50 protein-coding genes and 1 pseudogene (1 of these 51 only partly in view) are annotated in these 56673 nt (G+C 63.6%); 16 read left to right on the top strand and 35 right to left on the bottom strand.

What is annotated here, in order from left to right:
* The 3 genes from EV674_RS07710 to EV674_RS07700 form a co-directional block, all read right to left on the bottom strand.
* A protein-coding gene (locus EV674_RS07710) for an isochorismatase family protein (protein WP_119012585.1) crosses the window boundary here: on the bottom strand, positions 1–415 show its 5' portion. 194 nt of this gene lie to the left of the window's left edge; the window shows 415 of its 609 coding nt (coding positions 1–415); it begins with the start codon at positions 413–415; its stop codon lies beyond the left edge, outside the window.
* A 90-nt stretch (positions 416–505) separates the two neighbouring features.
* Positions 506–1432 (bottom strand): ribose-phosphate diphosphokinase, encoded by a 927-nt coding sequence (locus EV674_RS07705; RefSeq protein ID WP_119012584.1) that lies wholly within the window; start codon positions 1430–1432, stop codon positions 506–508.
* Positions 1433–1434: 2 nt separating this feature from the next.
* Positions 1435–3054: a thymidine phosphorylase family protein gene (locus EV674_RS07700; protein WP_119012583.1), complete on the bottom strand. Its 1620-nt coding sequence runs from the start codon at positions 3052–3054 to the stop codon at positions 1435–1437.
* A 108-nt stretch (positions 3055–3162) separates the two neighbouring features.
* On the opposite strand from EV674_RS07700, the gene EV674_RS07695 reads away from it, so the two are divergent.
* The gene (locus EV674_RS07695; protein ID WP_119012633.1) at positions 3163–3780 is read left to right on the top strand and encodes a C40 family peptidase; all 618 of its coding nucleotides are present in this window, start codon (positions 3163–3165) and stop codon (positions 3778–3780) included.
* A 127-nt stretch (positions 3781–3907) separates the two neighbouring features.
* On the opposite strand, the gene clpA is transcribed toward EV674_RS07695, so the two are convergent.
* Genes clpA through dnaE form a run of 3 tightly spaced genes read right to left on the bottom strand, consistent with a single transcriptional unit; the run spans position 3908 to position 10248 of the window.
* Positions 3908–6262, bottom strand: a complete 2355-nt coding sequence (clpA, locus tag EV674_RS07690; RefSeq protein WP_119012582.1) for an ATP-dependent Clp protease ATP-binding subunit ClpA — start codon at positions 6260–6262, stop codon at positions 3908–3910.
* A gap of 57 nt (positions 6263–6319) precedes the next feature.
* Positions 6320–6688 carry an ATP-dependent Clp protease adapter ClpS gene (clpS, locus tag EV674_RS07685; protein WP_119012581.1) on the bottom strand — a complete coding sequence of 123 codons (369 nt, stop codon included), beginning with the start codon at positions 6686–6688 and terminating at the stop codon, positions 6320–6322.
* A gap of 47 nt (positions 6689–6735) precedes the next feature.
* On the bottom strand, positions 6736–10248 hold the full coding sequence (gene dnaE / locus EV674_RS07680; protein ID WP_119012632.1) for a DNA polymerase III subunit alpha: 3513 nt from the start codon (positions 10246–10248) through the stop codon (positions 6736–6738).
* A gap of 177 nt (positions 10249–10425) precedes the next feature.
* Here dnaE and EV674_RS07675 point away from each other — a divergent pair, with 177 nt between their 5' ends.
* Together EV674_RS07675 and EV674_RS07670 are read left to right on the top strand one after the other, a co-directional pair.
* On the top strand, positions 10426–11226 hold the full coding sequence (locus tag EV674_RS07675) for an outer membrane protein assembly factor BamD (RefSeq protein WP_119012580.1): 801 nt from the start codon (positions 10426–10428) through the stop codon (positions 11224–11226).
* 9 nt (positions 11227–11235) lie between these two features.
* The gene (locus EV674_RS07670) at positions 11236–12033 is read left to right on the top strand and encodes a PP2C family protein-serine/threonine phosphatase (RefSeq protein WP_119012579.1); all 798 of its coding nucleotides are present in this window, start codon (positions 11236–11238) and stop codon (positions 12031–12033) included.
* A gap of 18 nt (positions 12034–12051) precedes the next feature.
* On the opposite strand, the gene zapE is transcribed toward EV674_RS07670, so the two are convergent.
* From zapE to EV674_RS07650, 4 genes are all read right to left on the bottom strand, one after another.
* Positions 12052–13155 (bottom strand): cell division protein ZapE, encoded by a 1104-nt coding sequence (gene zapE / locus EV674_RS07665; protein ID WP_119012578.1) that lies wholly within the window; start codon positions 13153–13155, stop codon positions 12052–12054.
* 82 nt (positions 13156–13237) lie between these two features.
* Positions 13238–14665 carry a dihydrolipoyl dehydrogenase gene (lpdA, locus tag EV674_RS07660; RefSeq protein ID WP_119012577.1) on the bottom strand — a complete coding sequence of 476 codons (1428 nt, stop codon included), beginning with the start codon at positions 14663–14665 and terminating at the stop codon, positions 13238–13240.
* Positions 14666–14752: 87 nt separating this feature from the next.
* Entirely contained in the window at positions 14753–16006 is a 1254-nt protein-coding gene (odhB, locus tag EV674_RS07655; protein WP_119012576.1) for a 2-oxoglutarate dehydrogenase complex dihydrolipoyllysine-residue succinyltransferase, read from the bottom strand.
* Between the two features lie 49 nt (positions 16007–16055).
* Positions 16056–18923, bottom strand: a complete 2868-nt coding sequence (locus tag EV674_RS07650) for a 2-oxoglutarate dehydrogenase E1 component (RefSeq protein ID WP_119012575.1) — start codon at positions 18921–18923, stop codon at positions 16056–16058.
* 244 nt (positions 18924–19167) lie between these two features.
* Between EV674_RS07650 and EV674_RS07645 the strand changes: the two genes are divergently transcribed.
* A complete protein-coding gene (locus EV674_RS07645) occupies positions 19168–20217 on the top strand; it encodes an AI-2E family transporter (RefSeq protein WP_119012574.1) in 1050 nt (349 codons plus the stop codon).
* 85 nt (positions 20218–20302) lie between these two features.
* The gene (locus EV674_RS07640; RefSeq protein ID WP_119012573.1) at positions 20303–21310 is read left to right on the top strand and encodes a D-2-hydroxyacid dehydrogenase family protein; all 1008 of its coding nucleotides are present in this window, start codon (positions 20303–20305) and stop codon (positions 21308–21310) included.
* On the opposite strand, the gene EV674_RS07635 is transcribed toward EV674_RS07640, so the two are convergent.
* The 3 genes from EV674_RS07635 to EV674_RS07625 are packed head-to-tail and all read right to left on the bottom strand — an operon-like array spanning position 21279 to position 23667.
* Positions 21279–21680 carry a hypothetical protein gene (locus EV674_RS07635; RefSeq protein WP_119012572.1) on the bottom strand — a complete coding sequence of 134 codons (402 nt, stop codon included), beginning with the start codon at positions 21678–21680 and terminating at the stop codon, positions 21279–21281. The genes EV674_RS07640 and EV674_RS07635 overlap by 32 nt on opposite strands.
* Position 21681: 1 nt before the next feature.
* Positions 21682–22116, bottom strand: a complete 435-nt coding sequence (locus tag EV674_RS07630; RefSeq protein WP_119012571.1) for a DNA polymerase III subunit chi — start codon at positions 22114–22116, stop codon at positions 21682–21684.
* Between the two features lie 18 nt (positions 22117–22134).
* A complete protein-coding gene (locus tag EV674_RS07625; RefSeq protein WP_119012570.1) occupies positions 22135–23667 on the bottom strand; it encodes a leucyl aminopeptidase in 1533 nt (510 codons plus the stop codon).
* A gap of 23 nt (positions 23668–23690) precedes the next feature.
* On the opposite strand from EV674_RS07625, the gene lptF reads away from it, so the two are divergent.
* The 5 genes from lptF (at position 23691) to EV674_RS07600 (ending at position 28531) form a co-directional block, all read left to right on the top strand.
* Entirely contained in the window at positions 23691–24785 is a 1095-nt protein-coding gene (gene lptF, locus EV674_RS07620; RefSeq protein ID WP_119012569.1) for an LPS export ABC transporter permease LptF, read from the top strand.
* Entirely contained in the window at positions 24782–25891 is a 1110-nt protein-coding gene (gene lptG, locus EV674_RS07615; RefSeq protein WP_119012568.1) for an LPS export ABC transporter permease LptG, read from the top strand. Before lptF ends, lptG begins: the two co-directional genes overlap by 4 nt.
* Before the next feature lie 4 nt (positions 25892–25895).
* On the top strand, positions 25896–26294 hold the full coding sequence (locus EV674_RS07610) for a sirohydrochlorin chelatase (protein ID WP_119012567.1): 399 nt from the start codon (positions 25896–25898) through the stop codon (positions 26292–26294).
* Between the two features lie 112 nt (positions 26295–26406).
* A complete protein-coding gene (locus EV674_RS07605) occupies positions 26407–27348 on the top strand; it encodes a CysB family HTH-type transcriptional regulator (RefSeq protein ID WP_119012566.1) in 942 nt (313 codons plus the stop codon).
* 25 nt (positions 27349–27373) lie between these two features.
* The gene (locus EV674_RS07600; protein WP_119012565.1) at positions 27374–28531 is read left to right on the top strand and encodes a pyridoxal phosphate-dependent aminotransferase; all 1158 of its coding nucleotides are present in this window, start codon (positions 27374–27376) and stop codon (positions 28529–28531) included.
* Between the two features lie 24 nt (positions 28532–28555).
* Here the strand turns inward: EV674_RS07600 and EV674_RS07595 are convergent, their stop codons facing one another.
* The 7 genes from EV674_RS07595 to EV674_RS07565 form a co-directional block, all read right to left on the bottom strand.
* Positions 28556–30703 (bottom strand): putative bifunctional diguanylate cyclase/phosphodiesterase, encoded by a 2148-nt coding sequence (locus tag EV674_RS07595; RefSeq protein WP_241524890.1) that lies wholly within the window; start codon positions 30701–30703, stop codon positions 28556–28558.
* Positions 30704–30985: 282 nt separating this feature from the next.
* Positions 30986–32647: an ABC transporter ATP-binding protein gene (locus EV674_RS07590; protein WP_241524889.1), complete on the bottom strand. Its 1662-nt coding sequence runs from the start codon at positions 32645–32647 to the stop codon at positions 30986–30988.
* Positions 32644–33735 carry an ABC transporter permease gene (locus EV674_RS07585; RefSeq protein WP_119012630.1) on the bottom strand — a complete coding sequence of 364 codons (1092 nt, stop codon included), beginning with the start codon at positions 33733–33735 and terminating at the stop codon, positions 32644–32646. Before EV674_RS07585 ends, EV674_RS07590 begins: the two co-directional genes overlap by 4 nt.
* A gap of 10 nt (positions 33736–33745) precedes the next feature.
* A complete protein-coding gene (hepT, locus tag EV674_RS07580; protein WP_119012563.1) occupies positions 33746–34162 on the bottom strand; it encodes a type VII toxin-antitoxin system HepT family RNase toxin in 417 nt (138 codons plus the stop codon).
* Positions 34152–34568 (bottom strand): type VII toxin-antitoxin system MntA family adenylyltransferase antitoxin, encoded by a 417-nt coding sequence (gene mntA, locus EV674_RS07575; protein WP_119012629.1) that lies wholly within the window; start codon positions 34566–34568, stop codon positions 34152–34154. Before mntA ends, hepT begins: the two co-directional genes overlap by 11 nt.
* A 15-nt stretch (positions 34569–34583) precedes the next feature.
* Complete coding sequence (locus EV674_RS07570) at positions 34584–35615, bottom strand: microcin C ABC transporter permease YejB (protein WP_119012562.1); 1032 nt, start codon at positions 35613–35615, stop codon at positions 34584–34586.
* Between the two features lie 3 nt (positions 35616–35618).
* Positions 35619–37514: an extracellular solute-binding protein gene (locus tag EV674_RS07565; RefSeq protein WP_119012561.1), complete on the bottom strand. Its 1896-nt coding sequence runs from the start codon at positions 37512–37514 to the stop codon at positions 35619–35621.
* A gap of 104 nt (positions 37515–37618) precedes the next feature.
* Here EV674_RS07565 and fabI point away from each other — a divergent pair, with 104 nt between their 5' ends.
* Both fabI and EV674_RS07555 read left to right on the top strand, forming a co-directional pair.
* Positions 37619–38416, top strand: coding sequence for an enoyl-ACP reductase FabI (gene fabI / locus EV674_RS07560; protein WP_119012560.1), 798 nt, complete (start codon positions 37619–37621; stop codon positions 38414–38416).
* Positions 38417–38484: 68 nt separating this feature from the next.
* Positions 38485–39348 carry a DNA ligase gene (locus EV674_RS07555; RefSeq protein ID WP_119012559.1) on the top strand — a complete coding sequence of 288 codons (864 nt, stop codon included), beginning with the start codon at positions 38485–38487 and terminating at the stop codon, positions 39346–39348.
* A gap of 265 nt (positions 39349–39613) precedes the next feature.
* Here EV674_RS07555 and EV674_RS07550 read toward each other — a convergent pair whose 3' ends face one another.
* Both EV674_RS07550 and EV674_RS07545 read right to left on the bottom strand, forming a co-directional pair.
* Positions 39614–41047, bottom strand: coding sequence for a GTPase/DUF3482 domain-containing protein (locus EV674_RS07550; protein WP_119012558.1), 1434 nt, complete (start codon positions 41045–41047; stop codon positions 39614–39616).
* A complete protein-coding gene (locus EV674_RS07545; RefSeq protein ID WP_119012557.1) occupies positions 41044–42531 on the bottom strand; it encodes a DUF2868 domain-containing protein in 1488 nt (495 codons plus the stop codon). The genes EV674_RS07550 and EV674_RS07545 overlap by 4 nt, the downstream gene beginning before the upstream one ends.
* Positions 42532–42660: 129 nt before the next feature.
* Between EV674_RS07545 and EV674_RS07540 the strand changes: the two genes are divergently transcribed.
* Entirely contained in the window at positions 42661–42858 is a 198-nt protein-coding gene (locus EV674_RS07540; RefSeq protein WP_119012556.1) for a hypothetical protein, read from the top strand.
* A 13-nt stretch (positions 42859–42871) separates the two neighbouring features.
* Here EV674_RS07540 and EV674_RS07535 read toward each other — a convergent pair whose 3' ends face one another.
* The 4 genes from EV674_RS07535 to EV674_RS07520 form a co-directional block, all read right to left on the bottom strand.
* Complete coding sequence (locus tag EV674_RS07535) at positions 42872–43657, bottom strand: hypothetical protein (RefSeq protein WP_306418964.1); 786 nt, start codon at positions 43655–43657, stop codon at positions 42872–42874.
* Positions 43654–44607, bottom strand: coding sequence for an MlaD family protein (locus EV674_RS07530; RefSeq protein WP_119012555.1), 954 nt, complete (start codon positions 44605–44607; stop codon positions 43654–43656). Before EV674_RS07530 ends, EV674_RS07535 begins: the two co-directional genes overlap by 4 nt.
* 71 nt (positions 44608–44678) lie before the next feature.
* Complete coding sequence (locus tag EV674_RS07525; protein WP_119012554.1) at positions 44679–45479, bottom strand: MlaE family ABC transporter permease; 801 nt, start codon at positions 45477–45479, stop codon at positions 44679–44681.
* A gap of 117 nt (positions 45480–45596) precedes the next feature.
* Positions 45597–46058 carry a Cd(II)/Pb(II)-responsive transcriptional regulator gene (locus EV674_RS07520; protein ID WP_119012553.1) on the bottom strand — a complete coding sequence of 154 codons (462 nt, stop codon included), beginning with the start codon at positions 46056–46058 and terminating at the stop codon, positions 45597–45599.
* A 40-nt stretch (positions 46059–46098) separates the two neighbouring features.
* Here EV674_RS07520 and EV674_RS07515 point away from each other — a divergent pair, with 40 nt between their 5' ends.
* The 3 genes from EV674_RS07515 to EV674_RS07505 all read left to right on the top strand — a co-directional run bounded on the left by EV674_RS07515 (position 46099) and on the right by EV674_RS07505 (position 49867).
* Positions 46099–48309, top strand: a complete 2211-nt coding sequence (locus EV674_RS07515; protein ID WP_132750392.1) for a heavy metal translocating P-type ATPase — start codon at positions 46099–46101, stop codon at positions 48307–48309.
* Between the two features lie 74 nt (positions 48310–48383).
* Complete coding sequence (cho, locus tag EV674_RS07510) at positions 48384–49280, top strand: excinuclease Cho (protein WP_119012551.1); 897 nt, start codon at positions 48384–48386, stop codon at positions 49278–49280.
* 128 nt (positions 49281–49408) lie between these two features.
* On the top strand, positions 49409–49867 hold the full coding sequence (locus tag EV674_RS07505) for a bacteriohemerythrin (protein ID WP_119012550.1): 459 nt from the start codon (positions 49409–49411) through the stop codon (positions 49865–49867).
* Positions 49868–49953: 86 nt separating this feature from the next.
* On the opposite strand, the gene EV674_RS07500 is transcribed toward EV674_RS07505, so the two are convergent.
* The 9 genes and pseudogenes from EV674_RS07500 to EV674_RS07460 form a co-directional block, all read right to left on the bottom strand.
* Positions 49954–50535 (bottom strand): hemerythrin domain-containing protein, encoded by a 582-nt coding sequence (locus EV674_RS07500; protein ID WP_119012549.1) that lies wholly within the window; start codon positions 50533–50535, stop codon positions 49954–49956.
* A gap of 28 nt (positions 50536–50563) precedes the next feature.
* Complete coding sequence (locus EV674_RS07495) at positions 50564–51277, bottom strand: ABC transporter ATP-binding protein (RefSeq protein ID WP_119012627.1); 714 nt, start codon at positions 51275–51277, stop codon at positions 50564–50566.
* A 4-nt stretch (positions 51278–51281) separates the two neighbouring features.
* On the bottom strand, positions 51282–52037 hold the full coding sequence (locus EV674_RS07490) for an ABC transporter ATP-binding protein (RefSeq protein ID WP_119012548.1): 756 nt from the start codon (positions 52035–52037) through the stop codon (positions 51282–51284).
* 3 nt (positions 52038–52040) lie between these two features.
* On the bottom strand, positions 52041–53054 hold the full coding sequence (locus EV674_RS07485) for a branched-chain amino acid ABC transporter permease (RefSeq protein WP_119012547.1): 1014 nt from the start codon (positions 53052–53054) through the stop codon (positions 52041–52043).
* 4 nt (positions 53055–53058) lie between these two features.
* Complete coding sequence (locus tag EV674_RS07480) at positions 53059–53940, bottom strand: branched-chain amino acid ABC transporter permease (protein WP_119012546.1); 882 nt, start codon at positions 53938–53940, stop codon at positions 53059–53061.
* An 85-nt stretch (positions 53941–54025) separates the two neighbouring features.
* Positions 54026–55198: an ABC transporter substrate-binding protein gene (locus EV674_RS07475; RefSeq protein WP_119012545.1), complete on the bottom strand. Its 1173-nt coding sequence runs from the start codon at positions 55196–55198 to the stop codon at positions 54026–54028.
* A 237-nt stretch (positions 55199–55435) separates the two neighbouring features.
* Entirely contained in the window at positions 55436–55627 is a 192-nt protein-coding gene (locus EV674_RS07470; protein WP_119012544.1) for a 2-hydroxymuconate tautomerase, read from the bottom strand.
* Between the two features lie 24 nt (positions 55628–55651).
* Positions 55652–56440 carry a 2-oxo-3-hexenedioate decarboxylase gene (gene dmpH / locus EV674_RS07465; RefSeq protein WP_119012543.1) on the bottom strand — a complete coding sequence of 263 codons (789 nt, stop codon included), beginning with the start codon at positions 56438–56440 and terminating at the stop codon, positions 55652–55654.
* A 110-nt stretch (positions 56441–56550) separates the two neighbouring features.
* Positions 56551–56673: pseudogene (locus EV674_RS07460) on the bottom strand (4-hydroxy-2-oxovalerate aldolase); the annotation flags it as partial.

Here is a 56673-nt window from a genome sequence, read left to right as displayed (position 1 = left end):
AGTCCAGCGCGGTTTGCAGCAGGCACACATGGGCTTCGCAGCCCGCAATGACGATCAGGCCACGCTCGGGCGCCAGCGGGGCGGGCGGTTTTTGCAGGTGCTTGGGCAGGCTGCGGGCGTTGCCGCCCTGCTGGGGTTTGGCGGGCGGGCGCAGCCACTCGCCCAGGCCCTCTTCAGCAGCACTGAAATGCATTTTCGACAAGGTTTTGTCGCACAGTGCGCGCAACTGCGCATCGTTGGGCCCCAGGCGCGAGGGGTTTTGCTCGGTGCCCCACACGGGCACTTCGACCAGCTTGGCCACCTGGGCCAGGCGCAGCGCATTGGCCAGCACCAGCGGGGCTTCAAAAATGGCGGGCATGAGGCGGCTTTGGTAGTCCACCAGCACCAATTGGGATTCAGAGGCGTCAAGCAGCATGGGGGTTCTTTCTGTGAATGCGGTGAGGAATGGCCACGATTGTCGCAGCGCCCGGCACTGCGTGGACAGCCGCCGCATGAAGGGCGACGCTCAGGCGTGCAGCCCTCCCAGCGCCTGCGCCAGCGCACTGGCCATAGGCACGCAGTTGCTGGGGTGGGCGACGCAGTCGGTGCTCCAGAACTGGCCCACGCCCGCCGCGTGCAGCGCTTGCAACGAGGCAGCATCGATCAGCGCATGCGTTACGGCCACATCCACCGATGCCGCGCCCGCCTGCCACAGCAGCCGCGTGGCCTGGGCCAAGGTATGGCCGGTACTGGCCATGTCGTCCAGCAGCACCACCGCCCTGCCCTGCACGTTGACCGGCGGCAGGGCGATGGTGACGCTGCGGTCGCCGTGGCGCTCTTTGGTGCAGACGGCATGCTGTAGGCCGTGGCGCGCAGCGGCCTGCGCCACCCACTGGGCAGATTCACCATCAGGCCCCACCAACAGCGCACCGGGGCGCTGGCGCACGATCCAGTCGGCCAGCAGCGGTGCGCCACTGACCACCACGGTCTGCGCGGCAGGCACCGCCTCCTGCAAGGTAGCCACGCGGTGCAGGTGCGGGTCCACGGTCATGACGGCATCAAACAAATCGGCCAAAAAAGGGCCCACGATGCGCTGGCTCACTGCCTCGCCGGGGTGGAACGCGATGTCCTGGCGCATGTAGGCCAAGTACGGCGCCACCAACGTGAGGTGGCGCACGCCCAGGCTGCGGGCGGTGCGGGCAGCCAGCAGCAGCTCGATGAGCTTGTCGTTGGGCTGGTGCAGGCTGCGCAGCAGCACGGCACGCGCGGGCAAATGGCCCGAGGCATCCACCGGCAGCGTGAGCTTGAGTTCGCCATCGGGAAAGCGATGGCGTGCAATGGGCAGCGCGATGAGGCCTGCCGCAGCGGCCAGGCCCGCAGCGGCAGCCTGCTCGTCATCCAGGTACAGCAGGCAGGATGGGCCTGCATCCAGCATGTGGGGGGATGCGGCCATGCTCAAAACTCCACAAACACGCGGGGCATATCGTCCGCCGTACCAATGCGGTAGGCGCTGGCACGGGCACTGGCCTGGCGGGCAAACTCCAGGTCAGCACCATAGCCCGCATGCACGCGGTACAGCACATCGCCCTGGGCCACGGCGTCGCCCAGTTTGCACAGCAAATCCACCCCAGCGCCCTGCACCTTGGGCGCCCCGGCCAGCCGGGCAATGCGGGCGATTTGCAGGTTGTCTATGCCCGCCACTACACCGGCAGCACTGGCACACACATCAAAACTCAGTGCGCCCAGCGGTGGGTGGTTGTGGTCAAACTCCTTGGCGCCCTGGGCGGCGATGATGGCGCGCATGCGGGCCAGCGCACGGCCCGAGTCGAGGATGTCACGGGCAATGGCGTAACCATCGCCACCACGCACATCGGGGTCGCACTCAATCAGACGCCCGGCCAGGCGCAGGGATTTTTGCCGCAGGTCGTTGGGCGCAGACGGGTCGTTTTCCAGCACGCGCATCACGTCGCGCGCCTCCAGCACCGGGCCAATGCCGTTGCCGATGGGCTGGCGTCCATCGGTGATAACCACGTCCAGCGACAAGCCCAGCCGGTGCGCCACGTACTCAAACAAGCGGCGCAGGCGCTGGGCCTCGGGCATGGAGCGCACCTTGGCCGTGGGGCCAATCGGAATATCCAGCACCAGGTGCGTAGAGCCCGCCGCTATTTTTTTCGACAGGATGGATGCCACCATCTGCCCGGGCGAGTCGATGGCCAGTGGCCGCTCTACCGAGATGAGCACGTCATCAGCGGGCGAGAGTTGGGCCGTGCCACCCCAGGCCAGGCAACCGCGGTGGTCGCGCACGATGCGCTGCAACTCCTCCAGGGGCAGCTGCACATTGGCCAGCACTTCCATGGTGTCAGCGGTGCCTGCGGGCGAGGTGATGGCACGCGACGATGTTTTGGGGCACAGCATGCCGTGCGCAGCCACGATGGGCACGATCAGCATGGAGGTGCGGTTGCCCGGAATACCGCCGATGCAGTGCTTGTCCACCACCAGCGGTTCGTGCCAGTCCAGGCGCTGGCCGCTGGCCACCATGGCATCCGACAGGAAAAACACCTCCTCACGGTCGAGTTCATCGCGGTGGCAGGCGACGACAAAGGCCGTCAGCTCAATCTTGGAATAGTGGCGCTCGGCAATGTCGCGCACGATGGCGTGAAAGTCTGCGCGCGCCAGGCGCTCGCCCGAAATCTTCCGAAACAGCGCCCCCATGGATTCGGGCGGCTCGGCCTGCGACACCGCCACCATATAGCCGTTGGGCACGCCCAGCTGGGCAAACGCATCTTCCGACAGGCCCAGCTCGTTGCAGCCCACGATGCACGGATCGTCCACCACGTTCACCGTGGCCAGAACATGGCGCCCGTTGGCACGCACATCCACCTTCGACAACGCCTGGAAGCCCTCGGCACGGTACACGGCGCAATCGCGGTGCAGGTAGGCGACGTTTTCACGCCAGGTGTCTATGGCCACGCGGCGCAGCGCCAGGCGGGACACGGGCACGGCCCCCGGTGTGGCCGTGGCAGCAGCAGTGTCCGATGCGGGCACCAAAGGGGTATCAAGGGTTTCAGCAGGCATGCGTGCAAGCCTACACCGTATTTTTTCTCGGGCCATCTGGGCAAAAACACCGGCTTGACAGGCTTTTTGCGCTAATCCCGCTCGCAGTGCGTGTTACCCTTCGCGCCCATGTCTAAATGGTTTTGCACTTTGCTGGTGGCCTGCGCCACCGCCCACGCGGCCCCTGGCTCGGCACCCTCTGACGACATGGACAAGCTCCTGGCCGACAAAGGTTTGCTCAACCAGCTCGTCGAGATCCGCCACAACGTGGCTGAAAAGGCCCAGGACAAGCTTTCTCAGGTCGGCCAAAACGTCGCCAGCAGGGCGCATGACGTGGTGGATCGCACCTCTGATCTGGTGGTCACGGCCATGGGCTTTCTGGGCGTTCCCTACCGCCGTGGTGGCAACAGTGCAGAAAGCGGCTTCGATTGCAGCGGCTTTGTGCGCGCCATGTACCAGCAAACCGTGGGCCTGATGCTGCCGCGCCGCGCCGACCAGCAGGCCGCCTCCACCCAGGTCATCGACAAAAAAGAACTGCAGCCGGGCGATCTGGTGTTTTTCAACACCATGCGCCGTGCTTTCAGCCACGTCGGTATTTATGTGGGTGATGGCAAATTCATCCACTCGCCCCGCAGCGGCTCCGAAGTTCGCGTGGAAAGCATGCAAACCGCCTACTGGGCACGCCGCTTTGACGGCGCCCGTCGCGTCGCAGAAGATGGCGCAGATGCCTCACCATCCAAACCATAAAATTTGATACTTTTTGCCTTTTGACCCTTGTGCAGTAAGCGCAAGCAGCTATCAAATCAATAGTAAAAAAGCCAGCAACGCGATGTTGCTGGCTTTTTGCTTTCAGGGGCCACAACTGGCCCTGGGCTTAACCGGCTGCGGCGGCCTCTTCGGGTTCGGCAGGCTCAGACTTGGCAGAGCGCTCCTTCTTGGGCAGGGGCTGGATGTCCAGCGCCACCTCGGCGGCTTCCACGCCCTTGTCGTCGGTCTTGGTTTCGATGTCCACCGTCAGGCGGCCACCGTCTTGCAGGCGACCAAACAGCAGCTCGTCGGCCAAGGCACGGCGGATGGTGTCCTGGATCAAGCGCTGCATGGGGCGTGCGCCCATGAGCGGATCGAATCCCTTCTTGGCCAAGTGCTTGCGCAGCTTGTCGGTGAAGGTGACCTCCACCTTTTTCTCAGCCAGCTGTTGCTCCAGTTGCAGCAGGAACTTGTCCACCACGCGCAGGATGATGTTTTCGTCCAGCGCCCTGAAGCTGACGATGGCATCCAGCCGGTTGCGGAACTCGGGCGTGAACAGGCGCTTGATGTCGCCCATTTCATCACCGGCCTGGCGCGGGTTGGTGAACCCGATGGTGGCCTTGTTCATGGTCTCGGCGCCCGCGTTGGTCGTCATGATGATGATGACGTTGCGGAAGTCGGCCTTGCGCCCGTTGTTGTCCGTCAGCGTACCGTGGTCCATGACCTGCAACAGCACGTTGAAAATGTCCGGGTGCGCCTTCTCGATTTCGTCGAGCAGCAACACGGCGTGCGGCTTCTTGGTGATGGCCTCGGTCAGCAGGCCACCCTGGTCAAAGCCGACATAGCCGGGCGGCGCGCCAATCAGGCGGCTGACGGCATGGCGCTCCATGTACTCGGACATATCAAAGCGGATCAGCTCAATACCCAGGATGTAGGCCAGCTGCTTGGCCGCTTCGGTCTTGCCCACGCCCGTGGGGCCACTGAACAAGAAAGAACCAATCGGCTTGTCGCCCTTGCCCAACCCCGAGCGCGCCATCTTGACGGCGCTGGCCAGCACTTCAAGCGCCTTGTCCTGGCCGAACACCACCGACTTGAGATCGCGCTCCAACACTTGCAGTTTGCCACGGTCGTCGTTGGAGACGTTGGCCGGGGGAATGCGGGCAATCTTGGCCACAATCTCTTCGATCTCGGTCTTGCCAATGGTTTTCTTGCGCTTGGAAGGCACCAGGATACGCTGGGCGGCCCCGGCCTCGTCGATCACGTCGATGGCCTTATCGGGCAGGTGGCGGTCGTTGATGTACTTGGCGCTGAGTTCAGCGGCCGCTTGCAGGGCGGCTGCGGCGTACTTGACGCTGTGGTGCTCTTCAAAGCGTGACTTGAGGCCCTTCAGAATGTCCACAGTTTCGGCCACCGTGGGCTCGACCACATCCACTTTCTGGAAGCGCCGCGACAGGGCTGCATCTTTTTCAAAGATGCCACGGTATTCGGTGAACGTGGTGGCACCAATGCACTTGAGAACACCCGAGCTGAGCGCGGGCTTGAGCAAGTTGGAGGCGTCCAGCGTGCCGCCGGAGGCAGCGCCAGCCCCAATCAGCGTGTGGATTTCATCGATGAACAGCACCGCGTTGGGCTTGTCTTTGAGTGACTTGAGCACGCCCTTGAGGCGCTGCTCAAAATCGCCCCGGTACTTGGTGCCTGCCAGCAGCGCGCCCATGTCCAGCGAATAAACAGTGGCCTCGGCCAGGATTTCAGGCACATCTTTTTGCGTGATGCGCCAAGCCAGGCCCTCGGCAATGGCCGTTTTGCCCACGCCAGCCTCGCCCACCAGCAGCGGGTTGTTTTTGCGGCGGCGGCACAAAATCTGGATGGTGCGCTCGACCTCGTAGTGGCGGCCAATGAGCGGATCGATCTTGCCGTCCTTGGCCAGCTGGTTGAGGTTTTGCGTGAACTGCTCCAGCGGCGAGGTTTTTTCGTTTTTCTCGCCAGTGGGGCCTTCTTCGCCCTCAGTCGGGCCTTCAGTGCCCTTGACGGGCTCGGGCGGCTCACTTTTCTTGATGCCGTGGGCGATGAAGTTGACCACGTCCAAGCGTGTCACTCCCTGCTGGTGCAGGTAGTACACGGCGTGCGAGTCCTTCTCGCCAAAAATGGCCACCAGTACGTTGGCGCCATTGACTTCCTTTTTGCCATTGCCCGTGGACTGCACGTGCATGATGGCGCGCTGGATCACGCGCTGAAAACCCAGCGTGGGCTGGGTGTCCACTTCGTCGTTACCAGCCACCTGCGGGGTGTTGTCCTTGATGAAGTTGGCGAGCGAAACGCGCAAATCATCGATATTGGCTGAGCATGCGCGCAACACCTCGGCTGCGCTGGGGTTATCAAGCAATGCAAGCAACAGATGCTCCACGGTAATGAACTCGTGGCGCTGCTGGCGGGCCTCTACAAAGGCCATGTGCAAGCTGACTTCCAGTTCCTGGGCAATCATGTGAACTCCTTTGTGCTTGCGGGGAAAGTGGTGACGTATGTCGGGGTGCAACGGCTGTTATTCAACAGGCTCACTCACACATTGCAATGGGTGCCCAGCCTTGTGGGCGGCTTCCAGAACCTGATCGACTTTGGTGGCGGCAATATCGCGCGAATACACGCCACACACGCCTTTGCCGTCCAAGTGGATCTTGAGCATGATCTGCGTGGCAGTTTCGCGATCCTTGCTAAAAAATTCTTGCAAAACCACGATCACGAACTCCATGGGCGTGTAGTCGTCGTTGAGCATGAGCACCTGGTACATCTGCGGCGGCTTGGCTTTTTGCGGCAGCCGCTCCAGTACGACCGAACCGCCGTCGTCCGGCACGGGCCGCTGCACAGCGGGCGCGGGGGGAGAGGATGGGGGTTGTGTTGCCATGAAATTCATTCTAGCGATGCGCGCGTGTTGGCGCTGTAAAAGGGAATCTGCAAAAACTACTCGTAAACGATGGTAGCCACGCCATCGCCCGCCTGCCCGGCCCAGGCAGCCAGGGCTGCATCGGTGGGAAAGGTGCGGTGTGCGTCGCTCAACTGCACTTCGGCCTTGGCCGCACCCTGCGCTGCCATGCACTGAACAGCCAGGCGCACCCGCAGTCCGTGCTGTAGCGACTCGCCATGCCCGGTAGTCTCGTTTTTACAAGGGTGCTGCCTCAGCGTCTGGGCAATATCGGGCAGCTTGTCGCCCACCACCAGGTACAGGTACTTGCCAAACCGGCAGCGCGCTGTGGCCAGATCCATCACCTGCTGGACGATAAAGCGTGCCTCAAACCCGTTGCGTCCGGGTTGCAGGCGGCCACTGACGATGACCAGTTCATCTTCCTGCAGCAAATCGCGGTAAGTGTTGATAACCGCCTCGCTGGCCGAAGCTTCAACGCGCGCCGAGGTATCGTCCAGCACAAAAATACCCTGCTTTCCACGCATGCCATTGACCACGCGAAAACCGCCGACGATACCGGCAATGGTCTGGGTATCGCGGGTATCGGTCAGGTCGCTGATGCGGGTGCGCACAAAACGCCTTACCTCGCGCTCCACCTCGTCGAACAGGTGGCCAGACAGGTAAAAACCCAGCGCAGGTTTCTCGTAAGTCAGGCGCTCCTTTACCCCCCAGGGCGCGATGGCAACCAGATCGGGTTCTTCGGTGCTGGAGCCGTGGGTGTCTTCACCCCCCATATCGAAGAGGCCGCCTTGGTTGGCATTGGCTAACGTCGCAGTGGCAAAGTCAAAAGCCCGGTCAATCGAGGCTGACAACGCCGCGCGGTTGGGCTCGACGGCATCAAAGGCCCCCGCCTTGATGAGCGCATCCACCGTGCGCTTGTTGATTTTGCTGCGTTCCACACGCACGCAAAAATCAAACAGGCTCTTGAACGGCCCGCGGGTACTGCCCTGCGGGCCATCGCCACGTCCCTCGCGCGCCGCCACGATCGCCTCGATAGCGGCCTGCCCCGTGCCCTTGACGGCCCCCAGCCCGTAACGAATGACCTTATCGGACACCGGCTCGAAACGGTAGTTACCGCTGTTCACGTCAGGGGGCTCAAAGCGGATGGCAAAGTTTTTCTGCGCGTCTTCCAGCAACACCTTGAGCTTGTCGGTATCGTCCATTTCGACGGTCATGTTGGCGCAGAAGAACTCGGCGGTGTAGTGCACCTTGAGCCAGCCCGTGTGGTAGGCCAGCAGCGAGTACGCAGCAGCGTGCGACTTGTTGAAGCCGTACCCGGCAAACTTCTCCATCAGGTCAAAAACCTCGTCGGCTTTCTCCTGGCTGATGTCATTCTTGGCGGCCCCGGCGCGGAAGATGGCGCGGTGCTCGGCCATTTCTTCGGCTTTTTTCTTGCCCATGGCGCGGCGCAGCATGTCGGCGCCGCCCAGCGAGTAGCCGCCCAGAATCTGTGCCGTCTGCATCACCTGCTCTTGGTACACCATGATGCCGTAGGTCTCGGACAGCATTTCGGCCACCAACGGGTGCGGGTACTCGACGGGCTCTTTGCCGTGCTTGCGGTTCACAAAGCTCGGGATCAGGTCCATCGGGCCGGGACGGTACAGCGCGTTCAGGGCGATCAGGTCTTCCAGCCGCGAGGGCCGCGCCTCCTTGAGCATGCCCTGCATGCCACGGCTTTCAAACTGGAACACTGCTTCGGTTTTTCCTTCCGAAAACAGGCGGTACGTGGCCACGTCGTCCAGGGCGATATTCTCGAAAGCAAAATTTTCCTGCCCCGGGTGGCGCTGCATGATGAACTCGCGCGCAATTTCCAGGATGGTCAGCGTCGCCAGGCCCAAGAAGTCGAACTTGACCAGGCCAATGGCTTCCACATCGTCCTTGTCGTACTGGCTCACCGCCGACTCGCTGCCGGGCTGCTGGTAGAGCGGACAAAAATCAGTAAGCTTGCCTGGTGCGATCAGCACACCGCCCGCGTGCATGCCGATGTTGCGTGTCATGCCTTCGAGCTTTTGCGCCAGCGCCAGCAGGGTTTTGACTTCGTCTTCTTTCTCCAGGCGTTCTGCCAGCACAGGCTCGACCTCAATGGCCCCGGCAATGGTGATGTGCTGGCCCGGCTTGTTCGGAATGAGCTTGCTGATGCCGTCACAAAAGGTGTAGCTCATGTCCAGCACCCGGCCTACGTCGCGGATGGCGGCGCGCGCGGCCATGGTGCCGAAGGTGGCAATCTGACTGACGGCATTCTTGCCGTATTTGTCTTTCACGTAGTCGATCACGCGGTCGCGGTTGGACTGGCAAAAGTCGATGTCGAAGTCAGGCATCGAGACACGTTCGGGGTTCAAAAAACGCTCGAACAGCAGGTTGTATTCCAGCGGATCCAGGTCTGTGATCTTCAGGGCATAGGCCACCAGCGACCCGGCACCAGAACCGCGCCCCGGCCCCACGGGGCAGCCATTGTTTTTCGCCCACTGGATAAAGTCGCCCACAATCAGGAAGTACCCCGGAAAACCCATCTTGAGAATGGTGGCCAGCTCGAATTCCAGCCGCTCCACGTAGCGCGGGCGCTGCGCCTGGCGCTTGGCCTCATCGGGGTAGAGGTGCAGCAGGCGCTCGTTCAGGCCCTCATGGGAGACGTACCGAAAATAATCTTCCACCGAGAGAATTTCGCCATTGACCGGCGGGATGGGAAAGTTGGGCAACTGCGGCTTGCCCAGCACCAGCGTCAGGCTACAGCGCCGGGCGATCTCTACCGTATTGGCCAGCGCCGAGGGCACATCAGCAAACAAGGCCTGCATTTGCACCGATGATTTGAAATACTGCTCCCGGGTAAAACGGCGCACGCGGCGCTGGTTGCCCAGAATTTCGCCCTCGGCAATGCACACGCGGGCCTCGTGGGCCTCGTAGTCGTCTTCGGTAAAAAACTGCACTGGGTGCGTCGCCACCACCGGCAATTGCAGGCGTGCTGCCAGTTGCACCGCGGACACCACATGGGCCTCATCGTCGGGGCGGCCAGCGCGCTGTATCTCCAGGTAAAAACGGTGTTCAAACAGATTCGCCAGCCGCTGCGCCAGCTGCTCTGCACCAGTCTCATCGCCACGCACCAAAGCCTGTCCTACAGGCCCGGCTTGTGCCCCTGACAAAGCAATCAGCCCCGCACCCAGCTCTTGCAGCCAGGCCCAGGTACACACAGCTTGTGACTTGATCTGGTTGCTTGTCCAGGCACGGGCCAACAGCTCCGACAGATTCAGGTAGCCCTGGTGGCTTTGCACCAGCAGCACTATGCGCGAAGGCGCTGCGGCGCCCTCACCCTCCAGCACAATTTCTGCCCCAAGCACGGGCTTGACGCCTTTGCCGCGTGCTTCTTTATAGAACTTGATGGCACCAAACAGGTTATTGAAGTCCGTGATGGCCAGCGCAGGCTGGCCGTCGGCGGCGGCGGCTTTGACCACCTCGTCGATACGGTTGGTGCCGTCAATGACGGAAAACTCGGTGTGCAGGCGCAAATGAACAAACATGGGCGCCATTGTAGAAACCATGGCCCTCTGCCGTCCGCGAGGCGCTGGGGTACGGCGCCAGCCATCGCTGCCCTGCGTGTTCCTGCCACCATTACAATGCCCTGCCCCGGCCAGTCCTTCCATGGCACTTGGCCGCCCCAGACACCCATGCCTCTTATTGCCAGAAAGCCGCCCGCCATGCTGCGTTCGCCCTATGCGATTTTTCCTTCCCTGCTGGTTGCCAGCGCGCTGCTGGCAGGCTGCTCCAGCACCCCTGAGGACAAAACCGCAGGCTGGTCCACCGACCGCATCTACGCCGAGGCCCGCGACGAAATGGGCAGCGGCGGTTACGACAAAGCCGTCCCCCTGTTTGAAAAGCTTGAAGGCCGTGCCGCTGGCACACCGCTGGCACAGCAAGCACAGCTGGACAAAGCCTACGCCCAATACAAAAGCGGCAGCAAAGCACAGGCCATCGCTACGCTGGACCGGTTCATGAAGCTGCATCCCGCCAGCCCGGCACTGGACTACGCCCTCTACCTCAAAGGCCTGATCAACTTCAACGATGATCTGGGAATGTTCTCTTGGGTATCGCGCCAGGATCTGTCAGAACGCGACCAAAAAGCCGCCAAAGATTCATTTGAAGCCTTCCGCGAGCTGAGCACACGCTTTCCCGAGTCTCGCTACGCCCAGGATGCGCGCCAGCGCATGACCTACATCGTCAACTCCCTGGCGCAGTACGAGGTACATGTGGCGCGCTACTACTTCCAGCGCGGCGCTTACGTCGCAGCCATTGGCCGGGCCCAGAACGCACTGGCAGACTACCAGGCCGTGCCAGCCCTGGAAGAGGCGCTCTACATCCTCATCCAATCCTACGACGCCCTGGGCATGACCCAGCTGCGCGATGACGCACGCCGCGTCATGGATGCCTCCTACCCCCAAAGCACCTATCTCACGCATGGTTTCAAAAACAAGCAAGAGCCGTGGTGGAAAGTATGGTGAGTACAGGGCATGTCCAAAGCATTTCGCCTCACAGCTTCCACCGGAATCCACAAGGGTGACCGCGACTACCAGCAAGACCAAGTAGCTTTGCTGGCGCACCAACGCTACAACGGCTGCGTTCTCGGTGTGCTGGCCGATGGCATGGGTGGGCGCAGCGGTGGCCGCAAAGCCTCCGACCAGGTGATGATGACGGCGCGCCAGCTCTTTGAGCGCTACTCCCCCGACCACGACGACGCAGCCACTGTTCTCAAGAACATGGTGCAAGAAGCACACATCGTGATCCGGCTGACTGCCATCTCCGCAGAGCAAGAACCCCACAGCACCATTGCGGCGTTTCTGATCAATCCACGCGGCGACTGCCACTGGGTTCACTCAGGCGACTCGCGCATCTACCACTTCAGAAACGGTGCCATGGTGCAGCGCACCCTGGACCACTCCTATGTCCAGGCGTTGGTAGACCGGGGCGAAATCACCGAAGCCGAAGCCAACAACCACCCCCACTCCAACATCCTGGTCGGCTGCCTGGGCGCAGAAAGCGACCCGCCCATCGCCACCCACCTGATTTCCCAACTCCAGCCCGGCGATGTGCTCATGGCTTGCAGCGATGGCGTGTGGCACTACTTCTCGCCTGCTGAGCTGGCGTCGGTGGTGGAATCCCTCACGCCGCGCGAAGCCACCGAATTCCTGATCGACAAAGCCCGTGGTCGCGCCCGCGGCGGGGGCGACAATCTCTCTCTGGTGATCGTGAAAATCGAGGTGCTGGAAGAGCCGAAAAAGCCCCTCTCCATGCCTTTCCCCCCGCGCTAGGCGCAGGGTACGCTGGCATCACGTCAGGCCGGTGTCCACCACGCGGCGCTCCAGCGCCAGAAACTCTTTCGACTGCATCTCGTTGAGGCGCGACACCGTGCGCGGAAACTCGTGCGCCAGTGGCCCTTCGGTGTAGAGCTGCTCGGGCGGCACCGCTGCCGACACAATGAGCTTGACGCGCCGGTCGTACAGCACATCCACCAGCCAGGTAAAGCGCCGCGCGGGCGACGCCATACTGACCGGCATGTACGGTACACCCGACAGCATCACGGTATGGAACTGGTTGGCGATTTCCAGGTAATCGTTTTGCGATCGCGGGCCACCGCACAGCTCTTTGAAGTCGAACCAGACCACACCGCCCGCTTTGCGCCGGGCACGCAGCTCGCGGGCCTCGATGTGCAACACCGGGTCTTCGTCGTGGATTTCAGCCAGCTGGTCGAAAGCCTGTGCCATCTCCGCATCAGCCTGCGCGCCCAATGGCGTGTGGTAGAGCCGCACATGCTCGAGCGTGCGGCGGCGGTAGTCGGTGCCGTTGTCCACGTTGATGACTTCCATGCGCTGGTTGAGCAGCGCAATGGCAGGCAGGATGCGGTCGCGGTGCAGCCCGTTGGGGTACAGGCCGTTGGGCTCAAAATTGGAGGTGGTGACAAAACCCACGCCATTCTCAAACAGCGCCACCAGCAGGCGGTGCAGGATCATGGCATCGGTGATGTCGGCCACGTGGAACTCATCAAAGCAGATGAGCTTGTAGCGTTTGGCAATGCGCGCACCCAGCACATCCAGCGGGTTTTGCGTACCCTGCAAGCCTGCCAGCTCGCGGTGAACTTCTCGCATGAACTCATGAAAGTGCAGGCGCACCTTGCGCTTGAGCGGTACGGCGTCGAAAAAGCACTCCATGAGAAAGCTCTTGCCGCGCCCCACGCCGCCATACATATAGACGCCCTTGGGGATGTCCGGGCGAATGAGCAGTTTTTTCAGCGCATTGGAGCGACGTGCTTTGTATACCGCCCACTCATCGGCGCAGCGCTGCAACGCCTGTACGGCACGCAGTTGGGCAGGATCGCTCTGGAAGCCTTTGGCGGCGAGTTCGGCCTCATAGGCCTGGGTGACGGAAACAGACAACGCAGCGCCTTTTTGCTATAAAAAACAGAGCTACTAGCGCCCACCACGCGGGCGCTAGAGCCACTTTTTACCTTGACTTCTATCAGAAATTCAGGGTGCGCTTGTCCACGGCCAAGGCGGCTTCCTTGGTCGCTTCCGACAGCGAGGGGTGGGCGTGGCAGATGCGGGCGATGTCTTCGGCGCTGGCCTTGAACTCCATGGCCACCACGGCTTCAGAGATCAGTTCAGAGGCCATCGGGCCCACAATGTGGACACCCAGGATTTCGTCGGTAGCGGCATCGGCCAAGAACTTCACCATGCCGGTGGTGTCACCCAGCGCACGGGCGCGGCCATTGGCCAGGAACGGGAAGGTGCCGGCCTTGTATTTGACGCCGTCGGCCTTGAGCTGCTGCTCGGTGCGGCCCACCCACGCAATTTCGGGGCTGGTGTAAATCACCCAGGGAACGGTATTGAAGTTGACATGGCCGTGCTGGCCCGCAATGCGTTCGGCCACAGCCACGCCTTCTTCTTCTGCCTTGTGCGCCAGCATCGGGCCACGCACCACGTCACCCACCGCCCACACGCCGGGCAGGTTGGTCTTGCAGTCGCCATCAACCACAATCGCGCCGCGCTCGTCCAGTTGCAGGCCGACAGCTTCGGCGTTCAGGCCGTTGGTGTTGGGCACGCGGCCAATCGACACGATGAGCTTGTCGGCGTCCAGCGTCTGGGCTTCGCCCTTGGCGTTGGTGTAGGCGATGGAGACGCCCTTTTTGCCGTTCTTGATATCGCCAACCTTCACGCCCAGTTCAATCTTCAGGCCCTGCTTGTCGAAGGCTTTTTTGGCTTCTTTGGCGATTTGCTCGTCCACGGCACCGAGGAAGGTGGGCAAACCTTCGAGGATCGTGACATCGGCACCCAGACGGCGCCAGACCGAACCCATTTCCAGGCCAATCACGCCCGAACCAATCAGTGCCAGCTTTTTCGGCACAGCACCGATGCGCAGCGCGCCGTCGTTGGACAGCACGTTTTCTTCGTCAAATGGCGTTCCAGGCAAGGCGCGCGCGTTGGAGCCAGTCGCAACGATGACTTGTTTGGCCACCAGGGTTTCAGGCTTGTCGCCAGCCACTTGCACTTCATAGCCACCTTCCACTGCTTTGGCAAAGGAGCCGCGACCATGGAAGAAGCTGACCTTGTTCTTTTTGAACAGGTACAGGATGCCGTCGTTGTTCTGTTTCACGACGTTGTCCTTGCGGGCAATCATCTTGGCCACGTCCATCTTCACGTCTTTGGCGCTGATGCCATGCTCGGCAAAGTGGTGGTTGGCGTGGTCAAAGTGTTCGGACGATTGCAGCAGCGCCTTGGACGGGATGCAGCCCACGTTGGTGCAGGTGCCACCGGGTGCGGGGCCGCCCTTGTCGTTCTTCCATTCGTCGATACAGGCGACGTTGAAACCCAGCTGGGCAGCACGGATGGCGGCAATGTAGCCACCGGGGCCAGCGCCGATCACGACAACATCAAATGCTTTGCTCATAAAAATCTTTCTCAATCGGTTGCAAAAAAACCCACCGATGGGCGCCAGCACAAGCCGGGCCACATGGGTGGGTCAATCCATCAGGGTTTAGATGTCAAACAGCAGGCGCGAGGGGTCTTCCAGCGCTTCCTTCATCGCGACCAGGCCCAGCACGGCTTCGCGGCCATCAATGATGCGGTGGTCGTAGGACATGGCCAGGTAGTTCATCGGGCGGATGACGATTTGGCCGTTTTCCACCACAGCGCGGTCTTTGGTGGCGTGAACGCCCAGAATGGCCGATTGCGGTGGGTTGATGATGGGCGTGGACAGCATGGAGCCGAAGGTGCCACCGTTGGAGATGGAGAAGGTGCCGCCGGTCATTTCTTCAATGCCCAGCTTGCCTTCTTGGGCCTTCTTGCCGAATTCGGCAATTTTCTTCTCGATGTCGGCAAAGCTCATCTGGTCGGCGTTGCGCAAAATCGGCACCACCAGACCACGGGGCGAACCGACAGCAATACCGATGTCGAAGTAGCCGTGGTAGACGATGTCGTTGCCATCCACCGACGCATTCAGCACCGGGAACTTCTTCAGCGCATGCACCGCCGCCTTGACGAAGAAGCTCATGAAGCCGATTTTGACACCGTGCTCTTTGCTGAAGGCGTCTTGGAACTTCTTGCGCATTTCCATCACCGGGGCCATGTTCACTTCGTTGAACGTGGTCAGGATGGCGTTGGTGGACTGCGATTGCAGCAGGCGCTCGGCCACACGGGCGCGCAGACGGCTCATGGGCACGCGCTGCTCGGGGCGGTCGCCCAGGTTTTGCACTGCAGGCGCTGCCACTTGGGGCAAAGATTTGGCTGGAACGCCCGTGGGGATTGCGCTAGCAGCTACAACTTTAGTAGCACCAGCAGCCACAGCACCCAGCACATCGCCCTTGGTCACACGGCCATCTTTGCCCGTACCCGTGACGGCGGACACCGACAGATTGTTGTCAACCAGCAGCTTGGCGGCGGCAGGCATGGCCACGTCACCCTTGGATGCAGCAGCAGGGGCAGCCACTGCCGCAGCGGCCACGGCAGCCGCAGCGGCTGCGGGCGCAGCAGCGACGGCACCCGCAGTGGCTTCGGTGTCGATCTTGGCAATGAGTTGCTCGGCCACCACGGTGGCGCTATCGCCCTGGATGATCTCTGCCAACACGCCAGCAGCCGGTGCGGGCACTTCCAGCACGACCTTGTCGGTCTCGATCTCGATCAGGATTTCGTCGATGGCGACAGCCTCGCCGGCCTTCTTTTTCCAGGTCAGCATGGTGGCTTCGGCCACGGATTCGGACAGTTGCGGAACTTTGACTTCTACGATAGCCATTTGAATTCTTTCGGAAAGGGGGTTCTGTTCTGGATTCGGGTTGCTGGCCTTACTTGGTCAGTACAAAACCCTTGAGCTTGCCAAAGGCGCCGTCCACCAGTGCCTTTTGTTGTTCCTGGTGCAGGTGCGAGTAACCCACGGCAGGCGATGCCGAGGCTGCGCGACCGGAGTAACCCAGTTTCTGGCCATCCAGCATGTTCTCGTGGATGTTGTGCTGGATGAAGAACCAGGCGCCCTGGTTTTGCGGCTCGTCCTGGCACCACACGATGTCGGTGGCGTTGGGGTACTTCTTCAGCTCGGCAGCAAAAGCCTTGTGCGGGAAGGGGTACAGCTGCTCGACGCGGATGATGGCCACATCGTCCAGCTCTTTTTCTTCGCGCTTCTTGACCAGGTCGTAATAGACCTTGCCCGAGCAGGCGATGACACGCTTGACCTTGTCGTCCTTGAGCGCTTTGCTCTCGGGAATGACGGTCTGGAACGCACCCTTGGTGAACTCGGACAGCGGCGACGTTGCATCCTTGTTGCGCAGCAGCGACTTGGGCGTGAAGATGATCAGCGGCTTGCGCAGGTCGCGCACCATCTGGCGACGCAACACATGGAAAATCTGGCTGGCCGTGGTGGGCTGCACGATTTGCATGTTGGTATCCGCAGCCAATTGCATGAAGCGTTCCAGACGTGCCGAGCTGTGCTCAGGGCCCTGGCCTTCGTAGCCGTGGGGGAGCATCAGCGTCAGGCCGTTGGCGCGGCCCCACTTCACTTCGCCAGAGGCAATGAACTGGTCAATCACCACCTGGGCGCCGTTGGCAAAGTCGCCGAACTGCGCTTCCCAGATCACCATGGTGTTGGGATCAGAACCGGCATAGCCGTATTCAAAGCCCAGCACAGCCTCTTCAGAGAGGATGGAGTCGATGACGACGAACGGTGCCTGGTTATCGGCCACGTTTTGCAGGGGCACGTAGGTGCCGGTGTCCCATTTTTCGCGGTTTTGATCGTGAATCACGGCGTGGCGGTGCGTGAAGGTGCCACGGCCACAGTCTTCGCCCGACAGGCGCACTGGGTAGCCACTGGCCACCAGCGAAGCAAAAGCCATGCTTTCACCCATGCCCCAGTCCACGTTGGTCTCGCCCCGGCCCATTGCGGCGCGGTCGTCATAGACTTTCTTGACGAGTTGGTGCGGTGTGACGGTATCGGGGATGGTGGTGAGCTTTTCGGACAGGCGTTTCCACTCGGTCAAGGGGATGGCGGTATCACCCGCATCTGTCCACTTCTTGCCCACGAAGGGAGACCAATCGACCGCATACTTGCTCTTGAAGTTGGTCAGCACCGGATCAACAGTGTGCTTGCCCGCATCCATGGCGGCGCGATAGGCTTTGGCCATATCGTCACCCAGCGTGGCACCCAGACCTTGGGCGGCGAGCTTGTCTGCGTAGAGCTTGCGGGTTCCGGGGTGGGCCGCAATCTTCTTGTACATCAGCGGCTGGGTAAGGCTGGGAGTGTCTTGCTCGTTATGGCCCAGCTTGCGGAAGCAGGTGATGTCCACCACCACGTCCTGGCGGAATTCCATGCGGAACTCCAGCGCCAGCTGCGTGGCCAGCACTACAGCTTCAGGATCGTCGCCATTGACGTGCAGCACGGGAGCTTCGACCATCTTGACGATGTCGGTGCAATACACAGTCGAGCGCATGTCGCGCGGATCCGAAGTGGTGAAACCAATCTGGTTATTGATGATGATGTGTACCGTGCCGCCCGTGGTGTAACCACGGGTTTGCGCCAAGGCCAGGGTTTCCTGGTTGACACCTTGGCCGCCAAAAGCAGAGTCGCCATGCACCAGCACCGGCAACACTTGGCTGCCCTTGGGGTCGGCGCGGCGATCCATGCGAGCGCGCACGGAACCTTCCACCACCGGGTTCACGATTTCCAGGTGCGAAGGGTTGAACGCCAGCGACAGATGCACCGGGCCACCTGCGGTGGACACGTCAGAGCTGAAGCCTTGGTGGTATTTGACGTCACCGGCAGGCAAATCTTCGGGAGCGGTGTGCTCAAACTCGGCGAACAGGTCAGCAGGCATTTTGCCCAGCGAGTTCACCAAAACGTTCAGGCGACCACGGTGGGCCATACCGATCACAATCTCCTGCACGCCCTTGCTGCCTGCCGACTGGATGAGCTCATCCATGGAGGCAATAAAACTCTCGCCGCCTTCGAGCGAAAAGCGCTTTTGGCCCACATACTTGGTGTGCAGGTAACGCTCCAGGCCCTCGGCAGCCGTCAGGCGATCAAGAATGTGCTTCTTCTTTTCTGCACCAAAATTGGGCTTGCTGCGAATGCTTTCAAGCTTTTGCTGCCACCAGCGCTTTTGTGCCTGGTCGCTGGTGTACATGTACTCGGCGCCCAAGGTACCGCAGTAGGTTTCGCGCAGCGCATTGAGCAGCTCGCGCAGGGGCATCTTGTCTTTGCCGAAGAAAGTGTTGCTGGTATCAAACACAGTCTCTTGGTCGGCATCGCTGAAGCCGTAGAACGACGGCTCCAGTTCAGGAATGGCAGGGCGCTCGGTGCGCTTGAGTGGATCAAGGTCTGCCCAACGCTGACCGACATTGCGGTAGGCGGCAATGAGTTGCTGCACTGCGGTGCGCTTGCGGCCCATTTCGGCGTCGGCACTGGCAACCACCACTTTGGTGCCGCCAGCTTTGGCACGTTCGGCAAATGCATTGACTACTGGAAGGTGGGGCACATCTTTGGCGTTGGAACCATCGACTGCGGGAACATGCTGCAGCGCATCGAAATAATCGCGCCAGCTGTCGGGGACACTGCCTGGATTAGCCAGGTAGTTCTCATACATCTCTTCGACATAAGGCGCATTGCCGCCGAAAAGGTAAGTGTTGCCTTGGTAGGCTTGATAGACGGATGTCTTATCGCTCATATTCCGCTGACCTCAGCTTTCCTGGAGAAAGCATTAGCTGGTTTAAGAAACCTTCCGCGACACGGCTGAACCGATTGGCGGATGCGACTGTGGCTGGGGAAGGGCCTAGGGTACGGCCAGCATTGTGCCACTGAAAGTGCTCCCATGCGGCACGAAAAATGCCCATCTGGCATGCCTGCACTTCTGCGCGCACCATCGTGCAACTCGCTTACATTGGCTTTATTGCACAGCACAACACTTTCATATGACCTCGCCATCTCCACAGAACAAAACCTTCCTGTTGCTACTGGTTGCAGTGTCGTTGGCATTTGCAGCCATCCTGTGGCCTTTTTATGAAGCGGTTTTCTGGGGCGTCGTGCTGGCCATTCTTTTTTCACCACTGCATCGGCGCCTGCTGTTGCGCATGCCACGCAGGCACAATCTGGCGGCGCTGACCACTTTGGTGCTGTGTCTGATCGTAGTGATTCTTCCCATGACGCTGCTGAGCATTTCACTGATTCAGGAAGCCACTCACATTTATGACAGGCTGCGATCAGGGCAACTGAATGTGGGCGATTATTTTCAGCAAATCATCGCCGCACTACCCTCCTGGGCATTGGAGTTGCTGAACCGACTGGAACTGACCAGCATGGCAGCACTACAGCAAAAACTCTCCACCATTGCCGTGCAAGGCAGCCAACTGATTGCCACGCGCGCGCTCAACATTGGTCAAAATACTTTTCAGTTCCTGATCAGCCTTGGGATCATGCTGTACCTGCTGTTTTTCCTGCTTCGCGATGGCGCCGCATTGGCCATCAGAGTGCGCAATGCTGTTCCACTGGAGGAAGCACACAAGCGCGATCTGAGCCAAAAGTTCACCACAGTAATCCGTGCCACCGTCAAAGGCAACATTGTGGTGGCCGCTTCACAAGGGCTGCTGGGCGGCTTCATCTTTTGGGCGCTGGGCATTCAGGGGCCTGTGCTTTGGGGGGTTCTCATGGCATTTTTATCGTTGCTACCAGCTGTCGGAGCAGGGCTGATATGGGTTCCTGTGGCCATTTATTTTTTTGCTACCGGCGCACTCTGGCAGGCCGTCACACTCACTGCATTTGGCGTTTTCGTCATAGGCTTGGTAGACAATATTCTTCGCCCTGTTTTGGTGGGCAAAGACACCAAAATGCCAGACTATGTGGTGCTGATTTCCACGCTGGGCGGGATGGCGCTCTTCGGTTTGAATGGATTTGTCATCGGCCCCGTGATTGCAGCGTTGTTCATGGCGACATGGGATCTCTTTGCGCCAAAAACACCAACGTGAAAACAATCAACCTGCGCGGTGCGCTGCGCACAACAACAGCCCAATACGCCCGCGAATTGGATTGAAGCGCATGATGGAATAAACAATGAATATCGTGATCCTCGATGACTACCAGGACGCTGTGCGCAAGCTTCACTGCGCCAGCCGCCTGGACGCTTACACCGCCAAGGTGTACACCAACACGGTCAAAGGCTTGGGACAGTTGTCAGTGCGACTGAAAGATGCCGACATCATCGTCCTGGTACGTGAGCGCACACAAATCACCCGCCAGCTGATAGAAAAGCTGCCACGCCTGCGCATGATTGCCCAAACCGGCAAGGTCGGCAACCATGTGGATGTGCTGGCATGTACCGAGCACGGTGTGGCTGTGGCCGAAGGCGTAGGCTCACCGGTAGCCCCCGCAGAGCTAACCTGGGCGCTGATCATGGCCGCCATGCGGCGCCTGCCACAGTACATCTCCAACCTCAAGCACGGGGCCTGGCAGCAATCTGGCCTCAAATCGGGCTCCATGCCACCTAATTTTGGTATTGGCACCGTTTTGCGTGGCAAAACCTTGGGCATCTGGGGCTACGGAAAAATTGGTCAGATTGTGGCGGGCTATGGCCGGGCGTTCGGCATGAACGTGCGTATCTGGGGCCGCGAAGCCTCCCGCGCCAAAGCACTGACCGACGGATTCCAAGTTGCCAGCACCCGCGAAGAATTTTTTGCACAGTGCGATGTGGTGTCGCTGCATTTGCGGCTCTGTGAAGAAACACACGGCAGCATCACCCTCGAAGACCTCTCCTGCATGAAGCCGACGGCGCTGCTGGTCAACACATCGCGGGCAGAACTGCTGGAGCCTGATGCATTGATTACAGCGCTCAATCGGGGACGCCCCGGCATGGGCGCTGTGGATGTTTTTGAGAGTGAGCCTATTTTGCAAGGCCATGCACTGCTCAGGCTGGAGAACTGCGTCTGCACACCACATATCGGTTATGTGGAGCAAGACAGTTACGAGTTGTATTTCGGGGCAGCATTTGATAATGTGGTGAACTACATCAAAGGCACCCCCACCAACATCGTCAACCCGGGGGCGTTGCAGGTACGCCGCTGACCTGACTGCGGATTTCAGTGGCCATGCTGTGCTCAGCCAATTCATCGGCCACAGCCTCCCCAACCACTTGCCGCACAACCGACTCCACCTCTTCGCGCAGCCTCGGCAGCACGGATCTCGTCTGCTCTTGCACTACGGTGGCGATGGCATCGCGCAGACGCTGATCCAAAGACACATCCACGCGCTGCATGATGCAATGAACCAGACGCTCTTCCAATCCCGGGGGCAGTGCAGCGGGCAGCAATGCCGCCACAGGGACAGGAGCCTGCGCTGCCAAGACCACAGGCTGTACAGGCAATTCAATGGGATCAGGCACCACTTCGGTCAGGGTGGGTACAAAACGAGGGGGGGCTTTAGGATGCTTGACCATTTCAGGACTCCTTGAGCACCAGATCGTGGCGCACGATGGTATGCCCGCTCTGGGCGTATTGGCGCCAGCGTATGCGGGCACATTGCCGGTCGGCGTCGTCGTGGGCGGCGACCACTTCGATCAGACGCTCAAAAAGCGTGTAGCCCTGCGGCACCGCATCACCCAGGTTCAGTAACACCTCACGGTGTCTGGCCTGACGCGGATCGGTCAGCAGCAACACGGGCGATGCCTCCAGCAGTTCTGGCGCATCCTGCACTGTGCAATGGGCCACAAAATCTTGCGGCGCCATGTGCCACAGCATTTTGTCCAAGGACACCAGCGTGTCTGGTGCCCCCGTGATGACCAGCCGCTTGTCAAGGCACACCATTTTCCGCGCGAACCGGCAGGCATATGCCAGCTTGTCTGGCGCATTGAAATGGAAAGCAACTTCGGTCATGCCTGGCGATCACCTCACTCAGGTACGCCGTGCGCTGACCGCCTTGGCGCGGGGCGCACGCGCCGGCTTGGGAGCTGGCACAGGAACCGCAGCACACTCTGGCTGTCCTTCTGGCGCAGCTGCCGCATCGACCAGGTATTGCAGCAGCAAAGCCACCGGGCGCCCTGTTGCCCCCTTGGCAGAGCCCCCCTTCCAGGCGGTGCCAGCGATATCCAGATGCGCCCAAGGCCACTCGCCAACAAACCGTTGCAAAAATTTGGCTGCCGTGATGGAGCCTGCTGGCCGACCCGCTACGTTGGCCACATCGGCAAAATTGCTTTTCAGGCCCTCAGCGTAATCCTCGTCCAGCGGCAGGCGCCAGCACGGGTCTTGCGCCGCTTCACCAGCAGCCAGCAAAGCGGCGGCCAATGCCTCGTCACTGGAAAACAGACCGCTGCGCACGCCGCCCAAGGCAATCACGCAAGCACCGGTCAGGGTGGCAATGTCCACCACGGCTGCGGGCTTCAAGCGTGCGGCATAGGTCAGCGCATCGCACAGCACCAGACGGCCTTCAGCATCGGTGTTGAGGATTTCAATGGTCTGGCCGCTCATGCTGGTGACCACGTCGCCAGGCTTGATGGCGCGGCCATCAGGCATGTTTTCACAGGCAGGAATCAAACCCACCACGTTGATGGCCGGCTGCAGTTCGGCCAGCGCGCGGAACACGCCCAGCACGCTGGCGGCACCGCACATATCGAACTTCATTTCGTCCATTTCAGCCGCTGGCTTGATGGAGATGCCACCGGTGTCAAACGTGATGCCCTTGCCCACCAGCACCACTGGAGGCTGGGATTTTGCAGCGCCGTTGTAGCGCAGTTCAATGAAACGTAACTCCTCCTCAGAACCACGCGCCACCGCCATGAAGGCCCCCATGCCCAGCTTGGCCACGTCGGCAGGCCCCATCACCTTGCACTGCACGCCGGGGTGCTTGGCCAGTTCTTTGGCCGCCACCGCCAGCAGCGTAGGCGTGGCATGGTTGGCGGGGCGGTTGCCCCATTCACGCGCCAGCTCTACGCCCACGGCAGTGGCAACGCTGCGCGCAAAAGCGTCAGCGACTGCAGTGGTGTCCTCCACACCCAGCACCACACGGTTGAGCGTGCGCGCCTCAGCCTTGGGCTTGGTGGCGGTGTAGACATAGCTCACCTGCGACACCGCCATCACCGCAGCGGCCACCGCACCCGCATCGGCCGCACCCGCAAAACAAACCACCGCACGCTTGACCGTGCCGGTAAAGGCACCGGCCAACGGCTGTAGCGCCTGGCGCACGGCAGCCGCCTTGCCTGTGCCGATTCCGGCCAGCACCACACGGCGCGCCGCCACAGTGGGCACCTGGTAGCAATGCAGATTTTTGCCCGGCTTGGTCTGCAAATCTCCAATGTGCAAGGCCTGCGCCACCAGCGCCGAGAGTGCATCCTGGCCTGGGGCAAAGCCTTCAGGCACCAGCAAAACCAGCAAATCACATTTTTCTGTCACGGCTGCGGACAGGGTGAGCGACTTCAAATCAAAGTTCATAATGGCCCTTTTCGTTCGAGCCAATGTTATTCGATTCATCCATTCGCAAGGAGCTGGCGCGCAGCTTCGGCGCGACCCTGGTGGTGCTGGTCACGGTGGTCATGACCATGATGCTGATCCGCACCCTCGGCCAGGCCTCGCGCGGCAGCGTCAGCCCCTCTGACGTGATGCTCGTGATGGGCTTTACCGTACTGGGCCAGCTGCCTACCATCCTGAGTCTGAGCCTGTTTGTCTCCATTGTCGGCACCCTCTCGCGCATGTACCGTGACAGCGAAATGGTCATCTGGTTTGCCAGTGGCCGCGGGCTGCTCAGCTTGCTGGCACCGCTGCTGCGTTTTTCCTGGCCCGTGATGCTGGTGATTGCGTTGCTCTCGCTGCTGGTGTGGCCCTGGGCCAACCAGCAAATTGACCAGCTCAAACAGCAATATGAGCAGCGCAGCGACATTGACCGCATCGCGCCCGGCGAGTTTCAAGAATCAGCCAATGGCACACGCGTTTTTTTCATCGACAAAAACAGTGCCGCAGGTGAAACCGCCAGCGACGTCTTTGTGGCCGTGACCGAGCCCAAGGGGGAATCTGTCATCTCCGCCCGCAGCGCCCGCGTGGAGGTGCGTGATGGCGAGCGCTTTGTGGTGTTGAGCAACGGCCAGCGCATGGAGTCCGGCGGGGACAAACCCGGCACCAAAATCAGTGCCTTCGATGAATACGGCACCCGCATTGGCACAGCCCCTATCGCCATCGCGGACGAGGGCTCCGTGAAGACGCGCAGCACGCCTGATTTGCTGGGCCAGGCGTCGCCCATGGCCCAGGCGGAGCTGGGCTGGCGTATCGGCCTGGCGTTTGCCGCCCTGAATTTTGTGCTGCTCGCACTGGCGCTGGCCAGCGTCAATCCGCGTGCCAGCAGCAGCAACAACATGGTGTTTGCACTGCTCACCTTCATCGTTTATTACAACCTGCTGACGCTGGGCCAAAGCTGGGTGGGCTCGGGCAAGATGGGGCTGGTGCCTTTTCTGGCCCTGTTGCACGGCGGAACGCTGGTCTTTGCGCTGCTGCTGCTCAGCGCCCGGCACCATCACTGGAGCCCGCGCCAATGGTGGCAAGGCAGGAGCGCCGCATGAAAACCATTCGCCGACTCATACACCGCGAAGTCATTGCCGCCGTCGGTTTTGTGACGCTGGGCTTTTTGGCCCTGTTCTTCTTTTTTGATCTGGTCGATGAGCTGCGCTGGGTGGGGCGCTATCCAGCAGGCGCGTATGGCCTGCCCCATGCCCTGTTGTTTGTCACGCTGGCGCTGCCCAGCCACCTCTACGAGTTGCTGCCCATCACGGTACTGATCGGCACGATTTTCGTCATGGCCCGGTTGGCACAAAGCTCGGAATTCACCATCATGCGCACCAGTGGCCTGGGGCCCTGGCGGGCCTTGCACACTCTGCTGGCGGTGGGCGGTTTTTTTGTGCTGCTGACATTTGCCGTGGGCGACTACCTGGCGCCCATGTCAGACCGCGCAGCACAACTGGTCAAGGCCCGCTACCAAGGCCGTCTGACTACTGGCGCCACCGGTGCCTGGCTGAAAGAGCGCCAGGGCGATCACTCTTTTGCCGTCAATGTGCGCGCTATCGGGCCCGACGGCGGCATGCTGGGCGTGCGCATTTTTGAATTTGATGGCCAAGGCCGCCTGGCATCACGCACCCAGGCCGACAGCGCACAATTTGGCAAAGATGGTGCCTGGCACCTGGCGCAAGTACAAAACAGCACCTTCCACACTGAAAAAGCCAACAGCCCCGCCCGCGTCGAAAAAATCGTCCTGCCAGAGTGGAACTGGCCCACGCAGATCAGCGCTGACATGGTGGCCGCTGCCGTGCTCAAACCCGATCGCATGGCCACCATCGACCTGTTCCAGTACGTGCGCCACCTTGAAGCCAACGGCCAGGCCGCCCAGCGCTACGAAATCGAATTCTGGCGCAAGGTGTTCTACCCCTTGAGCTGCCTGGTGATGGTGGTGCTGGCGCTGCCTTTTGCCTACCTGCACTTTCGCGCCGGGGGCATCACCGGCTATATGTTTGGCGGCGTCATGGCAGGTATCAGCTTTTTCCTGCTGAACAACGTGTTTGGCTTTGTGGGTAACCTGCAAAACTGGTCGCCGTGGATCACGGCAGCCGCCCCCGGACTCATCTACTCCCTGCTGTCACTGGCCGCCTTTGGCTGGCTGGTGCTGCGGCGCTAACGCCATGACCACCCTGCCCCCACCGCCACACCATGGCGTGATCTTGTTTGCCCACGGCTCGCGCGACCCCCAGTGGCGGGCGCCCATCGAAGCGGTGCGCCAGCACATCGCACGCCACCAGCCCCAGGTGTTGACCTGCTGCGCCTACCTGGAGCTGTGCGAGCCCGATCTGGCCCAGGCCACGCGCGACCTGCTGGCCCAGGGTGCGGCCAGCATCACCATCACGCCCATGTTTCTGGGCACCGGCAAGCACGCCCGCGAAGACCTGCCCCAGCTGATGGCCGCCCTGCGCGCGCAGCACCCCCAGGTGCAGTTCACCGTGCAACAGGCCATTGGCGAAGACCCGCGCATGACCGCCCTCATGGCCGACATCGCCTGCACGCCAGCGCACACCAGCAGCTGACGCCGCCCTGCGCAACCCCACCGCTGGTGGCTGCGCGCTGCACAGACCGTGTCGAGCCCGGCTCTTTAGACGCCTGAGCGATAATGATGCAACTCTTTAGCTGCATTCAGGCATGAACCTCCACCAATTTCGCTTCGTGCAAGAAGCCGCCCGCCGCAACCTCAATCTGACCGAGGCGGCCAAGGCGCTGCACACCTCGCAGCCCGGCGTCTCCAAAGCCATCATTGAGCTCGAAGGTGAGCTGGGCGTGGAGATTTTTGCCCGCCACGGCAAACGCCTCAAGCGCATCACCGAGCCAGGCCAGCATGTGCTGCGCAGCATCGAACTCATCATGCGCGAGGTCAGCAACTTGAAGCGCATCGGCGAGCAGTTCAGCGCCCAGGACAACGGCACCCTCAGCATTGCCACCACCCACACCCAGGCGCGCTACGTGCTGCCCGTGCCGGTGGCCAAACTGCGCGAGGCGTACCCCAAGGTCAACGTCAGCCTGCACCAGACCACCCCCGACCAGGTCGCGCGCATGGTGATCGACGAGGTGGCCGAGATCGGCATGGCCACCGAATCCCTGGCCGATTACCCCGAGCTGGTCACCCTGCCCTGCTACGAATGGGAGCATGTGCTGGTGCTGCCCCCCGGCCACCCGCTGGCGCAAAAAGAACGCATCAGCCTGGAAGACATAGCGCACGAAGCGCTGATCACCTACCACCCCTCGTTCACCGGGCGCGGCAAGATCGACGCTGCCTTTGCCGCACGCCGCCTGCAACCGCGCATCGCCCTGGAGGCCATCGACTCCGACGTCATCAAAACCTACGTGCGCCTGGGACTGGGCATTGGCATCGTGGCCGAAATGGCCATGCGCGACGACCCTGTGGGCGACCTGCTGGTGCGCCCCGTGGGCCACCTGTTTGGCCAGAGCGTGGCGCGCGTGGCTTTCAAGCGTGGTGCCTACCTGCGCAACTTTGTCTATAAATTTGCCGAACTCATCAGCGACCGCCTCAGCCGCGACCTGGTGGCCCGCGCCATGACCGGGCATGTCAACGACTACGAACTCTGATTCCCGCCCCCTCTTGCACCACGCCATGACCGAACGCCCCCCCGCCCTTGTCAGCCGCCTGCCCCAGGTGGGCACCACCATCTTCAGCGTGATGTCTGCGCTGGCCGCGCAATGCGGCGCCGTCAACCTGGGCCAGGGCTTTCCTGACTTTGACTGCGACAGCGCCTTGCTTGATGCGGTGGGCCAGGCCATGCGCGCCGGGCACAACCAGTACGCACCCATGGCCGGCGTGCCTGCCTTGCGCCAGGCAGTTGCTACCAAAATAGAAGCTACTCACGCCCGCCCGTATTGCCCTGAGGCCGAAATCACCATCACCGCCGGGGCCACGCAGGCCATTTTGACGGCCATTTTGGCCATCGTGCATCCGGGCGATGAAGTCATCGTGCTCGACCCCTGCTACGACAGCTATGTGCCCAACATCGCGCTGGCGGGCGGCGTGGCGGTGCGTGTGCCGCTCACGCCGGGCACCTTCCGGCCCGACTTCGACAAAATCAGCGCCGCCATCACACCCCGCACGCGCGCCATCATCATCAACAGCCCGCACAACCCCAGCGCCACCACCTGGAGCGAGGGCGACATGCGCCAGCTGCAAGACCTGCTGGCGCCCACCGATACCCTGCTCATCAGCGACGAGGTCTATGAGCACATGGTGTTCGACGGCGCCACGCACCAGAGCGCCGCCCGCTTTGACGGTCTGGCCGCGCGCGCCTTCATCGTCTCCAGCTTTGGCAAGACCTTCCACGTCACCGGCTGGAAGGTGGGCACCGTGGCCGCGCCCGCGCCGCTGATGGCGGAGTTCCGCAAAGTCCACCAGTTCAACGTCTTCAGCGTGAACACGCCCATGCAGCATGGGCTGGCGCACTACCTGCAAGACCCCGCGCCTTACCTGCAACTGAGCGCCTTCTACCAGGCCAAGCGCAACCTGTTCCGCCAAGGCCTGGAGGGCTCGCGCCTGCGCCTGCTGCCCGCCACGGGCACCTACTTCCAGTGCGTGGACATCTCGGCCGTGAGCGACCTGAGCGAAGCCGATTTTTGCCAATGGCTGACGCGCGAAGTGGGCGTGGCCGCCATCCCGCTGTCGGCGTTTTATGGCGACGGCTTTGACCAGCGCGTGGTGCGTTTTTGCTTTGCCAAGCAAGACGACACGCTGCGCGCCGCCATCGAGCGGCTGCGCAAACTCTGAGCGCGGCGCCCGCGCCTCTGCCCGCTACAGCAGCGGCAGCGGCGCAGGCGCAATCACCCCGCCCGCCTCCAGTAGCTGCGTGATCTGCGCTTCGGGCACCGGGCGCGAGAGCAAATAGCCTTGGAACTCGTCGCAGCCCTGGTAGCGCAAAAAGTCAAACTGCGCCTGCGTCTCCACGCCCTCGGCCACCACGGTTTTGCGCAGGCTTTTGCCCAGCGAGATGGCGGCGCGGGCAATCATGGCCACCTCTTCTTCGTGCTCCAGGCCCGTCACCAAAGAGCGGTCGAGCTTGATGGTGTCCAGCGGAAACCGGCGCAAATAGCTCAGTGACGAGTAGCCCGTGCCAAAGTCGTCCATGGCCAGGCCCACGCCCAGGGCCTTAAAGTCGCTCAGGATGGCCACGGCGCGCTCGCTGTCGCCCAGAAACACCGACTCGGTGATTTCCAGCTCCACCTGGCTCGACGGCATCTCGGCCTCGCGCAGCAGGCCAGCGATGTGCGCCACGATGTCGTGGCTCAAAAACAGCTGCGGCGAGAGGTTCAGCGCCAGGCGCAGCGGCACCGCGCGCGCATGGTTCCAGCGGCGTGCGGCGGCCAGCGCGCGGCGCACGATGGCGGTGGTCAGCGGCAGGATCAGCCCGGTTTCTTCGGCAATCGGGATGAAGCGGTCAGGCCCGACGGCGCCCAGCTCGGGGTGGAACCAGCGCGCCAGTGCCTCCACGCCGACGATGCGGCGGCGGTGGTCCACCTTGGGCTGGTAATGCACATCAAAGCCGCCATGGTCCAGCGCGCTGCGCATGGCGGCCTCCAGGTGCAGGCGCTCGTCGGCCTGGCGGTTGAGCTCGCGGGTAAAAAACTGGAAATTGTTGCGCCCCCGGTCTTTGGCCGCGTACATGGCCACATCGGCGTGCTTGAGCAGTTGCTGCGCATCATCGCCATCGCTGGGAAACATGGCCACGCCCAGGCTGGCGCCCACCTGAAACTCGCGCCCATTGAGCACAATGGGGCGGCCAATGTCTTGCAGCATCCGCTCCAGCAGGGAGATGACGCTGCTGGTGCGGTAGTGGTCGTTGATGACCAGCACGAACTCGTCGCCGCCCAACCGCGCCACGGTGTCGCCACTGCGCAGGCAGCCCGTCAGGCGCGCAGCCACCTCCTTGAGCAGCTCATCGCCCGCCGCATGGCCCAGGCTGTCGTTGATGAACTTGAAGTTGTCCAGGTCGATGAACACCAGCGCCAGGTAGTAGCCCATGCGCGTAGCACGCGCTATGCCTTGCGCGATGCGGTCGTTCAGCAACACCCGGTTGGGCAGGCCCGTGAGCAGGTCGTGGTTGGCCTGGCGCTCCAGCTGCTCCTGGTAGTGGCGCCGCTCGGAAATATCCTGCACCGTGCCCTCGTAGCACAAAAATTCGCCCTGCGGGCCGCGCACGACATGGGCATTTTCGGAGATCCAGATGCACGTGCCATCGCGCCGATGCACCTCGGATTCAAAATTGAGCACCTGCCCTTGCGCCTTCATGAGCCGGTGAAACACCTCGCGCCGCCCGGCCTTGACGTAAAGCCGCCGGTCGATGTCCGACAGGTCGGCCATCAGCGCGGCGGGCGTGTCGTAGCCGTAAATGCGCGCCAGCGCCGGGTTGGCGGCCAGGTAGTGGCCATCGCGCGAAGTCTGAAAAATGCCCTCGCTGGCGTGCTCGAAGATGTGGCGGTAGCGCAGCTCGGCGTGCTCCAGCGCCTCCAACGTGGCCTGGCGCTGGGTGATGTCCTCGACAAAGCCTTCCAGCACCAGCACATCCTGCTCATCGCACACGGCCACGCCGCGTTCGGCCACATGGCGCGTTTGCCCCGACAAGGTGGTGATGCGGTACTGCACGGCAAAGCGCTGCCCGCTGGCCACGGCGCTTTGGATGACCTCGCGCACCCGCAAGCGGTCATCGGGGTGGGTGATGTACTCCCACGACACGCCCGTGCCTCCGAGCAACTGCGCCGGTGCATAGCCTGTGAGGTCGGCACAGCCCTGGCTGACAAACACCATCGTCCAGTGGGCATCGTTGAGGCAGCGGTAGGCCATGCCTTCGAGGTTGTTGACCAGCGTGTCCAGCACGCGGGAGCGGTTGACGATTTCCGTCGATAACAAACTGGCGCGGCGATGGCGCGGGGCGGAAAAAGGCACAAAAAAACCTCTGGCATGGGATGCATCAGACAAGCAAGCACCATGCCCAATGCAGACCACACCGCACCAGCCCGTGCCGCACCTTTCCGGGGCATGAAAAATGCTATTGATTACATAGCTGCAAGCGCTTTATGCACAAGGCTTAGCGGCCTATTTGGCATCAAATTTCAGGCCCGCAGGACAGCGTTTTGCCACCCCGACAGCCTATCGAATGCACCAAACAGGTGCTGATGGGTACCTGGCCTGCGGGTTGATCAATCCCCTTTTGATAGCTGCTCGCGCTTATCCCGCAAGGGCCGTACCCGGCACCGCAGCCGCAGCCACCAGCCGCTGCGTGTAGGGGTGCTGCGGCGCATCGAGCACCTGGGCGACGGTGCCGTGTTCGACGATGGCGCCATCTTTCATCACCAGCACCTGGTGCGCCATGGCGCGGATCACGTCCACATCGTGGGTGATGAGCACATAGCTCAGGCCCTTGCCGCGTTGCAGGCCTTGCAGCAGCGCCAGCACCTGCTGCTGGATGGTGACGTCCAGCGCGCTGGTGGGTTCGTCCAGCACCAGCACCTGCGGCTGCACGATGAGCGCGCGCGCAATCGCCAGGCGCTGGCGCTGCCCGCCAGAAAACTCGTGCGGGTAGCGCGCCAGCAGGCCGGGAAACTGCGCCTCGCTCAAGCCCACCTCGGCCAGCGCCGCCTCGACGCGCACGCGCCGCTGCGCGGGCAGCAGCGCAGGCTCGTGTACGCGCAGCCCTTCGCCGACGATTTCTTCCACCGTCAGGCGCGGCGACAACGACGAGAACGGGTCTTGGAACACCACCTGCACGCGCCGGCGCAGCTGCTGGTTGGCGGGCGTGTTGCGCGCAGCGGGCTGCTGCCAGCCCTGCCCAGCCACCGTGAGCTGACCACCATAGGGCAGCAGGCCCAAAATGGCCTGCGCCAGCGTCGATTTGCCCGAGCCCGACTCGCCCACCACGCCCAGTGTCTGGCCCGCCAGCAGTTGCAGGCTGGCGCCCTGCACGGCCACGAATTCGCCTTTTTTGAACCAGCCGCGCAGGCCCGGCAGCGGCGTCGGGTAGGCCACGCGCAGGGCCTCGGTCTGCAACACCAGCGGCGTGCCGAGTGCTGGCGCCTGCTCGACCACGTCGCGCCGGGGCTGGCTGGCCATGAGGCGCTGGGTGTAGGGGTGCTGCGGCGCGCGGAACACCTCGGCCACGCGGCCCTGTTCGACCAGCACGCCCTGCTCCATCACGGCCACGCGGTCGGCAAAGCGGCGCACCAGGTTCAGGTCGTGGGTGATGAGCAGCACGGCCATGCCCGACTGGCGTTGCAAGTCCGACAGCAGATCGAGAATCTGGCCGCGCAGCGTCACGTCCAGCGCGGTGGTGGGCTCGTCGGCCAGCAAGAGCGCGGGCTCGCTGGCCAGGGCCATGGCGATCATGGCGCGCTGGCGCTGGCCGCCGCTCAGTTGGTGCGGAAAGCTGTTGGCACGGCGCTCGGGCTCGGGAATGCCGGTTTTTGCTAGCAATTCAATAGCTGCTTGCGCAGACTCGGCGGGCGTTAGTGCCTTTTTTAGCTCCAGAACCTCGGTGATTTGCTGGCCGATGGTCATGAGCGGGTTCAGCGCCGTCATGGGCTCCTGGAACACCATGGCGATGTCGCCGCCGCGCACGCCGCGCATTTCGCGCTCTGAGAGTGATAGCAGGTCGCGCCCGCGCAGCAAGGCTTTGCCGCTGATTTTGGCATCGCCCGCCAGGCGCAGCAGGCTCAGGGCGGTGATGGTTTTGCCCGAGCCCGATTCGCCCACCAGCGCCAGCTTTTCACCGGGGGCGATGGAGAAATGGACACTGCGCACCACGGCCTTGGCACCAAAGTGGACGGACAAATCCTGCACGTCCAGCAACGGGTCGGCAGGCATTTCCTCTCCAGTCATGTAAGTAACGTTCATTGCGATGCTTTGCGGGGGTCGAGGGCGTCGCGCAGCGCGTCGCCCATGAAGGTGAGCAGCAGCAGCGTGACCACCAGCACGGCAAAGGTGGACAGCGAAATCCACCACGCGTCGATGTTGTTCTTGCCCTGGCTGAGCAGCTCGCCCAATGACGGTGTGCCCGGCGGCACGCCCAGGCCGAGAAAGTCCAGCGACGTCAGCGCCAAAATCGCTGCGCTCATGCGAAACGGCAAGAACGTCACTACGGGCGTCAGGCTGTTGGGCAGGATGTGGCGCCAGATGATCTGCGCGTTGCCCACGCCCAGCGCGCGCGCGGCCTTGACGTAGTCGAGCTGGCGGTTGCGCAGAAACTCGGCGCGCACGTAGTCACTCAGCCCCATCCAGCCAAACAGCGAGAGCAGCACCAGCAGCAGCGCAATGCTGGGCGCCAGCACGGCGCTGAAGATGATGAGCAAATACAACTCAGGCATGGAGCCCCAGATTTCGATAAAGCGCTGAAACGCCAAATCCGTCTTGCCGCCAAAAAACCCCTGGATGGCCCCTGCCACCACGCCCAGCAGCACGCCAGTGAACGTCAGCGCCAGCGCAAACAGCACGCTGACGCGAAAGCCGTAGAGCAGCTGCGCCAGCAAATCGCGCCCCCGGTCGTCCGTGCCCAGCCAGTTGGCGGCGGACGGCGCCGACGGGTTGGGCGCCTGGGCAAAGTAGTTCAGCGTGTTCGGCCCATAGCGGTTGACGGTGTAGAGCGCCCAGTTGCTGCCCGCGCTCAGGCGCTCCTGGATGAACGGGTCGAGGTAATCGGTGGGCGTGGCAAAGTCGCCGCCAAAGGTGGTTTCGGGGTAGTCCTTGAGCAGCGGGAAATAGGTCTGCCCCTGGTAGCGCACGACCAGCGGGCGCTCGCTGCTGACCAGTTCGGCGCACAGGCTCAGCAGCACCAGCGCGCAAAAGGCGATCAGGCTCCAGTAGCCCAGCCGGTTGCGCTTGAAGCGCAGCCAGGCGCGGCGCGAGGGGGACAGGGAGGCTGGCGCGGAAGCTGCGGCCGGCGCAGTGGCGACAACGGCAGCACGGTGTGTAGCAGTGGTATCCATGTCTTGCGCCTTACCCGGCATCACGCTGCAGGAGGGCTTTGCTGTATTGCAAAAACTCATCCAGGTGTTTTTCGATGATGGCGACGGTGATGGGCAGTTGCAGCGCCTTGTCATCGTGGACAGCAATATTGCGAAAACCGACCATGCGCTGCAAACCCTGGGCCAGCGGCAGCTCAATACGGCCTGCCTGGGCCAGCAAGGCAAACACATCGCGCGCACTTTGCGGCACACCCAGGCGCTCACGCCGGATCAGGTGCTGGCCCATGTCCAGAGCGGCCTCGCAGGCGCGTTGGATGTTCAAAATGGCCGCATCCTGGCGCGTGAAATTGCTGGCAAAACTGGCCGGATCGCTGAAATACTCTTCACGCGCCCGCGCTACGCAGCGCTCAATGGTCGCGGCTTTGTTGATCAACACGTCATCCGCCATACACGCTTCCTCGCTCCTGGATATCGGCCAGCAGACCGGCCCGCGCCGTATCCAGCGCGGTTTTTTCGCTCAGGATGGCACTCTCGAACAGCGCCGCCTGCGCATCACGCGCCCACCAGCGCTGGCCGGTGGTAATGATCTGGTACTGCATCACCGTGGATGCTGCGCGCAAGTCCAGCAAATCAACGTCGCAACCGGCCACGTCGGCCAAGTCACCTGACAGGTTCCACAGCAGCAAAGGGTCAGCGTAGCCCTCCACCAGTACGGCCAGATCCAGGTCGCTTTCAGGCCCCGCCGTACCTTGCACACGGCTGCCAAAACCGTAGATGGCAAGCAGTCCCGGCAGCGGCGATTGCAGCGCAGGGACGATGCGCTCCACCACCTCGGGCGTCACTGGGGGTTGCATGGGCATGAATGTCCTTCAATCAAACTTGACACGCGGGTCCACCCACACATAGCAAAGGTCAGAAATCAGCTTGGTCACCAGGCCGATCAGCGTGAACAGGTACAGCGTGCCCAGCACCACCGGGTAGTCGCGCCGGATCACGCTCTCGTAGCTCAAGAGGCCCAGGCCGTCGAGGGAAAACAGCGTCTCAATCAACAGCGAACCCGCAAAGAACGCGCCGATGAACGCCGCCGGAAAGCCCGTGATGATGGGAATCAGCGCATTGCGAAACACATGCTTCCACAGCACCTGGCGCTCGCTCAATCCTTTGGCGCGCGCCGTCAGCACGTACTGCTTGCGGATTTCTTCCAGAAACGCATTCTTGGTCAGCATGGCCGTGACGGCGAAGCTGCCCAGCACCATGGCGATGATGGGCAGGGTGATGTGCCAGAGGTAATCGACAATGCGCGCGCCCCAGCTCAGCTCCTCCCAATTCGCCGAGGTCAGCCCGCGCAGCGGAAACCACTGCAATTGGCCGCCAAACACCACCAGCAGCGCCACGCCCAGCACAAAGCCCGGAATGGCATAGCCAACCAGAATCAAGAGCGTGGTCACCAGATCAAAGCGCGAGCCGGCGCGCACCGCCTTGGCCACGCCCAGCGGCACGGCCACCAGGTAGCTGATGAAAAACGTCCACATTCCCAGGCTGATGGACACCGGGAGTTTTTCGCGGATCAGCTCCCACACGTCCTTGTTCTGGAAAAAGCTGCGCCCCAGGTCAAAGCGCGCGAACTGGCCCAGCATCTGCGCAAAGCGCTCGGGCGCGGGTTTGTCGAAGCCGTAGAGCTGCTTGATCTGCTCCAGCCGCTTCGGATCGACGCCCTGCGCGCCCCGGTAGGCCAGACCACCGCCCTCGGCACCGCCACCGCCCGCGCCCGCCTTGGCCTCGGCCAGGTACTGCTCGACCGGGCCGCCGGGCACGAATTGCAGCACCACGAAGGTGAGCAGCAGCACGCCCAGCAGCGTGGGCAGCATGAGCAGGCAGCGTTTCAAAATATAGGCAAACATGGCTCAACCGCCCTTCCCATGCGCGCTAACAGCTATCGAATCAGGAGCAATTTTCCCCGGTAACGCAGACGTGCCGGATGGCCCCGTGGGCTGTCTGGCCCAGCCGGTGTCCATCACCCAGCCCTCGCCACTGGAATACGGCGGCACGGTGTCCGGCAGCGCCACGCGCCAGGCGTTGTAGGCCATGCGGTGCGTGGGCGCGGTCCACTGCGGAATCAAGACATGGCTGTGCGCGATGGCGCGCTCCAGCGCGTGGCAGGCGGGCAGCAGCTGGGCCTGGGTTTTGGCAGCGGTCATGGCGGTGATGAAGGCGTCCACCGCCGGGTTTTTCACGCCGGCAAAGTTGCCCGAGTCTTCGGTGTCGGCCGCCGGGCTGCCGAACAGGTCGGCAAACTCCTGGCCGGGGTTGTTGGTGCCGCCGTAGGCAATGCTGGTGATGTCGAAATCGAACTTTTGCAGCCGCTGCTGGTACAGCGCAAAGTCCACCGAGCGAAACCGCAGCGTGATGCCGAGCTTTTCGAGGTTGCGCATCCACGGCGCCACGGTGCGCATGCCGCCTTCGTTGCTGTCCATGTATTCGAGCACCAGCGCCTGGCCCTGGGCATTGCGCAGGGCGCCATCCTGCACGCTCCAGCCCGCGTCTTTCAGCAACTGCTGGGCGCGGCGCAGGTTGGCGCGCAGCGATGCGGGCGGGTCGGTGCGCGGCGGCACGGTCATGGGGCCGAAGGCGGCGGCGGGAAGATTTTTGCGCCAGGGCTCCATCAGCGCCAATTCCTGGGGCGATGGCGTGCCTTGCGTCTCGCAGGCGGTGTTGCCAAACAGGCCGTTCACGCGCTGGTACGAGCCGTAGAACATCTGCCGGTTCATCCACTCAAAATCCACTGCCAGGCCCAGGGCTTCGCGTACGCGCACGTCCTGCAACAGCGGGCGGCGCGTGTTGAGCACGTAGCTTTGAAAGCCCGAGGGCAGCTTGTGCCGGAACTCGCCCTTGACCAGCTCGCCGGTGTCGAACTTTTTGCCGTTGACGCGCCGCGCCCAGTCGCCCGCGCTGAAAAAACGCATCAGATCGAACTCGCCCGCCTTGAGCGCTTCGAGCCGCGCGGTGGCGTCCTTGTAGATCTTGACGGTGATGCGGTCGAAGTTGGCCGTGCCCTTGCGCACGTTCAGGTCGCGCGCCCAGTAATTCGGGTCGCGCACGTAGGTGATGTCCTTGCCAAAGCGCACCGGGCCGATTTGGTAGGGGCCGCTGCCCAGGGGTGCGTCCGTCACCACCTGGTCGAAGGGCTTGGGCTGGCCGCCCTCTGCGCCCCAATCGCGGCTGAACACGGGCAGGCCGCCCACTGTGAGCGGCAACTCGCGGTTGGGTTTTTTGAAGCGGTAGCGCACGGTGCGCTCGCCCAGCACGTCCACGCCCGCCACGTCGATCAGCATGGTTTTGTACGCGGGCGAGGTGTACGGGCCGACCAGCGTGTCGTAGCTGAACTTCACGTCTTGCGCCAGCACCGGCTTGCCGTGGTGAAAACGCGCCTCGGGCCGCAGCGTGAACGTGGCGGAGAGGCCATCGGACGCCACCTCCACATCCTGCGCCAGCAGGCCGTAGCCAGCGGCGGTTTCGTCCAGCGGGCCCACCAGCAGCGAGTCGAACATCAGCTGCGACAGATACGCCGGCGCACTGCCCTTGATGGTGAACGGGTTGTATTTGTCGAAGGTGGAGGCGCGCGAATTGCTCACCAGCCGCAACTCGCCGCCCCGGGGCGCGCTGGGGTTGACGTAATCAAAGTGCGCAAAGCCCGCAGGGTACTTGAGCGCACCCCACAGAGCGTAGCCGTGCGCGCCCCAGGCAACCGGCGCCGCCGCGCCCAAGGACAGAGACAGGCAAAAAATAGGCAAAAACCGCATGCGACAATTCTGCACCACGTTTTTTGGTGGCCGCCAGCGGCGCCTGCCTTGCGTTTCTTCCGTTTTCTTCCCTCCCTTTTTCACGATTTTTCAGGAGAACAACCATGGGTTTTCTGACCGGCAAAAAGCTGCTCATCACCGGCGTGCTGTCCAACCGCTCCATCGCTTACGGCATCGCCAAGGCCTGCCACGCACAGGGCGCCGAACTGGCCTTCAGCTACGTGGGCGAGCGCTTCAAAGAACGCATCACCGGCTTTGCCGCCGAGTTCAATTCGACCCTGGTGTTTGACTGCGACGTGGGCAGCGACGAGCAAATCGAGGCCATGTTCACCGACCTGTCCCAAACCTGGCCCACGTTTGACGGCTTCGTCCACGCCATCGGCTTTGCCCCGCGCGAAGCCATTGCGGGCGATTTCCTCGACGGCCTGACCCGCGAAAACTTCCGCATCGCCCACGACATCAGCGCCTACAGCTTCCCGGCCATGGCCAAGGCCGCCCTGCCCTACCTGAACGACAAGTCGGCCCTGCTGACGCTGAGCTACCTGGGCGCGCTGCGCGCCATTCCCAACTACAACACCATGGGCCTGGCCAAAGCCAGCCTGGAAGCCAGCGTGCGCTTTCTGGCCGAATCGCTGGGGCCACGCGGCATGCGCGTCAACGGCATCAGCGCGGGCCCCATCAAGACGCTGGCGGCCAGCGGCATCAAGGACTTTGGCAAGCTGCTGGGCAACGTGGCCAGCGCCTCGCCGCTGCGGCGCAACGTGACGATCGAGGACGTGGGCAATGTCGCCGCGTTCTTGCTGAGCGACCTGGCGGGTGGCGTGACGGCTGAAATCACTTACGTGGACGGCGGCTTCAGCCAGACCGCCGGCATCAGCCGCGACAGCGAAGCGCTGGCCTGATTCAGCACCAAAACAGGCTCCAGCGCTGATGCAGAAAGCGCTGGCAGCTATCAAAAAGTGAGTTCATCATGCTCCAGCGCCGCCGCGTTCTGACCTGGTTGGCTTGGGCGGCGTGGAGCTTGGCCGTGCCTGCCCCGGCCAGCGCAGCCGACGCCGATGCGCCCGCGCTGCTGCTGGCGCAGGTGTACCGCCCCGGCATGGCGCTGCACGGCTATTGGGTGAGCGAAAAATACGACGGCGTGCGCGGCTACTGGGACGGCCAGCGCCTGCGCACGCGCGGCGGCGAGGTGGTCAACGCCCCGGCCTGGTTCACCGCAGGCTGGCCTGCCCAGCCGCTGGACGGTGAACTGTGGGCCGGGCGCGGCCAGTTTGCGCAGGCCCAGTCCACCACCGCGCGGCAAACACCGGATGACGCTGCCTGGCGCCAGCTGCGCTTCATGGTGTTTGACCTGCCCGCGCACGGCGGCAGCTTCGATGAACGCTTGGGCGCGCTGCAAACGCTGGTGGCAAGCCTGCAACAGCCCTGGGTGCAGGCCGTACCCCAGCAGCGCGTGGCCACCGATGCCGCTTTGCAGGCGCTGCTGGCGCGCACCGTGCGCGGCGGTGGCGAGGGGCTGATGCTGCACCGGGGCGCGTCGCACTACCGCGCAGGCCGCAGCGATGATTTGCTGAAAGTCAAAACGCACGACGACACCGAGGCGCGCGTGGTGGGCCACATCCCCGGCCAAGGCAAGCACGCAGGCCGCCTGGGCGCGCTGCTGGTAGAAATGCCCAGCGGCCAGCGCTTCAAGCTGGGCACCGGCCTGACCGACGCCGAGCGCGAATCGCCCCCGCCCCTTGGCAGCTGGGTGACCTACCGCTTTCGCGGCCAGCACGCCAGCGGCCTGCCGCGCTTTGCCAGCTTTGTGCGCGTGCGCCACGACAGGCCCTGAAATGAAAAGCCCCCCCGGCGCCCTTGAAAAACGCTACTTAATTGATAGCTATTGGCGCTCTATGGCAGGGCGTTTGACGCTGTTTTGAGCATTGATTTCTGGCACATCACAGTCCGGCAGGATGCCTGCCCCCATCGCCCCCATCGCCCCCATCGCCCCCAAAAAGCTACTGAATCCATAGCTGCTTGCGCCTAATGCACAAGGGCTGGAGGCGATTTTGGCCCCTATTTTGGCGAGGCCCGGCGCAACAAAGCTGGGGCGCGTTTCAGTCGCCGGGAGCAGCCACCAAGGTAGCCAACTGCCCTGCCAGCGCATCCACCAAACGCTGGCGGCGGGCATCGGTGGCACCGCCTGGCTGGGCCTGCTCCCAATCGGGGTGGCTGCGCGCGGGAGCCAGGTGGGCCAGCAGATCGCGCAGGGCGGGCGCTCCCGGTGCGGCGCTGTCGGCTGCGGGCTGCGCACCCACATGCAGGCGCTGCCAAGCGGCGTGGCCGCGCTGCTCCAGCGCAGCGCACAGGCGCACCAGGGTGCTGGCCAGCAGGTGCAGCACCTCGTCTTCCAGGGTCAGCTCTTCAATGCGACGCATGCGGTTGGCAATTTTGCGCGGCACCTGGCTCCAGCCCTGGCTGGCCAGACCGCCCACAGCGGCGCCCAGTGCGGTGCCCGTGCCCAGCGACAACCCGGCCAGCGCCACATCCGCCGCCAACCCCACCGCAGCCCCCACGGCAGCGCCCTTGCCCAGCTTGTGGCCTGCATCCAGCAGGGTTTGCGGGTGGAACAGATCGGCATCCCAACGGCCACTGCTCCAGGGCAGGTCGGCCACCTCGGCATCGCCGGGCCGAAAGCCGTACACCGCCAGCACGGCCTGCACGCAGGCGGCCACCTGCGGCGTCAGCGATTGCCGAAAACCGCGCAGCAGTGCCGTTTTGTGTGCCGGGTCGGCCAGCGCGGCTTGCGGCACTTCGCGGCGCATGGCGGCGGCGCTGACCAGCACGCTGGCCACCAGTTGGCAGGCGGCCAGGCGGCGCTCCTGGGCTTGCAGCGCCAGATCGTCCAAGATGGCCTGCAACTGCGCGCGGCGTGCGCGCAGCAGCACACCCAGGTCTTCGTAGAGCTGGCGCTCGGCGCCCACGAACGGCGCGACGGCATCGAACAGCACCGAGGCGTGCAGGTGGTAAGCGGCCAGGGTGCTCTGCCAGGCCTGCGCCTGGTGGCCGGGGCTGCGCGCAAAGTTCAGCACCGGCATGACGGGCTTGGCGCAGGCGCTGAGGATTTCGATCTCGCAGCGGTATTTGGGCAGCACGTCTTCGCGGCAGTCGATGACGTAGATGGCGGCATCGGCCTCCAGCAGCTTGCGCAGCACCTTGGCTTCTTGCTCGAAGGCGGCCTGCGCCTCGGGGCCGCGCAGAAAGGCGCGCACGCGCTCCAGCGGCGTGGGCAAATCGCCGGGCAAGGATTGCAGGTAGTGGTGCAGCGCCACCGAGTCTTCCAGGCCCGGGGTGTCAAAGTAGCGCACGGCCACCGCGCCCTGAATGCGCAGGTCGGTGCGCTCGACGTGCCGGGTGGTGCCCGCGCTGTCGCAGACCTGACCAAAGTCAGGCTGGCGCAGCAAGGTGCGCAAGAGCGAGGTTTTGCCAACGTTGGTGTGGCCCACCACGGCGATGTCCAGCGGCGGATAGGAATCGGTAGGGGCAATCATGGCGGGGTGGTTGACACCTGCTCGGCCCAGGATTGGGCCTGGGCGGCGTCGGTGAAGGTGGGCACGGTGGGCAGGCCCCGGGTGTCCAGCCAGTCGCGCCAGCGCTGCGCGGGGGCGCTGGGCGGGGCCGACCCGGACGGTGCGCCGGGGCTGCCCGGCAGCACCAGCCACAGCGCGCACTGCCCGGCGTGGCTGCACGCCTCGCGCAGAAAACGCTCGGTGCCCCGGTCGGGGGTGGCGGCGGCGTTGCACACCAGCACCAGCGCGCCCGGATGCAGCCGGGCCAGAGCTGCCAGAACGCGGCTGCGCTCGTCCTGGGTGCCGGCAATGCGCTCGACCAGGGCTGCGCTGGCAGCCTGGGGTGGTGGCCAAGCCTGGGCCTGGGGCAGCTCAAAGCCAATCCAGGCGATGGCGCTGCGGTGGGCACTGGCGTCTGGCGCGCTGCCACCGGGCGCGCTGGTGGCGCCGGGCAGCGCAAGCGGCTCGGGGTCGGTGATGTACGCGGGCGCCATCGCATCCCAGCGCGCCAGCAATTGGCGCAGGTAGGGGTCAGCGGTATCCAGGGCCAGGCGTTTTTTGCGCCGCTGCCAGACCCCGGCGCACCATGCCGCGCACAGCAGGCGCGGCAGCAACCCGTACACCGCTACGCAGCCCAGCAGCCACCACGCAGCGGCGCGGGTACAGGCGTCTGGCCCGGCAGCGAGTGCCGCTGGCGCCATCTGCCCGGCCATGCACACGGCCCCATCGGGTACGGCAAAGCCCAGTTGCGCGGGCAACCAGCCACTGGCCTGCACCAGTGCCTGAAAAAACGCCGGGTCAAAAATCGTGCTCTCCCAGGTCAGGCGGTACTCGCGGAAGGCAAAAGCCCCCAGCAACCCCAGCAGCACCCAGACAAACGATGCCGCCCACACCAGGTGGCTGACCAAGCCCAACCCCCAGGGTGCCAGGCGCGCCTGGCGCAGCATCTGGCGGGCACCCGTGGCCAGCGGGGCGGACAGGGGCGATGGCGCCGTGCGGTCTGCGGGCCACCACGCCAGCACGCGCAGCAGCAGCGCGCCCAGCGACCAGCGCCCCCACGCCCCCGGCCAGCGCGGCGCCAGTACCAAGGTGGCCAGCCACACCCCCAGCGTAACCAGATGCACGCCCAGCGCTGCCACCAGGGCACTGCCCGCATGGATGCTGCGGCCTTGCGCCAAGATGGCAAAGACCATGCCATTGGCCATCAGCACCACCGCCACGGCCAGCGCGGCGCCCAGCCACCAGGCGGCATCGCGCCAGCGCGCCATCTGCGCGGGCAGGCCCAGGCGCTGGCCCAGCAGCCAGGCGCGCTCGCGCAAGCGCGCTTGCGGGTGGGTGTGGCGGGCAAACGCCTCGGCCATGGCCTGGGCATCGTCCAGCGGGCCGGTCTGCTCCAGGGCGCGCACGGCGTGCACCATCCAGACCTCGGTCAGCGGGGTTCTCAGTGCGCTGGAAGACACATGCATCCCGGGACTGTTACGCACGCTCACCACCAAGCGCGCTCGTCTGACAGACGGAACCGTGCGGGGGCGCGGTAATCACAACCTTGCGGGCCTTTGCCAATTCGGCAAGGCGCATTGACAGGAGATTCCGCCATGAAACGCCGACACCTGCCACCCCGCCAGCCAGCGCGCTCGCACCCGCTGATGGCTTTTGCTGCCACCGTGGTTCTGGCCGTGAGCGCCACCGCTGTGGTGTTGTTGCCAGATGTGGCCGTACAGGCCGCCGATGCCCTGGCACAGTTGCCATCGGGCCTGGATGCAATGGTTTCTTCTTCCGGCATATTGGATTGATGTCCGGGCGCATTCAGGGCTTGGCACCGCTGCGCTCGACGAGGTGGATGCGCCTGCGCAGGCGCGCGGCTTCTTCGGTGTCGCCCGCGGCATCGGCGCGCTGCGCTTGCAGCAGCAGCCAGGCCATGAGCGGGCGGCGCCAGCCTTGGGCGGATGCGGTGTCGGTGGCCAGGGCGATCACATCCGGGTGGGCGCGCCCGGTGTGCAGCAGCACCCCGGCGGCCACCAGGCGCGAGAGCGGGTCGGTGATGGCCGCCAGCGCCTGTGCGGCCTGTTCGGCAGGCACCAGCGCTGTGCTTTGCTGGGCCGGTGGCAGCAGCGGCACCGTCTGGGCCGTGGCGCGGCCTGCCAGATAGTCGGCATAGGCCCGTTCCGCCGGTGCGGCATCGGCGCGCAGTGCGTCAAAACCGGCACAGGGCGCCAGATTCAGGCTGGCCACCTGCGCCGCGCAGTGCAGCAACTCCAGCCGCGCCAGCAAGGTAATCTGGCCGGTGCGCGCGGTTTGCTGGCGGGCGCGGTCCCATTCAAGTTGCGCGATGCGGCCATCACCCGAGAGGGAGGCGGCCACGGCCTTGTCGGCAGCGGCGCTGGCGTTGCGCTTCCAATCGGGCACGGGCGGCTGGCTGGAGCAACCGGCGGCCCACAGACACAGCGCCACCGCGCCAGCGCGCCAGCCGGTACGGGCAGCAGCGCCAGCGCCCAAGCCAGTCACTGCACCCACGCGGGCACGGGCAATGGCACGCCACCACGCTGCGAACCGGCGGGCCAGCCCTGGGGGCATGTGGGGTAACAACGTCATGGCAACTTCACCTCGGCATCACGGGCAAACGGCCATTTGCGCTGCAATTCGTTGACCAGCCCTTCTATCTGGCGCAGGTTGCTTTCCACCTCGGCGCGCAGGGTGCCCAGGTCGGCGGTGCCCTCGCGCACGTTGGCGCCCACGGCCTGGGCCTGCTCCAGCACGGCATCGACTTTTTTCAGGCTCTGGCGGGCGTCCGCCAGCAGGCCATTGAGCTGCACCACGCTGGCGCGCACCTCGGGCAGCACGCCCGCTGCGCCAAACACCTGGGTGTCGGCCTTGGCGGCCATGCCATCCAGGCGCGCCAGCAGCGCGTTGGTGCGCTCCAGGGTGGTAATGACTTTGCGGGCGTCTTGCGCATTGCCCATCAGCACTTGCAGCGCACCGCCCGGGCCTTGCAGGCGCTGGGTGAGGGTCTGCACCTGGCCCAGGCTGGCGCCCAGGGCCGCATCGGGCGCCGTCAGGGCCGTGAGGTTGGCCAGCAGCTCGCGCGCGGTGGCCATGAGCTGGGGGATTTCGGCGGTGGCGTCGCCGCGCAGCACGGGGCGCACGGCGCCATCGGGCAGCGGTGCGTCTTGCAGCATGCCGCTGTAGGCGCGGATGTTGGTGCCGCCGACCAGGCCGCGCACCAGCGTAAACACGCTGGAGACGCGCAGCCAGTGGGCGTCTTTGCGCGGCACGTCCACGATGATGCGGGCGTTGCCATCGGGGGCCAGTTCAATGCGGCGCACGCGGCCAATCGGAAAACCTGAAAACGTCATGTCCATGCCCACCACCACGCCCTCGGAGTCGTCGGCGGTGAGCACCAGCGTCTGCGTGGGCTCGAAGGCGCCGCGCGCATACAACAAATACAGGCCCGAGCCCACGATCAGCGCCAGCGTAAACAACAGCAGCGCCGCTGCCTTGAGTTGCAGGTGGGCCACGGGGCGCAGCATGTCCACGGGGGGCATGGGGGGCGCAGATGGCGTGGGTGCAGACGGCGGCACGGGCGGGGTCGGGGGTGGCGTGGCAGTCATGGGCATCAATAGTAATTGCCGACGAGCGAGAGCACCTCGATCAGCAGCAGCACGGCAAACATGCGCGCCAGACCGCCCAGCTCGGAGTCGGGCTGGGTGGCCTCGCCGGTGTCGTACATCCCGGCGGTCATCGGAATCAAGGCCACGGCCAGGCTGAAAAACACCGTTTTCAGGGCAAACACCAGCGTCACCACCGGCGTGAACACCTGGCCGAACATGCGCGTGTAGCCGGGCAGCCCCGCCACGTTAAAGCCATACACGCTGAGATAAGCCATGACCAGCGCCACCACACACGACAGCGCCGCCAGCGTGATGCTGGCAAACACCCCGGCCAGCACGCGTGGCAGTAGCTGTGTGCGCACCGGGTCGGCGCCGTGCTGGCGCAGCCAGCCAAAATGCCCCGACTGGCGCAACAGCGCCAACTGCGCGCCACTGGGAATGGTGCAGCGCATGGCCACAAACAGCGCCGCCGTCAGCGGAATCAGCTCCAGCACCAGCACACGAATGACCATCTCCAGCGCGTAGCGCGACAGCCCGTAGCTGAGCGCCGTGACCACCACGATGTGCGTAATCACCAGGCACAGCAGCGCCGCCAGCACCGTAAAGCCCAACAGGATGGGCGCAGTGCCCAGGTACATGTGGCGCGCCAGCGTGCGCCGCGCCGCCGGGCTGTAGGTCGATGGCGACAGCACCAGCACCAGCACCACCGCCCCCAGGTACACGATGCGGCTCCAGGCCAGCACCCAGCGCTGCCAGGTGCGCCACCAGCGTGCGGGAATGCGGGAGCCAGGCAAAAGCGACATCATGGGCGAATCATAGCGCCCACGGGCGCCATTTTTTGATACCAAATGGGCCTCTAACGCCCATCCAATGGGCGCGAGCAGCTATCAATTTGATAATCTTCGCAAAACCCCTGCACAGGCTTATACATGGCGCTTGGCCGGGGCACTGCGCGGCGCCGACAGGGCCTGGGCATCGGCCTGGGCGTGCAGGGCCGCAATGATGTGGCAGTGGTCATCGCTGCCGTCGCAGCGGTTGCGCAGGGTTTGCAGGTCGCGCTCCAGGGCGTGCAGCTCTTGCAAGCGCGTGCGCACGTGCGACAAGTGCGCGTCCAGGGCATCGCGGGCGGCATCGCAGTCGCTTTTGCGCGCCCAATCGAGCGCCAGCAGCGTGCGCACCTCGTCCAGCGACATGTCCATGGCCCGGCACAGGCGAATAAAGCGCAGCTGGTGGATGTCCGAATCGCTATACAAACGATAGCTGCTTGCGCTTCTCCCATGCGCCTTGAGCAGCGATTCCTTCTCGTAATACCGGATATTGACCGCCGACACGCCTGAGCGCCGCGCCGCCTCGCCAATGCGCCACTGCGCAACACTGTCTGACATCGCTTGACCTTCGAGTGACTTCAAGGATTTCAATCATGGCATGAACTCCACACCCCACTCCCGCTGGCCCCTGCCCGGCGCCCAAGGCACGGCCTTGCCACCCACACCGCCTGCGCCATTGGCAGCCCATCCGCCCCACGACCACGACCACGACCACGACCACGACCACGACCACGACCACGACCACGACCACCGCACGCCCGCGCCTGTGGCCAGCGCCTGTGCCCCCGCTGGCTGTGGTTGCAGCCATGGCAGCAGCCACAGCGATGGCGACGGGCACGGTGCGGACGATGGCAACCACGCTGGCCACGACCACGGCGCCCTGCCCGGCTGGGCGCGCGTGGGCGCGGCCCTGGCCCTGGCGCTGCTGGCCGAGCTGTGGCACCTGTTCGCCCCCGCAGGCCACACCTGGCAAGCGGCAGGCATGGCGCTGGCTGCGGCGGCCATTGCCCTGTCGGGCCTGGGCATTTACCGCTCGGGCCTGCGTGATCTGGCGCGCCTGCGCCTGGGCATCCACGCCCTGATGGCAGTGGCCGTGACAGGCGCCTTCCTGATCGGCCAGTGGCCCGAGGCGGCGATGGTGATGGCCCTGTACGTGGCCGCCGAGCGCATCGAGGACGGCGCCATGGACCGCGCCCGCCACGCCATCCGCCAGCTGCTGGCCCTGGCACCCGACAGCGCAGACATGCAGGGCAGCGACGGCCAATTCCAGCGTGTGCCCGCGCGCAGCGTGCCCCTGGGCGCCACCGTGCGCATCGCCCCCGGTGCGCGCGTGCCGCTGGACGGCACCATCACGCGCGGCCACAGCGCCGTCAACCAGGCGCCCATCACCGGCGAGAGCGCCCTGGCCGACAAAGGCCCGGGCAAGCCGCTGTACGCTGGCAGCATCAACACCACGGGCGAGCTGGACATGCGCGTGACCTCGGCAGCCGGCCAGACCACGCTGGACCGCATCGTCCACGCCGTCGAACAGGCCCAGGTCAGCCGCGCCCCCACCCAGCGCTTCATCGACCGCTTTGCCGCCCTCTACACCCCCACCGTGCTGGTGCTGGCCGTGGCGCTGGCCGTGGGCGCGCCGCTGCTGCTGGACTGGGGCTGGCGCGATGCGCTCTACCAGGCGCTGGTGCTGCTGGTGATGGCCTGCCCCTGCGCGCTGGTGATTGCCACACCCGTCACGGTGGTCAGCGCACTCACGGCGGCAGCGCGCCACGGCATCCTCATCAAAGGCGGCAGCGCACTGGAGGCCGCCCGCCACCTGCGCGCCGTGGCGTTGGACAAAACCGGCACCCTCACGCACGGCCAGCCCACACTGGTGGCCTGGCAGACCTGGCCCGAAGGTGCGGCATCGGCCACGCAGCACACCGCAACGGCCCAAGCAGCGCTGCTGCTGGCAGCGCGCTCTGACCACCCCGTCTCCCGCGCCATTGCCCAGGCACTGCAAGCCGGCGCTGGCAGCGCCGCCGCCCGCCACACCGCGCCCACCCTGTCAGCCGATGCCGTAGAGCACTTCACCGCCCTGCCTGGCCGGGGCGTGCAAGGCCACATCAACGGCCAGCCGCTGGTACTGGGCAACCTGCGCCTGGTACAAGAGCGCGGCCAATCCAGCCCCGCCCTGGAAGCGGCACTGGCGCAGCACGCCGAGCAAGGCCGCAGCGTCACCCTGCTGGCCGATGCCCACGGCGTGCGCGCCCTGTTTGCCGTGGCCGATACCCTGCGCGCCCACGCCCCCGAGGCGATTGCGCAGTTGCAGGCCCTGGGCATCACCACGGTGGTGTTGAGCGGTGACAACCTGGCCACCGTGCAAGCCATCGCGCGCGAGGCAGGCATTCTGGAGGCCCGTGGCGCCCTGTTGCCCGAAGACAAACTCAACGCACTGGCAGAGATGCAGCAACGCCTGGGTGCCACCGCCATGGTGGGCGATGGCATCAACGACGCCCCGGCCCTGGCGCGCGCCGACATCGGCTTTGCCATGGGCGGCAACGGCAGCACCGGCATGGCCATGGAAACCGCCACCGTCGTGCTGATGAGCGATGACCTGCGCCGCGTGGCAGACACCGTGGGCCTGTCACGCCGCACCCACCGCGTGCTGTGGCAGAACATTGCCTTTGCACTGGGGGTCAAGGTGCTGTTTTTTGGTCTGGCACTGGCGGGCAGCGCCACGCTGTGGATGGCCGTGCTGGCCGACATGGGCGCCAGCCTACTGGTGGTGGCCAACGGACTGCGGCTGCGGCGCTGGCGGGGGCAGCGCTGACCCCGGGGCATGGGGCGTGGTCACGCCTACACTGCGCGGCTTGACCGCATTTGCACCCCGCCATCCACGCTGCCATGCACCGCCCTGCCCGCCGCCACCCCGAGTTTGACCAGGCCAGCACCTATGAATACCCCACGCACCTGCGCGAGGCCATTGCCGACATGCCCGCCGCGCCCGGGGTGTATATCTTTCACGGGCAAGAAGGTGACCTGCCGCTGTACATCGGCAAAAGCATCAACCTGCGCAGCCGCCTGTTGTCGCACCTGCGCACGGCCGACGAAGCACGCATGCTGCGCCAGACCCGGCGCATCAGCCATATCCGCACCGCTGGAGAGATAGGCGCCCTGCTGCTGGAGGCGCGCCTCATCAAGGAGATGCACCCGCTGTTCAACCAGAAGCTGCGCAGCAACCGCCAACTGTGCGCACTGCGCACGACAGGCGGCCAGCCCGAGGTGGTGTATGCCAAAGACATCCACTTTGCCACCGAGTCGGGCCTGTATGGGCTGTTCAGCAGCCAGCGCGCCGCACAGGAGGGGCTGCGCCAGCTGGCCGATCAGCACCGCCTGTGCTACGGCGCACTGGGCCTGGAGAAGCTGGCACCGGGCAAGGCGTGTTTCCGGGCCATGCTGCACCAGTGTGCGGGCGTGTGCCGGGGCGATGAAACGCCCGGCGAACACCGCCAGCGTCTGTTCACGGCACTGGAAGACCTGCAAATTGCCACCTGGCCTTACCCTGGCGCCATCGGGCTGGTCGAACGCTTCACGCCCGGGCGCGGCGACGCTGCATCACCCCCCCACCCGCACGACTTACAGATCCATGTGGTGCGCCACTGGTGCTACCTGGGCAGCGCCACCGACCACCAGAATGCGGGCGCGTTGGACTCGGTGGCCGCCGGGTTTGATGCCGACGGCTACAAAATCCTGTGCAAGCCGGTGCTCAGTGGCCGTGCTGAAGTGATTTTGCTCAGCTGATCGGCAGCCTTTGGTGATTTTCAGCAACGGGCTCGCGATAATTCCACATGCAATAAAAAACCAGAAACCATCTGCCCGCTACCGCCTGCCAACCACCATTTTTATTTTTTACCTTTTCCAAACCCACCATGACACCCAACGACACCACTGCACCACAACAGCCTATGCAATGGAGCGATGAATACCTGCTCGGCTATAACCCGATTGATACGGTACACGAAGAGTTTGTCGGTTTGCTGGGCCAGTTGCAAAACGCCGACGATGCAGCATTGCCCGCACTGCTGGAGCAGTTTGCAGCGCATTGCGTTTCGCATTTTGAAACAGAAAATACCTGGATGCGGGAAACCGAATTTCCGCCACGCGACTGCCATATTGATGAACACGCCGCCGTACTGCACTCGGTGCGCGAAGTGCAGGGATTATTGGCAGAGGGCGAAGTGGCCATCTGCCGCGACCTGGTGGCACAACTGGCCGACTGGTTCCCCAAGCACGCAGACCAGCTGGACTCGGCACTGGCGCACTGGATGACCAAAAGAACCCTGGGCGGAAAACCAGTGGTTCTGCGGCGCGGCCTGAAGCTGCGTTGACGCACACCAGCCGCTGTGCCAGACAGGTACTGGCGCCAAGCGGTGGGGGGCACCCCTGCCCCCCAGTAATACGCTAGGGCCGCGCGTTATCGGTGCTCAGCGCCCAGGCCGTAAGGCGCCGGGATGATGTTGACCAGCCTGCGGAACAGCTCGCGGAACTCGCGCTGGGTGTTGATGCCCACCAGCGGGTCGCTGTTGGACTTGAAAGCCGCGTTGATCTGCGTCCAGTCTTGCGGCGTCAGGTGCGCTTCGGCCAGGGGCAATATCACGTTTTCTTCACGGTGCATGTGCGACCAGTGAAAATTGGCGTAATCGTCCACGGCCTGGGCAAAAGCTTCAAAACGGGCCGGATCGGCGGCATATTCACGCAAAGTTTCTACCACCCGCGTGGTCACGGCAGCGCCGCGTTCGTGCTCATCCTGCAAAATATCCAGGTCAGTGGCCGATGCGGGATAACGCAGGCGCAGCGCCGGAAAAAGATATTGGTCTTCTTTGGGATGGTGCAGCTTATCGGGAAACTGTTCCACATAAGAAACAATGGCTTGCAGCAAAGCAAAATCGGGTTTTTGCCCCCGATTTTGAATTTCCTGAATCAGAAACTGCAATCCTTTGATGACTGAAGCCAGTGCCCGGTGCTCGTCCCGAATAATGGTGGCGGCTATTGACATTACATTTCCTTTTGAGGCAGTTTCACGATTACACCCCCAACAGTTTGGGCAGTGCCGGATTCAGCGCCACTGCGTCGGACGAGCCGGAAAGCTCCACCAGCCCTTTTTGCAGCACGATGGCCTGGTCGCTGTGGGCCAGCACCCGGCGGTAATCGCGGTCCACAATCAGCGTGGCGATGCCGCTGTCGCGGATGTCGGCAATCACGTTCCAGATTTCATTGACGATCAGCGGCGCCAGCCCCTCGGTGGCCTCGTCCAGAATGATCAGCTCGGGGTGCGTCATGAGGGCGCGGCCAATCGACAGCATTTGCTGCTCCCCGCCCGAGAGCTGGTTGCCCATGTTGGTCAGGCGCTCGGTCAGGCGCGGGAAGGTCTGCATCACGCGGTCATACGTCCAGTCGTTGCGGCCATCGCGCCCGGGGCGGGCGGCCATCAACAGGTTCTCGCGCACCGTCAGGTTGGGGAACACGCCCCGCCCTTCGGGCACGTAGGCTACGCCCAGGCGCGCCACCTGGTGCGGTTTGAACTTGGAGGCGTCTTGACCGAACAGCGTGATGCGGCCCTCGCGCTGGGTGACATGGCCCAGCAGGGTGCGGATCAACGTGCTTTTACCCATGCCGTTGCGCCCGAGCAAGCCCATGGTCTGGCCACGCGCAATCTGGATGTCAACGCCGTGCAGCACATGGCTGGAGGCGTACCAGGCGTGTACGCCCTGGGCGTCCACCAAAAAGTCGTTACCCATCATGTCAGTGTCCTTCCCCGAGGTAGGCGGTGCGCACTTCCTGGCTGTTGCGGATGAATTCAGCATCGCCCGAGGCGATCTTGACGCCGTTGACCATCACGGTGATCACATCGGCAATGCGGAACACGGCGTCCATGTCGTGCTCCACCAGCAACACCGCGTGGTCGGTGCGCAGGGCATCCAGGAGCTGGAGCATGCGCTCGGTTTCTTCGGCCCCCATGCCGGCCAGCGGCTCGTCCAGCAGCAGCACCTGGGGCTTGGTGGCCAGGCACATGGCAATCTCCAGCTGGCGTTTCTGGCCGTGCGACAGCATTCCGGCCTGGCGCTCGAGCATGCCGTCCAGGCCCGCGCGGGTGGCGGCGTCGCGCGCGGCCTCGGTGCTGTAGGCACATTGGTGGGCTGGCTGCCACCACAGCCAGGGCTTTTGCGCCGCTGCCTGCGCGGCCAGGCGGCAGTTTTCAAACACGCTGAAGCTGGGGTAGATGGTGTTGCGCTGGTAGCTGCGGCCCAGCCCGTGGCGGGCGCGGCGCGCCTGCGGCCAGGCGGTCACGTCCTGGCCCATCAGCTCCACCGTGCCGGTGGAGGGCGGAAATTCCCCCGACAGCATGTTGATCAGCGTGGACTTGCCCGCCCCGTTGGTGCCAATGACCGCGTGTACGGTACCGCGCGCCAGCTCGATGGACACATCATTGACAGCGACCAGCCCGCCCCAGCGGCGCGTGATGTTGATGCCGCGCAGCAAAATGTCGGTTTGCTTCATGGCTTATCCCTTTTTGGTGGCCGCGCCACCCAGTTCTGAACCACCCGTGAGGCCCCCCGCCAGACGGGCACGCAATTGGGCTGGCAAATCCACCAGACCGTGCGGCAAAAATGCCACCGCCGCAATGATCACCAGCCCCAGGCCCAGGTGCCAGTGCTTGGCAAAGTCGCCAAATATCGCTTCAGACTTGAAAAACTCTTGCAGCAGCGCAAACGCGAAGGCACCGATCAAGGCACCGCGCAAATGGCCCAGTCCACCCAGAATGATCATCACCAGCACGGCGCCCGACAGGTGCCAGCTCATCATCTCGGGGTTGACGAAGCCGTCCTTCACGGCAAACAAAAAGCCCGCCAGACCAGCGATGGCGCCCGACAAGGTGAACGCCGCCAGCTTGTAGGGGTACGTGGAAAACCCGGTGGCGCGCATGCGCTGCTCGTTGACGCGAATGCCTGCCAGGGCGCGGCCAAAGCGCGAACGCAGCAACACGGCCAAAAAGACAAACACCGCCACCAGACAAGCCAGCGTGAAAAAGTACATGGCCACGGGCGAATCCAGATGAATCAGGCTGCCCAGCCCGGGCTTCATGTTCAGGTAGATGCCGTCAGAGCCGCCGCCCAGGGGCGTGTCATGCACCACAAAGTAGGCCATTTGTGCAAACGCCAGCGTCACCATGATGAAGTACACGCCTTTGGTGCGCAGCGACAAAGAGCCCACCACCAGCGCATACAAGCCCGCCGCCAGCACCGCAGCGGGCAGCAGCCACAGCAGCGAAGCGGGCTCGGACTCGGGCGACAGCAGCACGGCCATATAGGCGCCAATGCCAAAGAACGCGGCCTGGCCAAAGCACACCAGCCCCGCCCCGCCCACCAACAGCTCCAGGCTGAGGGCAAAGATGGCGTAAATCATGATCTTGCTCACCAGATCGACGCCAAAGTTGCCGCTGAAAAAAGGAAAAGCTGCCAGTGCGACAAAGAAGACCGCCACAAAGGCGAACTTGGATGTTTCGTTATGGGTCATTGCATTAGCCCGCTTTAAAAAGACCATCGGGTTTCCAGAGCAGGATGCCTGCCATCAGCAGGTACACCAGCACGCCAGAGGCTTGCGGCAAAAAGACCTTGCCGAAGGTATCGACCACGCCAATCATCAAAGCGGCCACCAGCGCGCCCTTGATGGAGCCGATGCCGCCAATTACCACCACCACAAAGCAGATGATCAGCACCTGGTTGCCCATGCCCGGGTACACCGACGACACGGGCGCAGCCACCATGCCGGCCAGCGCGGCAATGGCCACCCCGGCGGCAAACACCACGCGGTACAAAAATTGGATGTCAATGCCCAGCGACTGCACCATCTCGCGGTTGCTGGCACCGGCGCGGATCATCATGCCCAGGCGGGTGCGGGTGAACACAAAGAACATGCCCACCGCCAGCGCCAGACAGACGGCCGAGACAAACAGGCGGTACACCGGGTAGGTCATCATCTCGCCCAGTTGCAGCGAGCCCGCCAGGATGTCGGGCACCTTCACGCCATACACATCGTCGCCCACCAGCAGGCTGCGCAGTTCCTCGAACACCAGAATCAGCCCGTAGGTCATCAGCACCTGCTGCAAATGCTCACGCTCGTACAGGTAGCTGTAAAAAGCCCACTCCAGCACATAACCGAGCAGCACCGACAGCACCAGCCCCACCACCAGCACGGCAAAAAAACCGCCACCGAAGGTGCTGCTCACGATGGGCGACAAGGCATACGCCATGTAAGCACCCACCATGTAAAAACTGCCGTGGGCGAGGTTGATCACCCCCATGATGCCGAAGATCAGCGTCAACCCCGAAGCGACCAGAAACAGCAACAAGCCGTACTGCACCGCATTCAGACACTGAATGAGAAAGGTTGTTAAGTCCATATTGATTTCCGCGTGGCACCCTTCCCCCGCGCGGGGGGAAGGGCTGGTTTAGGAGCTGGAGAGCCAGAAAGCCAGGGCGCCCGAATTACATGCGGCAGCCACGGCCCGGGTCTTCCAGCGCCTTGCTGGCGATGCCGACCACCTTGTTTTCCTTGCCGGAAACTTCACGCAGGTACAAGTCCTGGATCGGGTTGTGCGACTTGGAGATGGTGAACTTGCCACGCGGGCTGTCGATAGTGGCCTTGGTCAAGGCAGCGGCAAAGCCCGCCGTGTTTTTTGCATCGCCCTTGACGGCGGCCAGACCGATGCCCAGCATCTGGGCGGCGTCGTAGCCTTGCACGGCATACACATCGGGCTGCATCTTGTAGGCTTTGGCGTAGGCCAGACGGAAAGCGTTGTCGCGCGGGGTGTTCAGGCCGTCGGCATAGTGCAGTGCAGTCAGCACGCCATCGGCATCGGCGCCCTGCGCTTCCAGCGTGCCATCGGTCAGGAAGCCGGTGCCAAACAGGGGGATGTTTTTCTTCAGGCCCGCACCGGCGTAGTCTTTGACAAACTTCACCGCGCCGCCGCCCGCAAAGAAGGCAAACGTGGCATCGGGCTTGGCAGAGGCCACTTCGGTCAGCAGCGCCTGGAACTCCACGTTGGGAAACGGCAGGCTGAGTTCTTTGGTGATTTTGCCGCCCGCTTTTTCAAAGCCCTCTTTGAAGCCCTTGGCCATTTCGTCGCCAGCGGCGTACTTCCAGGTCACGGTGGCTGCGGTTTTGTGGCCCTTGGCCGCCATGGCCTGGCCAATGGCGTAGCCGGGCTGCCAGTTGCTGAAGCTGCTGCGGAAGATGTTGACCGCGCACATGGGGCCGGTGACGGCGTCGGCGCCGCCGTTGGGGTTAATCATCAGCGTGCCCGATTGCTTGGCCACGCGGGCCATGGCCATGGCCACGCCGGAGTGAACGCTGCCAATCAGCACATCCACGTTGTCGCGCTTGATGAGCTTGTTGACGTTGTCGATCGCTTTGGAGGGGTCGGACTCGTCGTCCACCTTGAAAAACTCCACCTCACGGCCACCGAGCTTGCCGCCTTGTTCAGCCAGATGGAGCCTGAAGCCGTTTTCGATGGCAGCTCCCAAGGCAGCAAACGTGCCGGTGGCGGGCAACATGAAACCCACCCGGAGCTTGGCCGGTGCTTGGGCCATGGCCATGGGTGCGGCCAAAGACACAGCAGCGGCGACGATGGCGCGGCGGGAAAGAGGGAAAGTACTCATGAGGCTTGTCTCCTGGAGAGGTGCCGGCGTGAACCGGCTGTTAAAAAAAGCAAAAAATCAGCCCGTCCGCCTGCATTGGCGGATTCTTGAAATGGGTATGGCTGTCTGGGGCCGGGGACAACCTGCTGTTCCCCGGCGGCCCTGGTGTGGGATGGCATGGCTGGTTTTGGGGAGGCCCTGCGCTGCCACCTTGGCGGGTGGCAGCGGGAGACACCCCGGCCAGCGGCCATCGGGCCTTTAGCGCCCGAGGTCTTTGGCGCTGGTGCCCGCGATGCCCCAGTTTTCTTTGGGCACGTCGTGAATCCAGACGCGCACATTGGCAATGGGCGCCCCGACCGCTTCCACCAGCGCGGCAGTGACCTTTTCGATCACCGCGCGCTTTTGCTCTTCGGTGCGGCCTTCGATCATGTAAATCTGGGCAAATGGCATGGTGATCTCCGGGGTCTGAAGGTGTTAAACGAAACGGATGCTGGTGCTGCCCATGCCTTGCACGCGCAGCGTCACGTTGTCTCCGGCCTGCACGGCCACGGCTTCGGTGATGCCGCCCGACAAAATCAAGGTGCCAGCGGGAATGCTCTCGCCGCGCTCGGCCAGCAGGTTGGCCAATGCTGCAATGGCGGCGGCGGGGTGGCCCATCACGGCGGCACCGGCGCCAAACGCCACCGGGATGCCGTTCTTTTCCAGCACCACGCCCACGGTGCGCAGGTCGCAATCGCTCACGCTGACGGGCTGGCCGCCCACCACAAAGCGCGCAGCCGAGGTGTTGTCGGCCACCACGCTTTTCAGGTCGAACTTGAAGTCGCGGTAACGGCTGTCAATCACCTCGATGCCGGGCATGACAAAGTCGGTGGCGGCCAGCACGGTGCCAATGTGGCAGCCGGGGCCGCGCAGCTCGGTTTTGGTAACGAAAGCGATTTCGGGCTCGACCTTGGGGTGGATCAATTCGCTGACCTTGCACTCGCCGCCATCGGCCACGACGTAGTCGTCGGTCATGAAGCCGAACACGGGCGTGCTGACGCCCATTTGCTTCATCTTGGCGTGCGAGGTCAGGCCCGCCTTCAGACCGACGATGGTGCGCCCACGCGCCAGCTTGCGGCGGCGGATTTCGTTCTGGATGGCGTAGGCGTCATCCCAGTCCATCTCGGGATGGTCATCGGTGATTTTGGTGGTGTCTTTTTGCGCCAGCTGGCAGCCTTCCAGGCGATCGGCCAGGGCGTTGATGGTGTTGCTATCGAGTTTCATGGGGTGTCCTTGTGGTGGCGGCCCGGCGCGGTGCCGGGCCAGCGGTGTTGCGTGGCAGGATTTGCATCAAATCAGGCGCAACCCCTTGCGGGTATTGCGCCAGAAGCTACTCATTTGGTAGCAATCAACCCCCGCGCCTTGGCCATGGTCAGCGCCGTGTCTTCAATCATGTCCTCCTGGCCACCGACCATGCCGCGCCGGCCCATCTCCACCAGAATCTCGCGCGCAGGCAC

Source organism: Simplicispira metamorpha (assembly GCF_004341365.1).
Lineage (GTDB): Bacteria > Pseudomonadota > Gammaproteobacteria > Burkholderiales > Burkholderiaceae_C > Simplicispira > Simplicispira metamorpha.
The sequence above is the reverse complement of the archived record's forward strand: the minus strand, read 5'-3'. Positions and strand labels throughout refer to the sequence as shown.

Excerpts from the sequence above, each read along its gene's own strand:
- EV674_RS07705 (WP_119012584.1), bottom strand. The coding sequence starts at position 1,432 with ATGGCCGCATCCCCCCACATGCTGGATGCAGGCCCATCCTGCCTGCTG.
- EV674_RS07700 (WP_119012583.1), bottom strand. The coding sequence starts at position 3,054 with ATGCCTGCTGAAACCCTTGATACCCCTTTGGTGCCCGCATCGGACACT.
- EV674_RS07695 (WP_119012633.1), top strand. The coding sequence starts at position 3,163 with ATGTCTAAATGGTTTTGCACTTTGCTGGTGGCCTGCGCCACCGCCCAC.
- clpA (WP_119012582.1), bottom strand. The coding sequence starts at position 6,262 with ATGATTGCCCAGGAACTGGAAGTCAGCTTGCACATGGCCTTTGTAGAG.
- clpS (WP_119012581.1), bottom strand. The coding sequence starts at position 6,688 with ATGAATTTCATGGCAACACAACCCCCATCCTCTCCCCCCGCGCCCGCT.
- dnaE (WP_119012632.1), bottom strand. The coding sequence starts at position 10,248 with ATGTTTGTTCATTTGCGCCTGCACACCGAGTTTTCCGTCATTGACGGC.
- EV674_RS07675 (WP_119012580.1), top strand. The coding sequence starts at position 10,426 with ATGCTGCGTTCGCCCTATGCGATTTTTCCTTCCCTGCTGGTTGCCAGC.
- EV674_RS07670 (WP_119012579.1), top strand. The coding sequence starts at position 11,236 with ATGTCCAAAGCATTTCGCCTCACAGCTTCCACCGGAATCCACAAGGGT.
- lpdA (WP_119012577.1), bottom strand. The coding sequence starts at position 14,665 with ATGAGCAAAGCATTTGATGTTGTCGTGATCGGCGCTGGCCCCGGTGGC.
- odhB (WP_119012576.1), bottom strand. The coding sequence starts at position 16,006 with ATGGCTATCGTAGAAGTCAAAGTTCCGCAACTGTCCGAATCCGTGGCC.
- EV674_RS07650 (WP_119012575.1), bottom strand. The coding sequence starts at position 18,923 with ATGAGCGATAAGACATCCGTCTATCAAGCCTACCAAGGCAACACTTAC.
- EV674_RS07645 (WP_119012574.1), top strand. The coding sequence starts at position 19,168 with ATGACCTCGCCATCTCCACAGAACAAAACCTTCCTGTTGCTACTGGTT.
- EV674_RS07640 (WP_119012573.1), top strand. The coding sequence starts at position 20,303 with ATGAATATCGTGATCCTCGATGACTACCAGGACGCTGTGCGCAAGCTT.
- EV674_RS07635 (WP_119012572.1), bottom strand. The coding sequence starts at position 21,680 with ATGGTCAAGCATCCTAAAGCCCCCCCTCGTTTTGTACCCACCCTGACC.
- EV674_RS07630 (WP_119012571.1), bottom strand. The coding sequence starts at position 22,116 with ATGACCGAAGTTGCTTTCCATTTCAATGCGCCAGACAAGCTGGCATAT.
- EV674_RS07625 (WP_119012570.1), bottom strand. The coding sequence starts at position 23,667 with ATGAACTTTGATTTGAAGTCGCTCACCCTGTCCGCAGCCGTGACAGAA.
- lptF (WP_119012569.1), top strand. The coding sequence starts at position 23,691 with ATGTTATTCGATTCATCCATTCGCAAGGAGCTGGCGCGCAGCTTCGGC.
- lptG (WP_119012568.1), top strand. The coding sequence starts at position 24,782 with ATGAAAACCATTCGCCGACTCATACACCGCGAAGTCATTGCCGCCGTC.
- EV674_RS07610 (WP_119012567.1), top strand. The coding sequence starts at position 25,896 with ATGACCACCCTGCCCCCACCGCCACACCATGGCGTGATCTTGTTTGCC.
- EV674_RS07605 (WP_119012566.1), top strand. The coding sequence starts at position 26,407 with ATGAACCTCCACCAATTTCGCTTCGTGCAAGAAGCCGCCCGCCGCAAC.
- EV674_RS07600 (WP_119012565.1), top strand. The coding sequence starts at position 27,374 with ATGACCGAACGCCCCCCCGCCCTTGTCAGCCGCCTGCCCCAGGTGGGC.
- EV674_RS07590 (WP_241524889.1), bottom strand. The coding sequence starts at position 32,647 with ATGAACGTTACTTACATGACTGGAGAGGAAATGCCTGCCGACCCGTTG.
- EV674_RS07585 (WP_119012630.1), bottom strand. The coding sequence starts at position 33,735 with ATGGATACCACTGCTACACACCGTGCTGCCGTTGTCGCCACTGCGCCG.
- hepT (WP_119012563.1), bottom strand. The coding sequence starts at position 34,162 with ATGGCGGATGACGTGTTGATCAACAAAGCCGCGACCATTGAGCGCTGC.
- mntA (WP_119012629.1), bottom strand. The coding sequence starts at position 34,568 with ATGCAACCCCCAGTGACGCCCGAGGTGGTGGAGCGCATCGTCCCTGCG.
- EV674_RS07570 (WP_119012562.1), bottom strand. The coding sequence starts at position 35,615 with ATGTTTGCCTATATTTTGAAACGCTGCCTGCTCATGCTGCCCACGCTG.
- EV674_RS07565 (WP_119012561.1), bottom strand. The coding sequence starts at position 37,514 with ATGCGGTTTTTGCCTATTTTTTGCCTGTCTCTGTCCTTGGGCGCGGCG.
- fabI (WP_119012560.1), top strand. The coding sequence starts at position 37,619 with ATGGGTTTTCTGACCGGCAAAAAGCTGCTCATCACCGGCGTGCTGTCC.
- EV674_RS07555 (WP_119012559.1), top strand. The coding sequence starts at position 38,485 with ATGCTCCAGCGCCGCCGCGTTCTGACCTGGTTGGCTTGGGCGGCGTGG.
- EV674_RS07550 (WP_119012558.1), bottom strand. The coding sequence starts at position 41,047 with ATGATTGCCCCTACCGATTCCTATCCGCCGCTGGACATCGCCGTGGTG.
- EV674_RS07545 (WP_119012557.1), bottom strand. The coding sequence starts at position 42,531 with ATGCATGTGTCTTCCAGCGCACTGAGAACCCCGCTGACCGAGGTCTGG.
- EV674_RS07540 (WP_119012556.1), top strand. The coding sequence starts at position 42,661 with ATGAAACGCCGACACCTGCCACCCCGCCAGCCAGCGCGCTCGCACCCG.
- EV674_RS07535 (WP_306418964.1), bottom strand. The coding sequence starts at position 43,657 with ATGACGTTGTTACCCCACATGCCCCCAGGGCTGGCCCGCCGGTTCGCA.
- EV674_RS07530 (WP_119012555.1), bottom strand. The coding sequence starts at position 44,607 with ATGCCCCCCGTGGACATGCTGCGCCCCGTGGCCCACCTGCAACTCAAG.
- EV674_RS07525 (WP_119012554.1), bottom strand. The coding sequence starts at position 45,479 with ATGATGTCGCTTTTGCCTGGCTCCCGCATTCCCGCACGCTGGTGGCGC.
- EV674_RS07520 (WP_119012553.1), bottom strand. The coding sequence starts at position 46,058 with ATGTCAGACAGTGTTGCGCAGTGGCGCATTGGCGAGGCGGCGCGGCGC.
- EV674_RS07515 (WP_132750392.1), top strand. The coding sequence starts at position 46,099 with ATGAACTCCACACCCCACTCCCGCTGGCCCCTGCCCGGCGCCCAAGGC.
- cho (WP_119012551.1), top strand. The coding sequence starts at position 48,384 with ATGCACCGCCCTGCCCGCCGCCACCCCGAGTTTGACCAGGCCAGCACC.
- EV674_RS07505 (WP_119012550.1), top strand. The coding sequence starts at position 49,409 with ATGACACCCAACGACACCACTGCACCACAACAGCCTATGCAATGGAGC.
- EV674_RS07500 (WP_119012549.1), bottom strand. The coding sequence starts at position 50,535 with ATGTCAATAGCCGCCACCATTATTCGGGACGAGCACCGGGCACTGGCT.
- EV674_RS07495 (WP_119012627.1), bottom strand. The coding sequence starts at position 51,277 with ATGGGTAACGACTTTTTGGTGGACGCCCAGGGCGTACACGCCTGGTAC.
- EV674_RS07490 (WP_119012548.1), bottom strand. The coding sequence starts at position 52,037 with ATGAAGCAAACCGACATTTTGCTGCGCGGCATCAACATCACGCGCCGC.
- EV674_RS07485 (WP_119012547.1), bottom strand. The coding sequence starts at position 53,054 with ATGACCCATAACGAAACATCCAAGTTCGCCTTTGTGGCGGTCTTCTTT.
- EV674_RS07480 (WP_119012546.1), bottom strand. The coding sequence starts at position 53,940 with ATGGACTTAACAACCTTTCTCATTCAGTGTCTGAATGCGGTGCAGTAC.
- EV674_RS07475 (WP_119012545.1), bottom strand. The coding sequence starts at position 55,198 with ATGAGTACTTTCCCTCTTTCCCGCCGCGCCATCGTCGCCGCTGCTGTG.
- EV674_RS07470 (WP_119012544.1), bottom strand. The coding sequence starts at position 55,627 with ATGCCATTTGCCCAGATTTACATGATCGAAGGCCGCACCGAAGAGCAA.
- dmpH (WP_119012543.1), bottom strand. The coding sequence starts at position 56,440 with ATGAAACTCGATAGCAACACCATCAACGCCCTGGCCGATCGCCTGGAA.